Consider the following 54,069-nt stretch of genomic DNA (forward strand, 5'->3'; position numbering starts at 1 on the left):
AGATCTCAGCGAGCGAGGCGTCGCTGGGGTTGTACTCGACGCGAGCTTCGTCCGAGGCGAAGTTCACGTCCGCCCGGAGCACTCCCGGCAGGGCTTCAGCCGCGTCGCCGACTGCTTCCGAGCAGGTCGAACACGACATCCCCATGACGGTGATCGTGTCTGTCTCCCCGGCTGCCTCGTAGCCAGCGTCGTCGATCGCGGCGTAGATCTCCGCCAGCGATATCTCCTCAGGGTCGTACGCGACCGTTCCCTCGTCGGTCGCGTAGTTGGCATTCACCGACTCGACACCATCGAGATCACGGACAGCGTCCTCGACGGACCCTGAACACGTCGAACAGGACATGCCTGTAATCTCGAGATGCGCTCGTCTCGTACTCATAGGGGTATCTATGAACTACACGTTCAAGCCGATTCGGGTTTGTAATATATTATTATTTCAAATATAGACTTTTGAATAGAAAATCGAGGTGTAGATCTACTTTCGTTGAAAAAGTCAGGTCGTGTCGTCGAGCCTCCAAATTCACTCCTCGTCGTCCGAGCGAAGCCACCAGAGAACAGCAGCCACCACGAGGACGACACCCACCACTTTGAGGAGTGTAACGAGCGTCCGTGAGTCGTCGGCTGCCGTCTCCATGTCGGATTCGGCTTCGCTCACGACTGTCTCATCTTCGGGTTCGGTCGTTTCCGTCTCGGCTTCGTTCTCTGCCTCATCCTCGTGTTCGGTCGTTTCCGCATCGGTCTCGTCTTCGGCCGTCTCCGCGTCTGTCGACTGCGTGCTTGCCATGTGAGTTCGTTACACTCGTCATGAATATAAGAGGTGTGGATGATTCGTGCTCGCTGTGAATCGCGACCATGCGAGACAGCGCCGAGTACGCAGCGACGTTCAGTTGCGGCCCCACAGCGTCGTGAGTTCGCCGACGATCTCTGGGTTTCGAAGCGGTTCACTGTCCTCGAGTGGGGCGTCGTCGACGATCCCCTCGAGCACTCGATACATCGTCTTCCCGGTGTGCGTTTCCGGCAGCTCCGGCGTGAACACGACGGCTGCCGGGCTGGCAAAGCGGCCGATTCGGTCGACGATCGCGTCGCTGATCGACTCGCGAAGCGCTTCGCGCCCTGTTAGATCCTGTTCGGCCGTTGCGAAAACGTAGAGATCGGTGTCGCCGTCGGCACTGCCAGCGACCGCGGCGGCTTCGGTCACGCCATCGACAGCGGTGATCGCGGCCTCGAGTTCGGCCGTCCCGAGCCGGCGGTTGCCGATCGTGACGACGTCGTCGTCACGGCCGATGATGGTGATGTAGCCATCGTCATCGACGACGGCACGGTCGCCGGTGGCGTACTGCCAGGTGTCGGCGCGCCGATCCGAGAACTGCTGCCAGTACTCCGCGAGGACCCAGTAGCGATCGCTCTCGAGCGGGGTGATCATCGACGGCCACGGTTTCGTGATCGTCAGAGAGCCCGGTTCACCCGGCGGCAGTTCCCTGCCGTTCTCGTCGACGGCGCGGGCCTCGATCCCGGGTAACGGCGGGCCGACGGCGCCCGGTTTCATCTCCGAGACGCCAGGGAGCGTCGACAGCAGGATACTTCCGGTTTCGGTCTGCCACCAGGTGTCGACGATCGGACACCGTTCCTCGCCGACGTGGGTGTAGAACCACTCCCAGGTATCGGGACCGATCGGCTCGCCAACCGTGCCGAGCAGTCGGAGCGACGAGCGGTCGTGAGCGGCCGGGAACGACTCGCCCCACTTCATGAACGTCCGAACGACGCCGGGGGTCGTGTAGAACACGTTGACAGCGTTGCGTTCGATCACTTCCCACGGACGGTGGCGATCCGGATACCGGAGACTCCCCTCCGTGAGGACGACCGTCGCACCGCGTGCCAGTGGCCCGTAGACGACATACGAGTGGCCAGTAATCCAGCCCATATCTGCTGTACACCAGTAGGTATCTCCCGGCGAGAGGTCGAAGACGGCCCGCGTCGTCCAGGTGGTGCCGGCGAGATACCCCCCAGTTGCGTGAGTCATCCGCTGGGGCTCACCCGTCGTTCCAGATGTGTGGATATGAAAGAGCGGGTCGGTCGCTGCTCGAGAAACCGGTGGGACAGTCGCGCCCTCGAATCGATCGGCCAGGGCACTGTACGCGTACTGGTCCGCGCCGAGTTGTGTGTCGTGGTCTGCACCGAGCCGATCGACGACGACTGTCGGAATCGTCGACTCGAGGGCAGCCAGTGCTGCGTCGGCTTTTCGCTTCTGGCCGACTGCCGTCCCCTCGTGGAAGTAGCCATCGCAGGTGACGAGCACGCTCGAGTCGTCTTGCTCCATGCGGCCGAGGAGCGCGTCGGGGGCAAAGCCCGCAAAAACCACGTTGTGCAAGGCCCCGATTCGGGCACAGGCGAGCATCGTGATCGGCAACTCGGGAACGGTCGGCAAGTAGAGCGTGACGACGTCGTCGGCTTCGACACCGAGCTCTCGAAGCGCAGCGGCCACAGCCGTTACCTCCCGATGGAGGTCGTAGTAGGTGTACGTTCGGCGCTCGCCGCGTTTGCCTTCCCACCGAATCGCAACCTGATTCTTCCGGCCAGCCTCGAGATGGCGGTCGATGCAGTTTTCGGCCGCGTTCAGGCGACCGCCGACGAACCATCGATAAAACGGCGCGTCGTCGGCATCGAGAACCTCGTCGTAGGGCTCGTCCCACTCGAGCAACGCAGCGGCGTCAGCCCAGCAGTCGGGCCACTCGCGATCGAAGCGTTCGTAGACGCTCGTGTCGGTGACAGTTGTGTCTCGAGCGAACGTCGACGGCGGACGACGTGCTGTCGCAGCGTCGCCGGGGACAGAGTCCAGCGAATCCTCGACCATAGATCGAGGCCTACAAGATCGGTGCACCTGAGTATTGTGGTCATAGTGGACAGTTGACACACCATGTGGCGACAGAGTTCTGAATGAAAAGACAGTTGCCCCCTCGTCGCTAACGCGTTGACAATGCGAATCGCCGTTCCTAACAAGGGCCGCCTGCACGAGCCGACGATTGACCTCTTAGAGCGGGCGGGACTCCATCTCGAGAACGGTGCCGACCGGAAACTCTACGCCGACACCGTCGACCCCGACGTCTCCGTGCTCTTTGCCCGTGCGGCGGACATCCCGGAGTACGTCGCCGACGGCGCGGCCGATCTTGGGATCACTGGCTACGACCAGGTCTGTGAGGCCCGCGTCGACAACGTCGAAGAACTGCTCGATCTCGAGTTCGGGCGCTGCCGGCTCGTCCTTGCCGCGCCCGAAGACGGCGAGTTAGAGACCGTCGCCGACATGGCCGGTAAAACCGTCGCCACGGAGTTCCCGAACATCACCGCGGACTTCTTCGCCGACGCCGGTATCGACCCCGACATCGTCGAGGTTACCGGCGCGACGGAGCTAACTCCCCACGTGGAGATGGCCGACGCCATCGTCGACATCACGAGTACGGGGACGACGCTCAAGATGAATCGACTGGCCGTCGTCGACGACGTCCTCTCGAGTTCCGTGCGGCTGTTCGGCCGCGACGACGTCCTCGAGAATCCGAAAGTCGAGGAGGTTCGGACGGCGCTGGCCTCGGTCAAACAGGCCGAAGGAAAGCGCTACCTTATGATGAATGTCCCAACAGCGAAACTCGACGACGTCCGTAATGTCATCCCCGGGCTTGGCGGCCCGACAGTGATGAACATCGCTGGCGAGGACGACGGCGACGACGCGGCGGTCGCCGTCCACGCTGTCGTCAACGAGCGTGACGTCTTCGAGACGATCACGGAGGTCAAAAATGCCGGGGCAAGCGATATTCTGGTGACCGAAATCGAGCGGCTGGTCGAGTAGCTGTTGCTACTCGAGTACCGATTCGAACACCGGGAGCGTCACATCCGGGACGACGTGACCATGGTCCCGGTCGTACGTGAGAATGTGGTGTTTTTCCAGCAGCGGAAGGTGTGTCTGGCACAGCGAGACGTGGATTCGCTGACGGAGATCGAGCAGCGGCGTCACGGCTGTCGGATCGTGCTCGGTGTCAGCGATCCGGGCGACCAGTGTGCGGACTTCGAGTGGCCCCTCCTCGGTGAGTAGACAGCGAAGTACCTCGCGGCGACGATCGTTGTCGAGCACCCGCTGGGCCGCCACGCGTGGGATGGAGCCATCGAGCGCCAGTGACGTCTCAAGAGAATCGCCACCGCCAGACGCGCGGCGATCCAGGGCGGTCGTCAGTCTGTCTGTGTGGATCGTCATCGATAACTGAATCTCAGTAACAAGGGCGATAAACGCGACCAGTCGTTCGGCTCGCTCAGGCCCAATTCAGCCCAGTATGAACCGTTCGAACTGGAATAAACAGTCGAAAACCCAGCCAAAGAAACGAGTGAGCGGGTAAACCGTCTCGTTTGAGACAACTATCATCGCTACTGATAGATACCGTCTGTCACACTGTGTGGCCGCTGTGTGTCGTCTGTGCCTCTCAGTTCAGTTGAGACGGGAACGACGGCGAGAAGCGATCGATCGAAAACAGCGGAGGTTACTCGAGCAAGCCGAGATCTTCGAGTCGAGAGACGATTTTGTCAACGGCGTGTTCGGCATCTTTCGGTTGTTTACCGCCAGTAATCACGAGTTTCCCGGAGCCAAACAGCAGGGCGACGACTTCGGGTTCGTCGAGTCGGTAGACCAACCCGGGGAACTGCTCGGGTTCGTACTCGATGTTCTCGAGACCGAGCCCGATTGCGATCGCGTTCAGGTTGAGATTTCGGCCGAGGTCGGCGCTGGTGACGATGTTCTGGACGACGATCTCGGGATCTTCGTTCACCTGAATCTGGAGTTCACGGAGTTTGTCAAAAACGATACGCAGACTCTCGTGGACGTCGTCGGTGCTTTTCGCACCGGTACAGACGATCTTCCCCGACCGGAAGATCAGGGCGGCGGATTTTGGATTCTGCGTGCGGTAGACGAGACCGGGGAACTGCTCGGGATCGTAGTCGGCCCCCTCAAGGTCCATCGCAACGCTCTGGAGGTCGAGTTCCTGTCCGATGCCGGTCGACGCCACCACGTTTTCAATGTTGATGGTGTCCTTCGGGTCGGTCATAAGTCGCTTAAAAAGACGTATTTAAGATTTATAAAGGTTAGTACCGCCACGTGATATGTCCGGTATATACATCGGCTGCGTCTGTCAGTTACAACCCGATTCCGTGATGTACAGCAGCTGACAGGCTGGTTCACGAACACTGGTTTGTGGACAGCGGTCGCGAAAAACGGTAGGCTCATGGCCAGCCCACGGTGACACGTAGCCGTGTACGTACTCGAGCTTGGCGGCGAGGACGATGCGTTTGCAGCCCGCGAAGCAGCCAGTGGCGCGGCCGACGTCCGTCGGATCGCCCCCGGGCTCGCCATCGCGAACGCCATTGCACCCGAACGCATCCGTGGATTGGCATACACCCATCGAGCGAGCGACCTGCTCGGCCGTACCGACGCCGACCTCGCAAGCGCCCGTGTGTTACTCGAGACGGCGCCGATCGATCGCGAGGGGACCGTTGCAGTGCGAGCGACCGATATCCACGGCTCGAGCGGCGTCGATACCGAGCGTGTCGAGCGCGAACTCGGTGGGATTCTGGTAGATCGCGGCTTCACGGTCGACCTCGACGATCCGGACCACGTGCTGCGGGCGACGTTCTCTGCGGGCGTCCTCGAGCGTGGTGGACGGCTCGAGGCAGCGAGCACCACCGGCGCGCTGTCTGCATCCACAGCAGAACTCGCGGGTGATGCGTCGCTTGGGGACGAGGTCTCCATCTGTACGCTGGGCTGGCTCGAAGCCGAGAGCGTCCGGGACTTCGGGACTCGCGCACCGACGGACAAACCTTTCTTCCAGCCCGGGAGCATGGACCCACTGCTCGCCCGTGCTGTCGCGAACATCGCCGGCGCTCGCCCCGGTTCGACGGTTCTCGATCCCATGTGTGGCACCGGTGGCGTCCTCGTTGAGGCCGGCCTCGTCGGCGCGGACGTCGTCGGGACCGATGCCCAGGCCAAAATGGCTGCGGGCGCGCGGGAGAACTTACGGCACTTCCTCGAGTCCGACGACCCCGCCCCAACTGGTGTCGCTCGCGGCTCGTGGCACGTCGGCCGTGGCGATGGCACTCGGCTGCCGCTGGTCGACGACGCCGTCGATGGCGTCGTCTTCGACGCCCCCTATGGCCGCCAGTCGAAGATCGAATCACATCGCCTCGAGGACCTCGTCTCGGGCGCCCTCGCCGAAGCTCACCGGGTCGCCCCGCGAGCCGTCGTCGTTGCAGATCGGTCGTGGGCGAGCGAAGCCCGCACAGCCGGGTGGGAACTCGAGGCTGCGTTCGAACGACGCGTCCACCGGTCGTTGACGCGGTACGTGCTCGTACTCGAGCGCCGTTCTGAATAGTCACCGCCGTCGAGCCACAGCACAACGGCGGCCGTCTACGGCGTTATGCAGCTCATAATTCACTCTTTTCAAGATACACCATCGGCGTCTTCGCAACGAGAAATGACTCGTCTTCGGTCGCATCGACGGCGTCCCAGTAATCCCGCGGCTCGGTGTCACAGCACTCTCGGATGTCCGCACTCGAGAGGACGTTCTCGCCGGAGAGGACGAGGTCGAACGCCTCGCGTCGCCGGCCCTCGAGCCACTGATCGAATCGGGCCGGACACTCTGGGTCGGGGTAGTTGATGACGAGATAGCCACCGTCTGCGACGTGTGCGTAGAGGTCAGCGACGGCCGCGGCGGTGTCGGGGACGAAAAACAGCGTCGCCGCAGAGTAGACCAGGTCGAAGCGCTCGTCGGTCTCGAGATCCGGCAGCGCATCGACGGCGAACGTGAGATTCTCAAGGCCGCGTTCGGCCGCGCGCTCACGATTGTCCGCGACGACCTGCTCGGAGATATCGATCCCGTGAAACTCGGTGTCGGGATAGCGACTCGCGAGGGCAAAAAGGACGCTGCCGGGGCCACAGCCGACCGACGCGACGCGCTCGAACGGGCCGAAGCGCTCGAGAAAGCGCTCGAGGTAGTCGACCATCGCCTCGCCCCGGAGGTAGATACAGCGGTCGTAGTCGGCGTTTCGGTAGAACTCGTCCCAGTCCATGTGGTCTCGTCTCACTGGACATGAACTTAACAGGTTCGAGTGCCGTGTCCACACGGACCGCAACGTTTTTGCACCGACCGCCAGTTCCACGAACCATGGCACCCGAATCCCACGTCAGTGCCGGTACCGACGACCAGTCAGACCGTCCACAGTCGGGATTCGGTTTCTTTTTTGCCCGGTAATCCGGGCCGGTGGAGCCGCGCTCGCCCACGCCGGGCGGGCGCGTCGAAACCGACCGCACCGTCGACAGCGCTCGAGTTCAGACTCGAGCCGAGTCGGAACCGCTAACTGACACCCACGCAGCCATACGAACAAGCGAATGCAACTTCCAGCACAACAGGTTGCGGTCTTAAAGGCCGCAACCGCGGACGATGCAACGTCCGTCGACGCCCTCGCCGCGGCGACCGACCTGCCACCGGAAACCGTCACCGGAGCAGTGTTCGAACTCGAGGCCGAGGAACTGGTCGCCGTCACCGAACGCGTCGACGAAACCGTCTCACTCTCCGACGAAGGGCGAGAGTACGCCACCGATGGACTCCCCGAAGTCCGGCTCTACGAGGCCGCACTCGAGGCCGGCGCCGGCGACGAGCCAGTCCAGATGGGCCGCGTGATCGGGGCCTCGGGGCTCGAGGGCCCACAGGTCGACATCGCGCTCTCGAACTACGCGCGCAAAGGGTACGGCAGCATCGACAGCGGCGAAATCACGGCCGATCCCGACGCCGAACCGGACGCGGATGCAGAGGCGAACGCGCTCGCCAAACTCACCGACGCGGACGACACACCGGTCGAGGGCGTCGACGTCGACGCAGAGACGCTCGAGGAACTCGAGCGACGGGGCTTACTCGAGCGAGCGGAGTCGATCGTCCGCGAAGTGACGCTGACGGATGCTGCCGTCACGGAGCTGATGGCAGGGATCGAAACCGCTGAAACGGTCGGCCAGGTCACGCCCGAACTCCTGACGAGTGGGGAGTGGGAGGACGTCGAGTTCGCCGAGTACAACGTCGAGGCCGACGCCGAGACCGTCGAGGGCGGCAACGTACACATCCTGCGCCAGATGTCCGAGCGCGTCAAGGACGTGCTCGTCGGCATGGGTTTTCAGGAGATGGACGGCCCCCACGCCGACGCGGACTTCTGGATCAACGACTGTCTGTTCATGCCACAGGACCATCCCGCACGCACGCACTGGGATCGGTTCGCTCTGGAGCAGCCGACCCACATCGACGAGTTGCCCGAGGAACTCGTCGAGCGCGTCGAACGCGCCCACCGTGAGGGTGTTGGCGAGGACAGCGAAGGCTACCACTCCCCGTGGGACGAGGACTTCGCCCGCGCGCTCGCGCTCCGTGGCCACACGACCTCGCTGTCGACCCGCTATCTCTCCGGCACCGAAATCGGCGAGATCGAGCCGCCAGCGCGCTTTTTCAGCGTCGAGAAGGCCTACCGAAACGACACGCTCGACGCAACCCACCTCCTCGAGTTCTATCAGATTGAGGGCTGGGTGATGGCCGAAGATCTCTCGGTGCGCGATCTGATGGGCACGTTCGAGGAGTTCTACGCCCAGTTCGGCATCACCGACATCCAGTTCAAACCCCACTACAACCCCTACACGGAGCCGTCGTTCGAACTGTTCGGCACCCACCCCACGACGGGCGAACTGATCGAGATCGGTAACTCGGGCATCTTCCGCGAGGAGATGCTCGAGCCACTCGGCGTCGACTGTGACGTCATGGCCTGGGGACTGGCCTTAGAGCGACTCGCCATGCTCACGACCGGCGCGGAGGATATCCGCGACCTGCACGGCACGCTCGCCGACCTCGAGTTCCTGCGGAACGCGGAGGTGACTTACTGATGCCCACTGTCGATATCGACCCCGACGAACTGCGCGAGTTGACCGGCCACGAAGAGACGAGCGACGACGACCTCATCGATGACCTGTTCGGACTCGGCCTCGAGTTCGAAGGCCGAACCGAAGCCGGCGAGTTCGAACTCGAGTTCGCCCCCGACCGTCTCGACCGGCTCTCGGTCGAAGGCGTCGCGCGCTCGCTGCGCTATCAGTACGGCGACGCCCGCGGCGTCCACGTCCCGTCGCCGAACACGGCGGAGTGGACGATCACCGTCGACGAGTCGGTTCCCGACGAGCGGCCGTACGTCACGGGTGCAGTGATTCGCGATGTCAATCTCGACGAGGACGCCCTCGACTCGCTCATTCAGCTGCAAGAAAAGCTCCACGCGACGATGGGACGCAAGCGCGCGAAAGGCGCGATCGGGATTCACGACCTGACGATGCTCAAAGGACGGGACGCCATGGACGATGGCACGCCGTCAATCAAGTACGTCGGCGTCGAACCCGACGGCGACCGCTTCGTCCCGCTCGATTCCGACGCGGAGATGACGCCCGCAGAAGTACTCGAGGACCACCAGACAGGCCAGACCTACGCCGACCTCGTCAGCGGCTACGACCGCTACCCCGCGATCTACGACGATATCGGCCTGTTCTCGTTCCCGCCGGTGATCAACGGCCGCCGGACCGAGGTGTCGACTGACTCGAGAGACCTGTTCGTCGAGATGACCGGCACCGACCAGTGGACGATCGACAAGATGCTCAACATCGTCTGCTATGCGCTGTCGGCACGCGGGGCGACGATCGAGGAGGTAACAGTCGAGTATTCAGGTAGCGAGGCCGCGAACGCGGCCTCGAACGGGAGCCAGACGCAGTCCGGCGGACGCGAACTCGTCCGCCCGGATCTCTCGATGAAGACGAAGACCGTTTCCCACGCCCGCATCGAGACCATTCTCGGCATCGACCTCGACCCCGACGAAGTGCTCGATCTGGCCGAACGATCGGGACTCGAGGCCGAAAAAACCGAAAACGACGATGGAGCCCTCGTCTACGAGGTGACGGTCCCACCGTACCGCGTCGACGTCCTCCATCCACTCGACATCATCGACGACCTCGGGCGCGCCTACGGCTTCAACGAACTCGAGCCGACCTACCCCGACGTGGGGACCGTCGGCGGCCGTCACGAGCGCTCTCGTCTCGAGCGCGCCGCGCGCACCCAACTCGTTGGCCTCGGCTTCGAGGATCTGCTGAACTTCCATATGATCAACGAGGAGGAGAACTACGATCGCCTCGAGATTTCGCCCGGAACCGACGCCTATGGCGCTGGCGAGCCCGCGACGATCAAAGAGCCCTACAGCGAGGATTACACCATGCTCCGGACGTGGGTTATGCCCTCGCTCATGACGGTCCTCGAGCGAAACACCCACCGCTCGTATCCACAGCATCTCTCCGAGATCGGCTTCCGTGCGGCGCTCGACGACAGCGAAAACACTGGCGTCGGCGAGAGTCGCCACGTCGGAGCCGTCCTCGCAAGCCACGACGCCGGCTACGAGGACGCCAAAGCGCGCCTGCAGACGCTCGCGCGCAACTTCGACGTCGATCTCGAGACGCCACCAACCGACCACCCGGCCTTCATTTCGGGTCGAACCGCCGCGGTCGTCATCGACGGCGAAGACGTCGGCGTGATCGGCGAGGTTCATCCTAAAGTGCTCATCGAGTACGACCTCGAGGTGCCCGTGGCAGCCTTCGAGTTCGACCTGGCGGCGCTGCAGTAGTCGGCTGTCGGTCTTTTTGCTCGAGTGTAGAGGTCGTGTCGCGGTTCAATCGATTACACCGCGAGCGAACGAAAGCGCGGCACATCGCGCCGCGGAATGACGAACGGCCGAAGGCCGTGAGTCAGGGAGCGAGCGGGCCGACGACTAACGCGGAGAGCGCGGCACAACGCGCCGTGAATAGGCGAGCGGCGAAGCCGCGAGCCGAAAAGAGTGCTTGTGATCGATTTTTTGCCGAGTGCCAGCACACCGTGCGGCAGCTACGCTGGCGTCAGCGTGAAACAGACGCAGCCTAAACGGTGGTTTTAGAACTCGTGTTCGACCTCGTCCTCGTCGGCTTTCTGGATGATGATCTTCCCGTCCCGGACTCGGACGAAGACTTCGTCGCCGATATCCATACCCGCGACTGCGAGCTCGTCCTCGTGGAGGTTGAGGTGGACGTTGTGATAGTTGCCATCTTCGTCTTTCGCACCGCTTGGACTCAGCTTCTTTTTCCGTACCATCGCGGGATTCTATGACGAACTTCGCCGTAGGATATACTTAAGTGTTTTCGACGACCGAACCCATGCCTCTAGTACGCATGGATACCGAGAGATCGACACTGAATCCCATCGTCAAAAGGGTTGATGCGAAGGAATGGCGTAGCCAATTCACTTAAAGATACCGACGCAGTCGGTCGGTTTTCGGGGATATCTTTATGTCGAGTCGTGTGCTGAGTTGACACGGAGGCTAAAACCATGGTACGTGAAGATGGTAAACGAAACTTTGCACTGCGCGAGTCGGGCGGCGACGAGTCGAGCGTCTTCTCGGGGAACACCCCCCGCCAGGCTGCCCTGAAAGCAGCCCGGCGACTCGAGCCCGGCTCGAGTGAGGACGAGGCAGAGCGTGTCGAACTCAAGCTTCGAGAGAAAGGCACGGACAAGGTCCACATCTACGACGGCTGGGCGTGGGAGGAGACCGCACCCGACGACAAGCCCGACTGGATGCCAAACGAGATCACGGAGGCAAACGTCTCGAAGAAAGGAATCGACCACCTAGAGGAGTGATGTGCCGTTGAAGCGGAGTTTCGTTCGATACTATTTGAGTGGGTGCTGTAGCACACACTGTACACAGAAACAGCATTTTATCCGGCGACCGGTTGGCAGCCATCAGCGACGGTGCTCGAGTGTCGGTGTTCGCCATCGAACACACTCATAGCACGGCGACAGTCACTGCCGTAGCCAACTACGCATTTTGCCGCCCCTCGTGACTGAATTGATATGCCGTTTCGACCACCGACCAAAGACGATCTCCGCGAGCTCGGCCGTTCACTGTTTCTCGAGCTCACCGACGACGAACTCGACTGCTTCGTCGAGATGGCCGAGCGACGAGCCGACGCCTATGATACGGTTCGGTCGTACAACCCCGAGCCACGACTCGGAGGCCGTAAACGCCGCGAGCGAACGTCCGGCGTTCGTCCAGCCGACACGGCGGATCCACACAATGCGTGGGTGAGTCGGTGTCAGATCGCTGGTGATGATGGCGGCAAACTGGATGGAATGGATGTCGCGATCAAGGACAACGTCTGCGTCGCCGGCGTCGAAATGACCTGCGGATCTCACGTCGTCGAGGGGTATGTGCCCGACGTCGATGCGACGATCGTCACCCGGCTGCTCGAGGCCGGCACAGACATCATCGGCAAGACGAACATGGACGACTTCGCCATGACGAGGACAGGCTACAGCGCCTTTGGACCGATCACAAACCCACACGACGACGCGTTTCTCGCGGGTGGCTCAAGCGGCGGCAGTGCAGTCGTCGTCGCGACCGGCGAGGCCGACGCGGCTATCGGCTCCGATCAGGGTGGCAGCGTCCGGATTCCAGCGTCTCTGTGTGGTGTCGTCGGGCACAAGCCAACCTACGGACTGGTCCCCTACACAGGCTGTATCGGCCTCGCCCACTCGATCGACCATCCGGGGCCGATGGGGCCGGACGTTGAGACAGTCGCGCGAGTTCTTTCGGTGATCGCCGGCAGCAACGAACGCGACCTGCGAGAGCCGGCGCCCGTTCCGACCGAGTCGTACCACGAACAGCTCGATGGCGACGCCGCCGACCTCTCGATCGGCGTCCTGCAGGAGGGGTTCGACCATCCCGGGGCCGATGCTGGCGTTGTCAAGTGCGTTCGAAACGCCCTCGAGCGACTCGAAGCGAATGGGGCTTCGCTCGAGGAGGTCTCCGAGCCGATGCATCTCGACGCGAGCGATATTCAGGCCGTCTGCACGGCGGAAGGCTTGCTCGATGCGATGATCGGTGAGGGACTGGGCCATGGCTGGAAGGGGTGGTACAACACGTCCTGGATCGAGTTCTTCGGCTCGGCACGACGCGTCCAGGCGAACGACTTCCCGGCGTCACTGAAACTGTCCTTGCTCGTCGGTGCCTACGCAAACGAGAACTACCACTCGAGATACTACGCCGACGGGATGAACCTCGTCGTCGAACTCACCGAACGGTACGACACGCTACTGGCAGATCACGAGCTGCTCGCGATGCCGACGACGCTGGGGACGGCACCCGAACACGACCCCGAACGGGACCAGTACGACCGACTGCAGGAAGCGCTCGTCGTCGCAAACACGGCCCCGTTCAACCGGACCGGCCACCCCGCGGTCAGCGTCCCTGTCGGTGAGGTCGACGGACTTCCGGTCGGCCTCATGCTCGTCGGCTCACGGTTCGACGATGCGACCGTTCTCGACGCCGCCAGCACGGTCGAGTCAGTCGTCGACGGCGTGGGAGTGCGTAGTTGAGTCAGCGACGATCGAGGCGAAGTTCTCGATGATCTGGGTCGCGTTGACGGCGTCGAACCCGTGCTCACCATCGGTCCAGTCGAAGTCGGCCTCGAGTCGCTCGCGGTGCGTGCTCGTAAACTCCGGGTGGAACTGAACCGTCCAGAGCGGAGCAGTTCGATGCCGCGTCGCGAACGCGTGGTAGTAGTCAGTCGTCGCGATGACGTCCATCTCGTCGCCGGGCTGGGTGACGACGTCGCCGTGAGCGACGGGAACGACCGACGCCACGCCGTCGAAAAGCGGGTCAGCAGCGAGGTCGACGTCGACAGGTCGACAAGTCGTGCCGACGTGTTCGACAGTGCCACCGAGTGCTGCGTTGGCGACCTGATGGCCGAAACAGACCCCGAGCGTCGGAATCTCGCGCTCGACTAGCTCGCGAACAAGTCGCTGCTGGTCGGTGATCCACGGCCGATCAGCAGCCTCGTAGACGCCTGCCGTACTGCCCGTCAGAACCACGCCGTCAGCACGCTCGAGATCGGGACGCTCGCCCGCGGGGTAGTCAACCGCCGTCGCGTTCGGAACGTATCCCTCGAGGGCGTCGCAGTGATATTCACACGACGGATCAACCTCATTTCGAACAACAGCAATCGTCGGCACCCTCATGTACACAGTAGTGGACCAATATCGACAAAACAGTATCGGAAAGACAAGTAATTGCGTCAGTATGGTAAGAGTGTGGGTTTGAGTCTGGCAGCAGCCGTCAGTTTCTCAGAGACTACGGGGTGGAACCCGAGCCCGAGCGACCACCACGAACCAGTTTGAGAACACCCTGGGCAGCCAGTCCGAGTATCGCCCACTTCCAGGCGAGGGCGGCGAGGCCGAGCAGCAAGATGCCGCGAGTCCGCTTGCCCCGACTGAACGCCGTTTTCGCTTCTGAAAGCACCGAGAGAACCGTCAGCGACCGCGTTGCTGTCGATCCGAGGAGTTTCTTGAGTACCATACCTGTCGTTGGGGCCCCGACCAGATAACGAACGTCCCGTCTCGCGCAAGTCTCAATCGACGTCATCGACACCACACACCCCGGTCACTGTCAACGAGTGTCTCAGAGATCCGAAAACCGGGCGGGAACTTTTTCTCACTCCGGTTTGATACGCTGCTCACGAAGCATGGATCTCGAGTCGATTCCGGGTGTCGGCGAGAAGACCGCACGAGCGCTCACAGCGCTCGACGAGCCCGAGCGCGCGCTGCGGCGGGGTGACGTCGCGACGATCGCGACCGCTCCAGGGATTAGCCAGGGTCGGGCTGCTCGGATCGCACGCGGTGCGATCCGACTGGAACACGACGATCCCGGCGGCTTTCTCGCCACCGACCGCGCTCGTGAGGTCTATCGAAACGTACTCGCCTTGCTCAAATCACGGACGGTCACCGATTACGCCGCCCAGCGACTCGAGACGATCTATCCCAGTCCGCGTCGCTCACGGATCGAGGACGTCCAGGCGTTCGCTCGCGATGCACTCGAGCGCGAGTACGACGAGACCGTGCTCACGGCACTCGAGGGTGTCGAACCGCTCGAGAAGCCGGGCGATATCCGGGTCCGTGAGCGCTGTCTGGCGACGGCCGACGCCGAACGCTACAGCGAGGCCCGGGACGCGATCCCGGAGCTCTCGGTCGAAATCGTCGAGGACACGCAGGGGTTGGCCGAACTCGCGCGCGGATACTCCACAGTGGTTGCACTCGATGAGTCGTTTGCCGGTGTCACGATCGACGGCGACGTCCAGGTCAGGCCCGATGCACTCGAGACGCCGGCCGAAATCGTCCCGGAACGGCCCCTGTCGTTTTTCGCGCGCAACCGGAGCCGGCTTCAGGCAGCTATCGACGTCCATCGGGCTGGCGATCTCGAGGCCGCCTGCGATCTCGAGGCACTCGAGGACGGCCTGTCGCGTCTCGACGAAGATGGGACGGTCGCAGGCGACGACGAACTCGATCGGCTGACGACGGCGATCGACGACCTCGAGACAGCAGCAGGCACAGCCGAAAGCGTCGCCAACGATCATCTTCGGGAAGCGATCCGCGAGGAGGACGTCACGATCGAGGGGTCGGATCTGCTTTCGCTGGTCGAGCGTGGCGCTGGTGTCGACTCGTTGCTCTCGCGGGAGCTCGCCGACGAGTACGCTGCAGCCGTCGAAACGGCTCGGGAGCACCTGATCGATGCACTCGATCTCGATCAGGGCGAGGCCGAGATCGCCCGTCGGGCGTTCAGCGACGAACCGACGTTCCCGGTCGAGCGCGATGGGGACGTCGTGTCACGGCTGCGTGAGGAGCTCACGGCGGCCAAAGAGCGCCGTGCGGGCCGACTCAAACGCGAGCTTGCAGCCGACCTCGCCGACCAGCGCGAGGGGGCCCGCCAGCTCGTTCGGGATGCTCTCGAGCTCGATGTCGAACTCGCGATCGCCCGGTTCGGACGGGAGTTCGAGTGTACGATGCCGGAGTTCGTCGACGGCGATTCGCATAGTGCCTCGGCGGCGAGCAGTGAGCGGTCGGCTAGCGACGAACAGGTCGGCTTCGCGATCGACGGTGGCCGTTCGCCGCTGCTCGACGAACCGCTCGAGGCGATCGATCCTGTCGACTACGAGGTGACAGGTGTTGCGTTGCTGTCGGGTGTCAACAGCGGTGGGAAGACGTCGACGCTCGATCTGGTTGCAAGCGTCGTCGTGCTGGCACACATGGGCCTCCCGGTTCCCGCCGAGCGGGTTCGTCTACAGCGATTCGACGATCTGCACTATCACGCCAAAACACAGGGAACGCTGGATGCGGGCGCGTTCGAGTCCACCGTCAGGGAGTTCGCCGATCTCGCCCAGGGCGGCGAAGGATCGCTTGTCCTCGTCGACGAACTCGAGAGCATCACCGAGCCCGGCGCGTCGGCAAAGATCATCGCCGGCATTCTGGAAGCGCTGTCTGAAAACGGCGCGACGGGCGTGTTCGTCTCCCACCTGGCAGACGAGATCCGCGAAATGGCCGACTACGACGTGACTGTCGACGGTATCGAGGCGATGGGGCTCGTGGATGGGCAACTCGAGGTGAACCGCTCGCCGGTCAAAGACCATCTGGCGCGGTCGACACCGGAGCTGATCGTCGAGAAACTGGCTGATGAGGCCCGAGAACCGGCGACAAACGGAGGGAGCGTTCCTGACGTGACGGGGCCGGACTTCTACGATCGGCTCCTCGAGAAGTTCGACTAACTCCGGACTGGTCGCTCAGTTGGAGTGTTCGATTCGAAAACGGTATCCCGGCGCTCGGATACGTGTGACACATGGACCCACGTATCCGCGAACACGCCGAGATAATCGCGAATCACTCGGTCGACCTCCAGGAAGGGGACAACGTCATCGTCGACGCCCATCCCGTTGCCGAAGACCTCGTGGTTGCGCTCCACGAAGTGATCGGCGAGATCGGTGCGAATCCGTTGACGACGAGCCAGCGGACGGGCGCACGCCAACGCCGGGCGTATCTCCGCGCGGGTGACGACGAGTACGAGACGCCCGCCCACGAACTCGCACTCATCGAGGAGACGGACGTCTACATCGCCATCCGGGCCAGCGACAACGTCACCCAGACCAGCGACGTCGACCCCGAGACCAGTGCGGCCCACCAGCAGGCCCACCAACCCATTCTCGAGGAACGGCTCTCGACGCGCTGGTGTCTCACGCAGTTCCCCGCGCCGGCAAACGCCCAACTCGCCGAGATGTCGACGGAAGGCTACGAGGAGTTCGTCTGGGATGCCGTCAACAAAGACTGGGACGAACAGCGTGACCACCAGGCGAACATGGTCGAACTCATGGATCCCGCCGACGAGATCCGGATCAAAAGTGGCGACACGACCGACGTGACGATGTCAATCGACGGCAATCCGACGCGCAACGACTACGGCGAACACAACCTCCCCGGCGGTGAGGTCTTCACCGCGCCCGTCCCCGACAGCGTCGAGGGCGAGGTGCTGTTCGACATGCCGCTCTATCATCAGGGCCGGGAGATTACAGACGTTTACCTCGAGTTCGAGGGTGGCGAGGTCGTCGACCATTCGGCGGCGAAAAACGAGGAGCTGCTGACGGAGGTTCTGAACACGGACGATGGCGCACGCCGACTCGGCGAACTCGGGATCGGGATGAACCGCGATATCGACCAGTTCACCTACAACATGCTGTTCGACGAGAAGATGGGCGACACCGTCCACATGGCCATCGGCCGTGCCTACGACGACACCGTCGGCGAGGACAACGAGCAGAACGATTCGGCGGTCCACGTCGACATGATCGTCGATATGAGCGAGGACTCGCTGATCGAGATCGACGGCGAGGTCGTCCAGCGTGATGGAACGTTCGTCTTCGAGGACGGGTTCGAGCAGTAAGATCGCGAACCAGCGGGAGTGAGCGGCTTTTTTATCGACGGTTTCGCGAAGTGAGTGCTCGAAGTACCGCGAGCGGAAAACGTTCGGAGTGACTCGCGGATTGAGATCGACGGCGAGGTCTGAGCCTGCAAAGCCCGCGAACGGCTCCTCGACGACTGAAAACCGCCCGCCAGGCCGTCATCGGCTGGCTTTATACATCCAGACTCAGTAGCGATCGTATGGCAGTCCTCGTAGCGTACGATGGGTCGGCGCCCGCACGCAAGGCAGTAGAACACGCCTTTGAGACGCACTCGGACGAGGAGATCATTCTGCTGCGCGTCGTCGAGGCAGCGGAGGGCTCGACGGGAGCGGGAATCGAGCTCCTGAAAGACATGTTCCGAGAACGCGAGGCGGAGATTTCCGAGGGGTTCGGTGACGAGGTCTCGGACATCGTCAGCACCGATGGCGTCGACTTTCGCACGGAGACAGCCGTCGGCCAGCCCGCTCGAGAGGTCGTCGCGTTCGCGGAAGAGAACGATGAAATCGAGCACATCATCATCGGCAGTCACGGGCGAAAAGGTGTCTCGCGCGTGCTGCTTGGCAGCGTCGCCGAAAACATCGTCCGACGGTCACCTGTTCCCGTGACCGTCGTCCGGTAACTACTGCGAGTTCGTCATCCCGCCGTCGACGACGAGCGATTCGCCGTTGACGTAATCCGAGAGATCGCTCGCCAGATACAGCGCCGCGTCCGCGACGTCCTCGGGTTGGCCCGCACGTCGCGACGGGATCGCCTCCAAGAACTCCGATTCGGCGTCGGTGCCCATAATCGGGAAGTCGTCGGTCGTCATCGTCGTCTCGATCAGACCGGGGTGGATGGCGTTCACTCGCACTCCATCGGGACCGAGCTTTGCAGCCATCGAGTACGTGAACAGCCGTACGGCACCTTTCGTCCCACAGTAGGTGACGAACTCACCCGATCCCTCGAGGCCGGCGACCGACGAGAGATTGATAATGCTCCCGCCATCGGCTTCGACCATCCGTTTTGCTGCCGCTTGCGCGCCAAAGAAGACGCCTTTGACGTTGATGTCCATCATCCGACCGAACCCGTCCTCGTCGACCTCGAGGAACTCCTCGCCGTGGAAGATCCCCGCGTTGTTGACCATCACAGTGACACCGCCGAACTCCTCGGCGGCTTCGACAGCCGACTCGAGGTCGTCGACGTTCGTGACGTCACATTCGACGAACGCCGCGTTCGCATCCGTCTCGTCCTCGATCAGTTCGTGGGTCGGCTCACCGCCCTCTCGAGGCGACTCCTGAATATCCGCGACGACGATGTCGGCACCTTCCGCGGCGAACCGACGGGCGATCGCGCGTCCGTTTCCACTCGATCCACCAGTCACAACCGCCACATCGTCTGTGAGCATTGCTGACATTGCCCATATATCTACCACGTCGTTTCAGATAACGGTTGCATAGCGATAGGATCGAGACAGTAACGGCCGGAGACAGATTCGGCTGCTCGAGCAACCGTCGACGGAGACAGTTCCAGCGATGTCAGTCCTCGAGCACGCGAACAGCACCGATCTGGCCCACCTGCTGGTACTCACAGAGGTAGTTCTCCATCTCGGGGGTGGCCTCGAAACGGAGTGTCTCGACCTCGCCGATAGCTTCGTTGCCCTCGGTGGTGTACTCATCGACGACGTCGCGATTCGCGTCCCAGAACGCGATGTTGTGGTGGACACCATCCATATTCTCCCAGGTAATCTCGTACTTCTGGCCCGCAACGAGCACGAGCGTGGGGTTTTCGACGCGGTCGATCGCAGACGGCGCGGCACCGACCCAGCCGCCGACGTAGCCGTCGAACCGAATCTCCTCCACAGCTCTCCACGCGTCGGGATCAGTGTCACCCACAACTGAGTCCGCCGCGTCGACGACGGGTTCAGGCTCGTCACCGTCGTCACTCGCGCCGTCATCCAGACAGCCAGCGACGGACACGGCTGCAAGCGATCCAGCCACTGCCGAGAGAAACATCCGCCTGCCCATGCTGTTCGGATTCATTACAGATCGTATGCGAGCAAGTGGGATAAGCGCCAGCCCGACGAGTGCACGAGCGTTGCCGAGAGAGACTGTCGTCCGATCTACCCGGACAGTTCAATCCTCGAGGAGGTCCGCGACCATTCCCGAGACGGTCTCGAGTTCATCCTCGTTGACGCCGTGGCCCATCCCCTCGTAGAGTCGTTTCGTCACGTCGGCAGCCATCGATTCGAAGACGGCGGCCGTCTCGTGGACGCGTTCTTCGGGAATGTGTGGGTCGACGTCGCTACAGCCGAGGAAGACGGGAGTCTCCTCGAGGTCGCCGGGATACGTCTCGTCGAGGTCCTCACCGATGAGACCGCCGCTCAGGGCGGCGAGCCCGCCGTAGCGGCGCGGATTGCGAGCGAGGAACTCGCTGGCGAGACAGGCACCCTGCGAGAAGCCGACCAGCATGACGCGGTCGGTCGGGATACCGGCATCGCTGGCCTCGTCGATCGCGTCCGCGATCGCCTGCAGTCCCGACGTTCGGCCCGGCTCGTTCGCCTCGACGGGTGCGAGAAACGAGTTCGGATACCACGTCTTGCCGGCGGCCTGCGGGGCGAGCAAGGCGACGCCATCGTGGTGGATCTCGGTTGCGAGGTCGAGCATCCCCTGTGCGGTCGCTCCGCGCCCGTGGGTGAGCACGAGCGCAGCAGACGCCTCCTCGAGCGGCGTGGCGCCGGTGACGAGTGGCTGGCCCTGGTGTGGGCCGTCCACGTCGTCACCCGCGCTCATTCGACACCACCGACGCCCGCACTTGCATCGGGCAGATCGTGCTTGACGACCTCGAGGCCGAGTGCGTCGATCGCGCCGCGGAGGTGTTCATCCTTGGCGTACTCGGCCCCGTCGGCCTCGCGGAGTTCCTGGGCTTTCGCCAGGATCTCCCCACGGCGGTCGTTCGGGATCTCGTACTTGTCCGCCGAGAGTTCGATGACCAGCCCGTTGTTATCCGTCGTGTAGATCGAGTGGAAGATCCCCCGATCGAAGACGTTGTACTGGTGGCCCGCGTCCTCGAGCGCCTGCATCGTCTCCTCGTACTCGTCGGGATCGACGCTGAAACAGAGGTGGTGGACAGCGCCGACGCCGCCACGCTGGCCCCGCTGGTTCGATGGGCGGTCGTCACTCACGAAGAACGTGAGGATGCGGCCGTCGCCCGTGTCGAAGAACAGGTGTGTCTGGGACGGGTCGTCGAGGTTGGGCTGGCGAAGAACCAGCGGCATGCCGAGGAGGTCCCGATAAAACGCGATCGTATCGGCCTCGTTGCTCCCCCAGATGGTGATATGGTCGGTCCCCGTCATGTGGACGGGGCTGTCGGGCAGTTCGGGCGTGACTGGGTTTTGAGAGTTGTTGGACATAGTGTATTACTCCGCGATCAGTTCGCCGAAGACGCGCTCGGCGTCTGCGGGGACGTCGAAGTCGTGGTAGTACTCTCCCTTGACGGACGAGAGGATGTTCAGTGCTGCGGCCGCACCGTCGCCGACCGCAATGGCGGCCTGCCACTCCTCCGGACGGACCATCGCGCCCGTCGCGTAGACACCGTCGATGCTCGTCTCCATGTTGACGCCGACATCGACAGTCTCCTCGTCGGTGAACGCACAGCCCAACTCGTCGGCCAGGTCGCGGTTGGCACCCGTCGCGAGGACGACGTAGTCAGCGTCGTACTCGCCCTCGTCGGTCTCGATGGCGAAGCCGTCCTCGGTCTCACTGACCGCAGTTACGGGTTCGTCCTGTCGGCAGTCGACACCGAAGTCGTCGACCTGCTGGCGTGCCGTCGCCATGAACTCGCTGCCACCGACCGAGCCAATGCCGAGATAGTTGAACAGATGGGCCTTGTGCATCCACGTTCCGTCGGTATCGAAGACGGTTGTCTCGAGGCCGTTTTTCGCCGTAAACAGGGCTGCGCTGAGGCCGGCGGGACCGCCGCCGACGACGATCACGGATGGCGTTTGCGTTGTGTCAGCGTCGGATTCGTCCGGGGAACCAGTGTCGCTCATTGTAGTTACACAATGTTACTGCAAGAGTATGAACCCAGCAGAGACGCCAGAACAACCACGTGACATGAGTGTTACTACCGTCGTCGAGTGGACGTGAAGTGGTCACCAAGCCGTCTACCGGTCGTCCCGTCGCATTCAACGCGCTCTGTAACAGTAACAGCTGCCTACAGTCGCTGTAGTCAGTTGCTACCGTCCGGCATGCTACTTGCGCACGAAAGCTCAACGGGTACACGTGGAACCGACCTCTCTCAAGGCACAGAACCAATCAGTCGAACGGCGGGGCTGCGTTCGGTGACGCCGTCGACGTTTGGCCCGGTGACAGCACATTCGAGGGCCACACTACCCACAGCCGACCGGAGACATTCATGAAAACTAGCCTTGAAGTAGAGTACTGGGTCATCGACGACACTGGTGACCTGGTCGCTCCCGGATCACTGCTTGACAGCTCGGCGCAGATCGATCCCGAGTTCGTCGAGCCGATGCTCGAGATCAAAACAACCCCATGTTCGTCGATGGTCGAACTTCGCGAGGAGTTCATCGACCGCATCGGAAACGCAGTCGACGCAGCGCGCGACCAGGACAAACGGCTTGTCCCGCTGGCGACGCCACTCCACGCGAGTCCAGCGGAGATCCCATACCGTGAAAAACAGAGCACGGATCTCCAGCGCCAGATCGTCGGCCGGTCGTTCGACGACGCTCGTGTCTGTGCCGGCACGCACATCCACTTCGAGCAATCGAACGTCGTCGACCAGTTGAACATGCTGACCGCACTCGACCCTGCCTTCGCACTCGCCACCAGTTCCGCCCACTACCGCGGCGAACGGATTCTCGAGTGTGCCCGCCCGTTCCTCTACCGACGCTCGTGCTATGAGGACTGCCCCGAACAGGGCCAGCTCTGGCCGTACGTCGACAGCGTCGACGAGTGGGAGAGGCGGCTCGAGGACGCCCACGAAAGCTTTCGCGAGCGCGCGATCACGCGCGGTGTCGATCCGAATGCGTTCGACGACGCGTTCGACCCCTACGACGCGGTCTGGACCCCGGTCCGGCTGCGAAAAGCGATGCCGACTGTTGAATGGCGTTCGCCCGACGCGACCCTCCCGAGTCAGATCCTCCAGCTCACGGAAGCGGTCCGCTCGATCGTTACCCACGCTGATGCCCGCGGTACCGTCGTCGGTGACGCCGATTCGTACGCTGGCGAGGTCACACTCCCCGAGTTCGACACCGTCGAATCAGTTACCGACGCCGCGATTTACAATGGACTCGAGAGCCCGGCTGTGACGAGCTACCTCGAAGAGCTCGGGTTTACGCCGTCGGCGTACGACCCGCTGGCAAATCGACTCCCCGACTCGAATCTGTCAAAACGGCAGGCGAAGGCGTTGCGGTTGGAGGCGGCACAGCGGCTCGAAGCTGATCTCGAGCAGCGCCGTGTTCGAGCCTAGAAACCGTCTCGGGGCTGCGACCACGCGCCGAGGACCAGTCACCGTCGTCGCTCGAGCCACCGCTGTCCCGTCCGAAGATCGGTCGGAATCTCGTCACCAAAGGCACACCGCGTGCGCTCCAGTTCGCAAGGGTTGCCCGTCGCGATATCGATTACCGGGGAGCCACCTTCGAACACGGTCGCACTTGCGGTCGTCAACTGGCCAAATGCGTGGGGTTCGTCCGTCTCGGGCTCCGGATGACGACAGATCGAGTTGTCGCCGGGGCCGTTCTCGTGGTCCTGTGCGATCGTCCACAGCTCGTCACGGTCGATTCCGTCGACACTGTTGAGCAACTCGAGAGCTCGTTGTCGCCGCGTCGTCGAACTCGCCGTCTCGGTCGACGCCGAGCGCACGAAGTGGTTCGTTCGCGTACCAATGGGACCGTCGTCGACGGCGATGCGCTCGGCGGCTGGATCGATCTCGAGCAAGACGCCCTCGGTTCCGTCGGCCAGAAACAGCGTCTGGCTCATCAGCTGCCGGGTCGGGTGTGACTCGAGGAACGCCCGTGCCTCCACGACGGTCGCACACTCCTCGAGGAGCATGCGGATGACAGTGCCGTTCCGGAGCTGACCTTCTGGGTCGACGTCGTCGCGGTTGCAGTCGATGTACGTATTCGCCGCAACCAGCCCCTGATCGTTGACACCTTTGTAGATCGAAATCGTCCCGCAGGTGTCGATCGTCAGAAAGCCGTAGTAGCCGTCGATCGGCGGCTGCTCGATGATCGATTTCGGTCGGGTGCCACGCCCCGAAATATCCCGGTTTTTGAGCACGAGCGGGCCGGTGTCGGCATCGGTGATATTGTCGGACCCGCCAGACGCCTCGGTTTGCTGCGGGGCAACGAGCGCGTTCGTACATCCCTGGGGATGCTTCTCGGACCGGCCCTCCCCCTCAGCCAGTTCCTCACAGAGTTCCGCATACGCGAAGACGTACACTTCGTAAACGTCCGAGTCGACATCGAACACCTCGGCCATCGCCTCGTAGGCCCGTCGATGCCGCTCCGGCAAACTGGCTCGGCTCCGGCGAGCGTACTCGAGCAACGGCTCGAGGTCAACGTCCTGTCCGGCGATTGCCGACTCGAGTTCGTCGATCGCCCATTCGACAGCCTCGCGTTCGAGTTCGGCGCGTTGGCGTGCCTGATCGGCGAACGTCTCCGAGTCGTCGATCACGTCGCTGTAGGCAGTGGTGTCGACGTCCGGCTCATTCATATTCCGAAGAGGGACTCGAGAGGGTTGTATCGTTGGCCTGAAAGCGTCTGGCCCCGGTGTGGACTCGAGACAGCACCAGCCCTTGCTCGAGAGCGACTTGCTCGAGGTGGGCTTCGAATAGCAGGACTCGAGTGCAGTCACTCGCTACTCGCGGCCGTGAGAAGACGGGGCACGATGAGATTTGAACGACGCCCGAGAACCTGCGCTTCGCGCAGAACCTCGGTCTAATTCAAATCCCATCTCGGTATCTTGCTGTCGCTCACGAGTTGTTCGCGACAGCAGCGGGCACGATGGGATTTGAACCCACGACCGTCGGATTAGAAGTCCGACGCTCTTTCCGGACTGAGCTACGTGCCCTCGAGTACGAATCAACGGCGGATTGGCATAAACAGTGTGGATTCATTCAGCCGTGAAAGCGGTACAGCGACGTGACGAACGGCAGTCGGTTGATCATCCAGATGGCAATCGGAAGGCCGATAATCGTCACCGCGAGCAAGGCTGCGAGGTTCGCCCAGAAGAAACTCAGCCACCAGCCGATGAAGACGAAATACAGCGCCCGGACCACCAGCGAGTGCTGGCCGCGAGCCAACTCGGGGTTCGTGAACGTTCGTGGTTCGGCCAGCGTCAACACTGTCGGGACGAGGTTGATCAGCTTGATCCCGATTGGGGCGAGGACGATCGTGACGGTCAGCAGCCACGCGAAATTGATCACGATCGGCGTCGCCCACCAGCCAATGACCAGAAACCAGAGCGCACGCACGAGCAGCGATCGTTGAGTCACAGCGAACGGTACGACAGAACGGAAGATAACCACAGCGATTAACTCCACGCATGGGACTGTTCACCGGTTCCAACAGTCGACGTGCTCTCGAGTCGCGGCTGAAACGGGTTCCACGTCACAGAGTCGTCTCGCGATCGGGTTGCAATGCCGTGTGGCGGCTGCTGTAGCTGCGTCGCTTAAAAAAGAGAGTCCCCTGGGCGTCACTCGCCGGGCTTAGTCGTCTTCGTCGTCCAACTCGTCTTCATCCTCATCGCCAAACGCGTCGTCATCATCCTCGTCTTCGAACTCGTCATCGTCTTCATCGCCGAACTCGTCGTCGTCATCGTCGTCTTCATCGCCGAACTCGTCGTCGTCATCGTCGTCTTCATCACCGAACTCGTCGTCGTCATCGTCGTCTTCGTCGCCGAACTCGTCGTCTCCGTTATCGTCAACTCCGAGGTCGTCTCCGTCGTCGTCGATCTCCTCATCAGTACCGTCTTCATCGTCGTCCATACAGCCGGCCACTGCCGCGATCATGCCAACACCGACGACTTTGGTGAATCGGCGCCGGTTGAGTCGTGATTCTGTCATAGCGTGCATTTGTTCCAGCGAGTGACTACCAGATAATACAGAGAGTCCGTTTTGATTATCAGTCCCGCTTCAGACGGATTATCGATAATTCAGTCGTGATGAACAGACCGTTGCAGCCGTGACTGCTGTTGATCGTTGTGCAACCAACCGTCGCCCCAGACAACACCGAATTGACAGACCAGTTCCGTTTACCACGACAGTTGCTCGAGTCTCTATCGGACAGTTGACCCGTATCACACGGAGGTACAGCCGCCCTAACGTTGTTTCGGGAGCTGCAACTGGGCTGGCAGGTGTCAGCACTGATGCGATCACCGCGGCGACGAACACAGCGTTTATGCACGTCTCGCCGGTATGATCGCTCGATGCACGTCATCGGAACAGTGGGACTCCCCGGCAGCGGGAAAAGCGAGGCTGCCACCGTCGCACGCGAGAACGGAATCCCGGTGGTGACAATGGGCGACGTCGTCCGCCAGGAGACGGCCGACCGCGGCCTGGATCCGACGAAAGACCATGGGAGCGTCGCGCAGGCGCTTCGCGACGAGAACGGGCCAACGGCGATCGCCGAGCGCTCACTGCCGATGATCGAGGATCGCCTCGAGCGCCACGAGATCGTGCTGGTCGATGGAATCCGCTCGGACACCGAAGTCGACATCTTCGAAGACCGATTCGGGGAGACGTTTACACTCGTCAGTATCGAAGCGCCGTTCGAGCTGCGAGCCGAACGCATCGATGCTCGCGGCCGGGACGCAAGCGAAGCAGACGGCGGCGAAGGACTGGCTGCCCGCGACGAGCGCGAGCGTAGCTTTGGAATGGACGACGCGATGGATCGTGCCGACGTGGTCATCGAGAACACCGACACACTCGAGGCATTTCACGAGCGAGTCGAAACAGTCGTCCAAGAGCAAGCTGGAACGGCCGTCGCCGACGGCTTCAAATCGGAACCAACACCTGAGTCCGGATCGAACACGGAACGAAATCAGCCATGACCGAGATCTACAGCGTCGACGTCGAAATCACGGCTCCAGTCTATGACACGGAGGTCACCAGCCGAGTTGCTGACGCCGTGTCGAACATCTTTCCCAACGCCGAACTCGAGGAGGAGTTTGGCGAGATTAGGGCAGACACCCACACGATGGATCATTTCTCCGAGTTGCTCCATCGTCAGGAAATTCTCGACACGGCCCGTGGCGAGTTCTTTTCGAACCAGGAGGGAGCTGGGTTCTCGTTTGCACTGAAAAAACAGGCTGCCTTCGAAGATCGTGTGAACTTCTCAGTCGGCGAGCCGGACGAACTCGGCGAAATCAGCGTTCGCGTGCGCGTCACAGAGCCAACTGTCGAGGAGTACATCGACCACATCGCGCCGCCGACGGAAGACGGCCGACCGATCGACGGCTGATCAAGCCCGTTCACCGACGCTGTCGAGGATCGGCGAAACGCGGGCGGTCGAATTGAGGGTGCCGGAACCACGACGTTGATACTTCGTCTACGCTAGACTACGCCTATGGCGACCGATCAGTCCCAAAGCGATGGGGCGTCAGCGGAGACGTACAGCGAGTTCGAAACACGCGTTCGACGGATCTCGAACGTATCGAACGCGGCTGGGATCCTCAAGTGGGACCAGGAAGTCGTGATGCCCGACGAGGGGACACCAGCCCGGGCCCAGCAGCTCTCGACGCTCTCTTCGATCGGTCACGAACTGCTGACAGCCGACGAAACCGGCGCGCAACTCGAGGAACTCGAGTCGATGGATCTCGAGGACGAACAGGCTGCCGTCGTCCGGGAGGTCAGCCGGCGCTACGACCGCGAGACCAGCGTTCCACAGGAACTCGTCGAGGAGATCTCCGAGACGACTGCGAACGCCCACCCGAAATGGAAGCAGGCCAAGGCAGAAGACGACTTCGAGGCGTTTGCCCCGACCCTCGAGAAACTGGTCGAACTCAAACGGGAGTACGCCAACCACATCGACCCCGACGCCGACCCCTACGAGGTGCTGTTTTCGGACTACGAGCCGTACATCGACCTCGAGACCGCAGAGGGAGTGCTCGAGCGCCTGCGCGACGAACTGGTCCCACTGATCGAGGCAATCGACGACAGCGACGCGGAACTGACCACGGACGCCTTCGCGGGGGAGTTCGATGACGACGATCAGGAAGCGCTTGCGCGTGACGTCCTCGAGTCGCTGGGTTACGACTGGGCTCGCGGCCGACTCGACACCGCACCACATCCGTTCTCCTCTGGAACGCAGTTCGACGCCCGCGTGACGACCCGGTTTGAAGAAGACGACCTACTCGGCTCGATTACCTCGACGATCCACGAGTTTGGCCACGCAAACTACACGCTCGGGCTGCCCGACGAGGGGTATGGCACCCCGCTGGGCGAGGCGCGAGACCTCTCGGTTCACGAATCACAGTCGCGGCTCTGGGAGAACCACGTCGGGCGCTCCCGGCCGTTCTGGGAGCAGTTCCTCCCGACTGCCCGCGAACGGTTCCCGGGTCTCGAGACTGTCTCTCCCGAAGACGCCTACGAAGCCGCAAACCAGGTCTACGACGACAACCTGATTCGCGTCGAGGCGGACGAACTTACCTACCACCTCCACATCGTGATCCGTTTCGAGATCGAACGAGAGCTGATTTCGGGCGACCTCGCGGTCGAGGACGTCCCCGAGGTCTGGAACGACAAGTACGAAGCGTACCTTGGCGTGCGTCCCGAAACCGACGCGGAGGGCTGTCTGCAGGACATCCACTGGTCCCACGGCTCCTTTGGGTACTTCCCGACCTACTCGCTCGGATCGGTGCTTGCCACCCAGCTGTACGCGGCCGCCGAGGAGGAACTCGGCGACCTCGACGACGACATCCGCGAGGGCAACGTCGACGAACTGAACGGCTGGCTCCGTGCAAACGTCCACCAGCACGGCAAGCAGTACACGACACAAGACCTGATCGAACGGGCGACCGGTGAGGCGCTCACCGCCGACTACTTCCTCGAGTACGTCACGTCGAAATACGGCGACCTGTACGACCTCGAGGCGTACTGAGACAGTCTGCTGTCCCGGTCTCCCGATGGCCTCCCAGAGGAGGCCGTGGATGCCCCGGCACGAACGGACAACGGTCCGTATAAGAGAGAACACCATCGCTCCAGATCAGCACGTCACTGTCCCCGGAGCGCACGCTTCGAAGACAGAGACGCAGTCGGGTTCCGAAAACCCGGTCTTTTAGGGCACCGTAGCCGTCGCTCAGGTATGACAGCAAACGCACTCGAGAGCAAGACGGCGATCGTCACGGGCGCAAGCACGGGTATCGGGGCGGCGACCTGCCGGGCGCTCGCAGCCGAGGGCGCGACCGTCGTCCTCGCGGCTCGCAGCGAAGACAAACTGGAAGCCCTTGCCGAGAGTCTCGAGGAAACCCACGACGTCGAGACGCTGGTCGTCCCGACAAACGTCCGCGATGAGGATGACGTTGACGCGCTCATCGAGGACACTGTCGACGCGTTCGGCGGGTTCGACGTGCTGGTAAACAACGCAGGGCTGTCGCGAGGCAGCGATGTCGAATCGATGGCGACCGACGACTACGAGACGATCCAAGAGACCAACGTCGACGGCGTCTTTTATGCGACGCGGGCGGCGATCCCTCACGTTCGCGAACGCGGCGGCCACCTGATCTTTGTCGGGAGCTTTGCGGGCCAGTACCCCCGGTCGTTCAACCCCGTCTACGCTGCGTCGAAGTGGTGGGTCCGCGGGTTCGCCAAGAGCGTCGCGGCCCAGGTCGGCGACGACGACGTCGGTGTCTCGATCATCAACCCCGCCGAAGTTCGGTCGGCGTTCGAGGCGACCGATGGGAAAACCTTCGAAGAACACTTCGCAGAAGGCGAAGCCAGCGAACCCGAAGAGGTCGCCGAGGCCATCGTCTTCGCCGCCACCCGCGAGGGCTCGAGCGTCAGCGAGATCGATATCAACCGTCGGGACAAGTTTGCCGACGGCTTCTGAGACGGACCACTGTCTGTGCCGACGCGACCGCGAGCCGTCCTGCGGTCGCGCCGGGATTCGGGACCGCATCCCGTCTGCGACCGACGACGGGTGGTCACCGGCTCTGTATAAAACGAGGGTGGGACTGCCGGGTGTATACTCACCAGTGGTGGGCGTCATCTCTCGAGTATGCGTCTTTCCATTCCAGGCATCCCCGGCGTCTACTACGACACCGATTCGGGAACGACAGCCATCAGCGTCGCACTGACGGCTGCCGGCCGTAAAGCACCGAAACCGAACGGATACGCCATCCAACTCCTGCCGTATCTCTGGTCGTTCGACGTGGATCTCCGCGAGGTGCCGACCGATCACCCGATCCAGTATCTCCATCCCGAAGGTGCACAGAGTCTCGGCGAACGCTCGCCCGAACGCGGCATCCGGCAGGCCGGCACCGAACTCGAGGCCGTCTTTCGATTTGTCTGGGAGGTCAACCGAGAGATCGAGTCAGCGACGAACCAGCTAATCGGCCGCGCTCCGGAGCGCGACGGAGTCGTTATCGAAATTCAAGACGGGAGCGTCGGCGTCGACGGGCAGGAACTCGAGACCGACGAGTTCGATCTCGACGACGAGCCCGCGACCGAAACGTTTGGCGCCAGCGAGGAGCCAGCAGCCGACGAGTTCGACACTGACGATATCGATCCAGATGAGCCGTAACTGCGGTCACTGATACGGTTTGTTGTCCCTGCGTAACCGCGACCCGTCAGCGGTCGCGCCGACACTGACTGACAGCAGTCCGTATGCGGGGGTGTCGGTTTTGAGAAAGCCGTTGCTCACCAGCGTTGGGACAGCAGAAAAACGACACCGACTCGAACGTTTGCTCGTCGCTTACGCGCCAGCCGACTCGAGGGCGTCCTCGATGTCCTCACGCTGGGTGACACCAACGAAGCGCTCGACGATGCCGTCGTCGTTCTCGATGACAAGCGTCGGCAGCGAGCGAACCTGGTACTCGTTGGCGATATCCTGTTGTTCGTCGACGTTTACTTTCTCGACTTCGAATCGGCCCTCCCAGTCATCCTCGAGCTCCTCGAGGATCGGATCCTGGGTCTTGCAGGGGCCACACCAGTCAGCGTAGAAGTCCTTAAGTGTGACAGTCATACGGTCCAGTGATAGTTCCCACGCAGCGCGCATAAGGGTTTCCCACTGCGGGCCAGCCAGCGGCGACACAGAGCAGACAGCGAACTGCTGAGCGGCCGCAATAATTGCGAATCTGGGCTGTGCGTTCGTCTCGAGAGATGGCGCGTGGAGACGGGCCATCGCAGCAGGGTAGTCACGTCGTGCAGACGGCCGAAGGAGCTGTGACGACGTTCGGTGTTGTTAAAACCATAGGGTGAAATAACAACAGTTGTGAGAAATGACGACTGAGGCTGCGACCGTCACGATCGTCGGTGGCGGCGTCCACGGCGTCCACCTCGCAACGAGACTGCTCGACACGGGGATCGTCGAGCACAGCGAGTTGCGAATCATCGATCCAAACGGGCTGCTCGGTGGGTTTCGCCAGAAATGCCGCCAGTGTGGCATTCGCGAGCTTCGGTCGCCGCTCGTTCATCACGTCAGTAGCGACCCGTTTTGTTTGCGGGACTTCGCGCGAGCGCGAGGTCGCGAAGACGAACTCATCGCAAGCGACATCGGCGCAGAGCGACCGACTGTGTCGTTGTTCTTCGATCACGCCGACTGGGTCTGTGACCAGTACGGGCTCGAGTCTGTCCACATGGATGCGGCGGCGACGACTCTCGTAGACAACGGCGAGTACGTCGACGTCGTGACCACGGCTGGCCAGTTCACAACTGAGTGGTGTCTCCTCGCCATCGGGAACGGAACGGCCTACAGCTATCCGAAGTGGGCACGCGAGCTATCGGCGACAGCCCCAGTGATACACGTCTGGGAACCGGGGTTCGACCTCGAGTCGATCGGAGAGACGGCCGCAGTCGGCATCGTTGGTGGCGGCATTACGGCAGGTCAGCTCGCGACGGCGCTCGCCCAGCCCGGACGGACGGTGACGCTGTTTGCTCGCAGCCCGTTTCGTGTCGAATCGCTCGAGGCAAGCACCGACTGGATGCATTTTTCCGGTGTCGTCGACGACCTCCACGACCTCCCGCCAGCATCGCGTGCCCGGGCACGGACCGTTGCCGACGCACGGTACGACGGAACGATCCCACCGCACGTCTTTCGCCGGCTTCGCCGAGCGCTCGATCGAGAATCGCTCACACTCGAGCAAACGGAGATCACTGTCGCGACCGAAGCCGGCGGCACCGTGGTCATCACGTGTCGAGATGGCACGGCGAAATGTCTCGACACGATCATCTGTGCGACCGGATTCGACTCGCCGTACGAAGGATCGCTGTTTCGACGGCTTCGGAGTGAGTCGTCGCTCCAGACGGGGTATCGCGGCGCACCGGTGCTCGACGACGAGTCGTTGCAGTGGGTGCGTGAGGACGGCACACGCTCGCGGGTCGTCGTCTCAGGCGTCGCTGCACAGCACGTACTCGGCCCGTTTGCCCGCAATATCATCGGTGCACGACGGGCTGGAGACCGTATCGTCGAAACACTCGAGGGCGAACTGGCGGCCACCACGCGTGAGTCGGTCAGGGTGTAAGCCGAGACACCGCAAGCAGCCGTTCCGGATCGAGTCAGTCGGAGACGCCGTCGCCCTGTGCGTGTCGAGGCAGGTGAGGCGTTCGGTCACAGACGGTACGATCCTCGATAGCCTGCGTAATTCGGTCGGCAGCCCGTCTTGCGCCCGGGATGTTTGGTGCATACGGACCGACGGTTCCGAGCGCGAGGGCTCCAGAGACGTACAACGGCGTCGACGTACCGTCGCTGCGTTGCCACGCCAGCGTGTCGTCTTCGAGGATCGGCATCCCCCGATAGCCACGAGCTAACTCGAGTTCGGTGGCAACGCGATCGACGAACGGATGCTCGAACACCGGTTCGAAGCCGGTTGCGAGGACGACACGGTCGGCGGTGAGCTCCCTGTCGTGTTCGACAGCGATCCGAACAGTGCCGTTTGTCGACCGAGCCGATGCGATCTCGTCTTGGACGAGGGTGAGTGTCCCTGCCTCGAGCCGACTGTCGAGCCGGCGATAGAGAGACGGCGGGATCGTCGCCGCGTTCCGAGCTGCGATAACGGTGTCGAACCGCTCGCTCGAGCCCGGCGGATGGACGTGAAGCTGTCGCTCGATGTGTGGCCAGTTGATCCACGGAGGGGCAGCCTCGGAAACCTCCCACTCGAGTGGGTGGCGAGCAAGCAGCGTCACCGACTGTGTCTCGCTCAACGTACACGCGAGCTGAGCCGCCGTGATCCCGCCACCGACGACGATCGTGCTGTCGACATCGGCGTTCGGATCGACAGCATCCCAGATGTGTCCAACACCATCGAGCGTCGATGCCCAGTCAGGCCATCGGTACCGACCACCGTGTCCGATCGCCAGCACACAGCTCCGTGCCTCGAGCGGGCCTGCAGTGGTTTCGAGACGAACACCGCGACCATCGGGAGCCGCACGAATCGTTTCGACGGTCGCCTGCAGGTGAAGCGAGTCGAGTTCGGCCGTGTCGATGACGTGTGTGGCGTGGTCGAGGAACAACTCGAGCGTTGGCCGGGGTGGGTAGTCGACTGTCGGCACGAGTTCGTCTTCCCGTCCGGTCCGCTCAGCGAACGCCTCGAGGGCGAACGGCTCCGCGCCGATGTGGTGGACGAACGTCGACCGAAGCACGTCCATTCCACAGGCCCGTGTCTTTTCGCGAAACGATGCGAGCAGCCGTTCGTGCGGGTCGACGATCGAGATCGCCGTTCGATCGAGCGACGTCTCCTCGAGGAGTCGGCGAGCGAGAACCGTACCGTGGATGCCACCGCCAACGATGACGCAGTCGAGTTCGTGGGCTTGTGATGTGGAGCTCATACGAGAGACAGCACTGCCGTTGTCGCTTGCAGTCGCTGCTGAGTAATAAGAATAGTGCTACAAATAGTAACAATCAATACTATACTGCCCTATATTACTAAAGCAGGAGTAAGCCACATCTCGGGCATCGAAACCGCCATTTAGCACCGACCGTGGACGGGCGACTAACACCTCGAGAACCATATTTATTAAATTGTATGGTCCAAACTAACCGATTTCCTAGTAACCTTTTTTAAGCAACCTCGCCTGCGTTGTTATTGTATGGGATACACCTGCTCCAACTGCGACGAAGAGTTCCAATCAGCCGCTGGTGTCACACAGCACGTCGCACTTCATCACAACACCTGTGCAGAGTGTGACGAGACGTTCGATGAGGTCGACGGCCTCCGTAATCATATCCACGAAAACCACTGATCGCCCCCGCTTGCGAGTGAACTGCAGTTTTTCGACGACGGTGCGTGGCTATAGTAACAGCCTAATCAGTTGCGGTGCCCATCGCAGGGCTGTTGTGCGATGGGGTGTGTGCTGACGGTCAGTGACTTCAATACACACTCGAGCAGACAGCATCGGCTCAGATCGATGCCCGTCTGAGCGACCAACTCGAGGGCGGTGTCCGAAACTAGCGTTCACCGTCGCCAGGCGTTACGAACGAACTCCCTCGAGCCATCGGCAGACAACGAACCTATAGTTAATAATATGTGCTCGCTAGTTAGCAAGATATTTGATTCTCCGGATTCGTATCCAAAACAGATGCGTCGGCGTGCGGCCGAAACCGTCCATCAAACTGAGTATAAGAATGACCGAAGCTGACGACAGCAACGAGGCGGCTGCGGAACAGACTGGACAGACTCGCGTTTGCCGAGCGACCGGACGCGAGCAGGGACTGGTCGGCAAGTACGACATCTGGCTCTGTCGCCAGTCGTTCCGTGAGATGGCCCGCGATATGGGGTTCCGAAAATACGACTGAGACCGACGCCAAAACCGCGCGATCAACCGGCGAGACATCTCTTCTCTGTGCGGGTCGCGTCTTCCGTTCGCCGAACAGCCAGGGACGAAAGCTTTAGTTTGACCCGGTCGTAGTAACCAGTATGGACAAAGGACAAAATTCCGGTGGGCTGATGTCCAGTGCCGGACTCGTCCGGTACTTCGACGCAGAGGACTCAAACGCGATCCTGATGGATCCAAAAACGGTCATCGCGACCGGCGTCATGGTCGGCGTGCTCGTACAGCTCCTGACGTTCGTCTCGTAGACGGCGTTTCCACCGTTTCTCGCGATCATCACACCGCCAGCGCCGCCGCCAGGCGTCTCGAGTCCGAGACGGCTGTCAACGGTCTGGCGCGACCTTTTTGACCCCATCTTCCCTACCCGCGAGCATGTCACTGACCGCTGGTGTCGTCGCCGTCCAAGGCGACGTTGAAGAACATGCAGCCGCGATCGAACGGGCCGCCCAGGCACACGGCCGCGAGGTTACCGTCCACGAGATTCGCAACGCGGGGCTCGTTCCAGACTGTGACCTGCTCGCAATGCCCGGCGGCGAGTCGACCACCATCTCTCGGCTGCTCCACAGCGAAGGGATCGCCGCCGAAATTCAGGCCCACGTCGAGGCCGGCAAACCACTGTTGGCGACCTGTGCTGGACTGATCGTTGCCTCGAGTGACCCGAACGACGACCGCGTCGACGAACTCAGCCTCCTCGATGTCACTGTCGAACGAAACGCCTTCGGACGGCAGAAAGACAGTTTCGAGGCTCCCCTCGACGTGGCGGGACTCGACGAACCGTATCCGGCGGTGTTCATTCGTGCGCCGGCGATCGACGACGTGAGCGACGGCAACGCAGCGGTGCTCGCTTCGTGGGACGGCCGACCAGTTGCAGTCCAGCAAGGACCGATCGTCGGCACCGCGTTTCACCCCGAACTCACTCCCGACAGCCGCATCCATGGGCTGGCCTTCTTCGAAAACGACGACGCGACAGTGCCAGCGCTCGAGAAATCGGCGTAGCGACAGGAACGCCGGGCGATCCAGACTGGCGCCCATGCATTTGCGACCGGACGTGTTTTCTCCATGGCACGCAATAAGCGTGGTATGCAGGCTTCTATCGACGCAGTCCGCGTCGCGGGGACTCCACAGGGACCGGTTCCGGTGGTCGTCCTCAGCGTCGACGGCGAAGACGACGTCGTGCCCATCTTCATCGGGTTTGAGGAGGCGACGAGCATCGCCCGCGGCTTAGCGGCCGAAGACATCGGCCGGCCGATGACACACGATCTGTTGCTCGATGTCATGGAGGAACTGGGAAGCCGAATCGACCACATCGTCGTCAGCGAGATCGAAGAACGCGACGACGGACAAGGTGGGACCTACATCGCGGATCTCCACGTCCAGACGCCCCGCGGCGAGACGGTTATCGATGCCCGCCCGAGCGATTCGCTCGCGCTTGCGGCGCGGACGAACGCTCCGATCGAGGTCACCGAAGCCGTCTTCGAAGGCGGACGAGACGACAGCGAAAAGTTCGAGCAACTCGAAGATATCCGCAACGTGTCGGGTGAAATGTAAATGGAGGAGACGCTCGAGGAACTGTTCGCCGTCATCGAAGATCGAAAAGAAACGCTACCCGAAGGGTCCTACACCACTTCGCTGTTCACGCACGAAAAAGGCGAGAACGCAGTGTTGGAGAAACTCGGCGAGGAAACGACAGAACTCGTACTCGCAGCCAAAGACGACGACCACGACGAAATCGCCTACGAGGCCGCTGATATCGTCTACCATCTGCTCGTGCTCCTCTCGATGAAAGAGATGGATCTCGAGGAACTCGAGGCGGAACTCGAATCTCGGCGCTGAAAACAGCGGGCAGTCTCGAACAGCACGTGTTGGCGGTGCTCGCGCGGTGTTGCCTTGCAGGCGCTCGTCACAGCTTGATGATCGTTCCGACCATCACTGGATGTGATGGCGCTCCAACAACTCGAGCACGCGGATGACCACATGCAGGAGTGTATCGACAACTGTCTGGAAGCCGCACAGGTCTGTGAGTGGTGTGCCGACGCCTGTGTCGACGAAGGCGAAGAGATGGCCCGGTGTATCCGGCTCTGTCGGGACGTCGCGGACATCACGACGTTACATGCCCGCTGGATGGCTCGTGATTCGGGCTTCCACCGAGAGCTGGCGGCAGTCTGTGCGGACCTTTGTGAGGAATGTGCCGACGAGTGTGCACAGCACGACCACGACCACTGCCAGGCCTGTGCGGAACTCCTGCCCGACTGCGCCGAGAGCTGTCGCGAGATGGCGTCGGCCTGAACACGGGATCACAGCAGTCGCCCACGCCCGAATTCGAGACCAGCGGTGTCACATCGAACAGTCAACTATCGGTACGGGTCGCGTCCGCTCCGACTGGGACGGTCAGGGTTGAGTACGCCACCGAGCGCGCCGGCGATGGCGCTCTCGAGAGCCATCACAAACGAGATGAAAATAGCGAGAGCGAGGATTCCAAACCCGGCAGCGCCGGAGATGAGGCCGCCGACGGGGCCTAGCGTCCAGCCCGCAAGTCCTACGACGATGGCGACGAGGAGGCCACCGACGATTCCACCAAGGGCGCCCGCGAGCAGCCCGTGCCAGAAGCCGCGACCGAGGCCGCCGCCAGCGAGATAGCCGGCGACGAACCCGCCGACCAGACCTGCCACAAGTTGGCCCAGTCCCGGCAGAACGAGCCCGAACAGTCCAAGCACTGTTGCGACGAGAAAGCCAATAATCACAGCACGCCAGTTCGTCATACAAAACGTAGGCACTGAGGGAGAATAAGCCCTCGCCGCATAACGAACGACCTTTTAAGACCGCGTGCCGTAGATCAGGGTATGATTTTCGAAGACCTTCCGACGACGCCCACGTCGGAAGAGCTGATCGACAAGGCGTTTTCGCGGGCAGCGCGGGCCGGCAAGGCCAAAGGCGGCCTCGAGGCCCAGCAGTCGATGCTCCAGACAGCGGCGAACATCATCTCGGACAACTTGGAAAACGTGGTCACGGCATGGCCGGATTTCGAGTACGAAGACGACGTGCATCCGTTCTACTACGAACTCGCGGATGCGATCGTCGACGTCGACAAACTCCGCCAGAGCCTTTCGGAGGTGATGTGGGCCAGCCGGAAAGCCCGCGAGATCCACGAGGAGTACCAGCCAAAGCTCCGCAAAACCGACGTCGATACGGCTCGCAAGCACCGAAAGCAGGCCTTTGCACGGCTTGCAGACATCGTCGAGCAGGTCGACGACGAGCTCATCTACATCAACAAATCTCGCAACGATCTGCGAGACCTGCCCGAGATCAACCCTGACGAGCCGACGATCGTCGTCGCTGGCTATCCCAACGTCGGCAAATCGTCGTTCGTCAACGACATCACTAACGCCCGCGGTGAGACGGCATCGTACCCCTTCACGACCAGAGGAATCGGCCTCGGCCACTTCGAACGCGATCATATCCGGTACCAGATCGTCGACACGCCCGGGTTGCTCGACCGCCCCCCAGCAGAGCGCAACGAGATCGAGTCCCAGGCAGTCAGCGCCATCGAGCATCTCGCCGACTGTATGCTCGTCATGATCGACCCGAGCGCCGAGTGTGGCTACCCGCTTGCGTCCCAACTCGAGCTTCGTGACTCGATCGCCGCCCAGTTCGAGGAGGTCCCCGTCCTCACAATCGCGAACAAGGTCGACCGGAAAGACGTCTGGGACGAGTCACTTACAGCGGAACTGGACGCCGACTACACGATGAGCGTCGAAACCGGCGAGGACGTCGAGACGGTGCTCGAGGCAGCCGTCGAGGCAGTCGACTACGAGCCGAAACTCCCCTTCGAAGGGTGACAGTGCACGCGACTGACCGAGATCGAGTTCAGCACCCAACACGGAACCGACCATGAAAGGGCCAGGAATCCTCTGGATGCTCCAGACCGCCGCCGGCATGTCGATGGCCGGGCCGATGTTCGTTGTCGGAATCGAGTTTCTTCGGACTGGCCGGCCCATTGGCGGCGTTGCCTTCCTTGCACTCGGCGCTGTCGCGCTGTACTTCCCCACGTATCTGATCAACCGAATCGGCGGGCCACGAACGTGGCTTCGCCGACGGCTCGGCCGCGAGGAGTCGGCACCCAGCGGCGACGCTGAGGCCACGAGTGAGGCCGACGACACCGGCAGACAGGCGACATTTCTCGATCGGTTTCGGCGATAACAGCCGCGTCTAGCCACGTCGAGAGCGGAGAGACGCTACAAGTCAGTGATAGACACGAGATGAGCGGTCCGAACGCGCTCGACCACTCAGCGCTCGACGAGTCCGACGGTCCTGATCTCGACGCTGACCGTCTCATCCGTATGTTGATTGATCCGTTCGTGTAACTGATCAGCTAGCTCTGGTGGGACCTCTCCCTGTGGCCCCCCAACGGTGACGGTCACCCGCTCCGGGCTGACGAACGGATAGTTATCGTCCATGATGATCTCGAACTCGAGCAGCTGATACGTTTCGAACTCGCTCTCCGAGAGCGTCATCTCGACCTCACCGCGAGCGTTCTCCTCGAAGTTCGAGACGACGAACGAGGAGTAGGTAATGGCCCCCAGAAAGACCGCGAAAACGAGGACGATCACGGCCAGTCCAAACACCCGTCGTCGAACGCGTTGTTGTGTTTTGTCGAGCGAGAACAGGTTCTCCGGTCGGTAGCCGACGTACCACAGTGTCAGGAGGCCGGCGAGGTTCACCGAGAGGACGTTGACCAACACGAGCGCGGTCGACCCGATCGCGGCCGAGGGCTGGCCCCACGCGATTGCGATCCCGGCCGCTGCGGCGGGTGGAATCAGCGCCGCCGCGATCATGACGCCGACGAGCGCGACGGAGGTTCCGGTCGCGATGCTGATAATCCCTGCAACGCCGGCACCGAGTGCGATCGCAAGCGACAGGAGATCAGGTGCAAGACGTTCGGCGATCTCGTCGACACCGGCGATGTCGAGTCCGGGTGGGACGATGTTCATCGTCCTGACCGACCACGCAAAGACGGCCGCGGCCACGATCGCGAGGACGACCCCTATCACCTGATAGCTCACACTGTGTCTGAACAGCTCCTCATCGTCGATCACCGAGCCGACGCTCGCGCCGAGTGCCGGCCCGATCAGTGGCGCGATCACCATCGAACCGACGACGACAGCTGGGGAGTCGAGCAACAGCCCCGCCGTCGCGACGACGGCACTGATGATCGTCATCACCGAGTAGACGCTAAACGTCGGTGTGAGCGAGTCAGCCTCCGCCTGGAGTTCTTGTCTCGAGATCCGATCCGTCTCGACGTCGCCGTTCTCGTATTTTTCGCGCAACGCCTCGAAGCGCCGGGAGACGACCGTCTCCGCGTCAACGACGACCGTGTAGGCGTCGGCGTCGATCCCCGTCTCCTGAATCTCGTCGAGGACCGGCTCGACTGCAGCCGCCGGGAGCGGGAAGTAGACAACCGCAGTGTACTTCCGGTCACTGTTCTCGTCAGTCACGACGTAATCGATCTCGCGCTCGTCGAGCGTCTCGAGAATCGTCTGGCGCTTACCCGTCGGAATCGTCAGCTGTACGAGCCGCACGTGTGCCGATGAGAACCCCCGGGGTCATAACTTGGGACGCTTTCGACAGCTTCTCGGCACGTTCTCGACGACCGGGCGCTGCCGACTGCATCGATCGGTTCAGTTTTGTACTGACATGTGGGTAGTACAAACATGCGTCGACGATTCGAGCCGTGGTTCGGAGGCGGCTTGCTCGTGTTGACTGTGGGCTTTCTCGCCGTCTTCGGATACGACGCGTTCTTGGACCCGATAACAGCCGCGTCGCTCTTGGGCGTTGCTGTCGCGGCGATGCTGTCGATCATCGGCGGCACCGTCGACTCGATTACGGTCGGCTCGCGTCGCCTCTCGTGGAACGTCCTCCTCGGCATCGCCGACATCATTCTCGCGCTTGTACTCGTTCTCTCGAGCGTGCACACCCTCCAAACCGGCGGCATCGACGCTCTGTTGTTCGCGACAGCGGCGACCATCGGCGCTGGGTCGCTCGTCTGGATGGGGCTCCAGACCGCCCGCGACAGCCGACACGTCGACCTCGAGGCCGAGCCGTCTCGAGTGCGACTCGTCGCGATTGCCGCCCTCGCGACCGGCTCGATAGTCGTCGGGAGTCTCCTCGTGACCGTCATCTAACGTCGCCCTTTCGAGACGACCGCTTGGGGTCAGCCGAGCCGTAACCATTCACCGAATATAAACCCAAGACGCGCCTATGGCGGTGTATGTTCGAAACTCGTCCCAACCGCGAGGCCGAGGTCGCCCTCGTCGGTCGCTCGAACGTCGGCAAATCGACGCTGATGCGCGAGTTGACCGGCCACAGCTTCGACACCGGGGGCAATCCCGGCGTCACCCGCGAGCCAAACCATTACGACTGGGCACCCGAGGACTTCGTTATCAGCGATCTGCCCGGCTTCGGCTTTATGAGCGGCGTCCACGAAGACCACCGCGAACAGATCAAGACCGATATCGTCCACTATCTCGAGGAGTACGCCGACAACATCCTCGTCGCAGTGCTGGTCGTCGACGGCAAGAGCGTCATCGACATCATCGACCGCCACTCGGGGCCAGACGAGATCCCCTACGACGTCGAGATGTTCCACTTCCTGCGGGAACTCGATATCCCAACCGTCGTTGCGGTCAACAAGATGGACAAAGTCGATGACAAAGACGAACGCCTCGACGAACTCTGTGATCGACTCGGCCTGCTCCCGCCGTGGAAACAGTGGCAGGAGATTATCGCCCCAATCACGGCCAAACGCGGTCAGATCGATCCGCTGAACGAGGCCGTCCGCGAGCACCTCCACGAACAGAACCGGGACGACCTGTTCAAGTTCTTCTAAACCGAGATCCCGTCTCAGACGACGCGGTTGTGAAACGCCTCGCCAGACTCGAGTCGATCGACGTTTTCACGGACGATCTCACCGACGTCCCGGAAGTAGTCGCGCGTGAAGGCCCCGCAGTGTGGTGTGACGATGACGTCCTCGAGGTCCCACAGCGGCGACGCCTCGGGCAGCGGTTCCTCCTCGAAGACGTCCAGTGCCGCACCTGCGATCGCGTCCGACTCGAGCGCATCGATCAGCGCCGCTTCGTCGACGACGGCGCCGCGAGCAACGTTGACGAAGTAGGCGTCTTCACGCATGGCGTCGAACGCCGCGGCGTCGAACAGTCCCTCGGTGTCATCGGTCAACGGCACGGTGGCGATGACGAAGTCGGCGTCGCTGATCGCCTCGAGCAGGTGAGTGTTTGCGTACACTTCCTCGAAGCCGGGGACGGCCTCACCCGAGCGCCGAACGCCGGTCATTCGCACACCAAGCGCGCCGAGTGTGTCTGCGACACCACGGCCGAGCGTACCGGTGCCGACGACACAGGCCGTCGTTCCGGGGAGCGTAAACGCTTCGTCCCACTCGGGGCGGTCCCACCGGCGGTCTTGCTGGGCGGCGACGTAGGTGTGCAGCCGTCGAGAGAACGAAAGCAGGTAGCCCGCAACCGTCTCGCCGATCGTTCGGTCGTGGATACCAGTGCTGTTGGTCAACACGACGTCGTTGGCCTCGAGTTCGTCGAACGGAAACCGGTCGACGCCCGCCTGAACGGAGTGAATCCACGAACACTCGAGAAAGTCCTCGTGATACTCGAGGGTGACGACAGCGTCACAGGCATCGATTCCGCCGTCGCTGATCACATCAACAGGAACTGGAAGATCAGCGAAGAAGTCGGCGAGTTCCGACGGCGGAAACACCGCGTCGACCGAGTCGTGAACACCGAGTCGCTCGAGAGCAAATTGCATAGCCGCCAGTACGGACGAGCCGACGTTCAAGCTTTGCACCGACGATGCAGGCGCTGTGCGGTGTCATACGGTTTCCTGTAGTCACGTCTCGTCGATCGCCGACCCGTGCTGGCGATCGGTGGGACATCGGTACGGCAATCCGCATCAGTATCGAAAGGCGGCTCGGGAAAAAGCCTCGTCACAAGGGGCTCGGAGGGGGTAACAGTTCGTCACGGCCGCCAGTCGACTGTACTCGCTCGAAGGGTTTCGGTCTGTCGCTTCTGGCTACCGGTCGGTCCACCCCTCGAACGCCCGCAACTCGGCGACGACGTCGTCGATTTCAGTGGGCTCGAGCACGCCACGTTCGGTCACAAAGCCGTCGATGCAGTCGGCTGGCGTCACGTCGAACGTCGGGTTCAGAACGTCGAGGTCGGCGTCCCCGTCGTACACCGCCGATCGGTCGCCGGACTCGAGGTTGACGGCCTCGCGCGTCGAGATTTTATCGGTGGCGGCGACGACCGATACCGGGATTCCCTCGCGAGCGGCGGCGAGCGCCAGTGTGCGTGTGCCGGTCTTGTTCACCACCGAGCCGTCGGGGCGGATCGTATCCGCGCCGACGACGACCCGATCGACGGCTTCACTCGAGAGCACGTGGGCCGCGGCCGCGTCGGTGTGGACCGTCACGGGACAGTCGAGGTCGTCGGCTGCGGCCACGTCCTCGGCGACGTCGATCCCCTCCCGTGCGGGTCGGGATTCGGCGACGAACACGCGCGATGGCTCACCGCCGCGAATCGCCTCGAGGACGGTAGCCGACCGCGACAGGGTCGCGACGGCACCGTCGATGTGCGCGCTCGCGGTCGCCGCGGCGTCGTCATCGGCTGCAAGCGCGCGCTCGAGTCCTGCAAGGGTCGCCTCGAGGACGGCCGGCGCGCCGGTGGCGTCCGGATCGGCGTCGGCTGCTCTGGCCATCGCCCGGTTGATCCGGTTTCGAAGGACGGCCATCGAGGGTCGAGTCTCGAGCAGTCGGCCGGCGAGTTCGGCGAGTTCGTCCCACTCGCCGTCGGGGTCGGTGCCGAACTCGGCTCGCTCGGCTGTCGCGACCGCCGCCCGATCGCGAAGCACCTCGAGCGCCCGGATCGAGAGGTGCGCCGCGCCGTGCTCGCTGTCGGCTGTGATCGACCGGACCGACGGCGCCACGCGTTCGTAGGCCGTCCACAGCTCCGGCACCGGCTCGCGGTCGTCGTCGGGATCGAGGATCACCGTCGGCGAGGCCCACTCGAAGGTATCGTGTTCCTCGCTCAGATCGATCTCGCGCGTCTCGCAGTCGAACAGATACGGATGGACGACCCACTCGCGTCCGAGATCCGTGTCTTCGAACTGGACCGGCTGTCCGCTCCGAACGAACGAGACGGCGTCGCCAACCTCGAGGCCGGTTTCCTCGCTGATCTCGGTCCGAACCTGTGTGTCTGGGTCGCCCTCGGCGAAACCGGAGACGCCACCCCACTGTCCGGCGTAGGTGCCGACAGCGTCGCTGCGGCGGAGCATCAGTATCTCACCACGGTTGCGGAGGAATGCAGTTACGACGTGCGTCTGCTCGTCACCACTCGAGTCGTACATACGCAACCCAACGGGTCCCGGTGGGGTGGACGTTTCGGAGTACCTGAGACGTTCCTACCGGTACAGCTCATAAAAGAGGCGAACATGTTCAAGGTGTATGAATAGATAGATACTCATTAAATTGTTCGGCAATAAGAGCTATTAGCTCTGCTCATAACCACTGTTTATGTCAGCAATAGTACTTATTTGAGGTACTATTGGAGGAATAAACATCAATGACGAAGAATACAAATAAGTCTGATAGCAGTGGATCGAATCGGCGAACGTTTCTGGCTGCAACGGCAGTCGGCAGTACTCTTCTAGCTGGCTGTCTGAGCAGTGACGACGGTGGGGACGACGGTGGCGACAACAACGACGAGCCGACAGCCGAACTCCACGAACGGTACGGCTATCCGACGACGGAAGGCGAAGAGCCGCCAGTCGAGCCGGACCACGAGGTTGATCTGCTGATGGACCAGCCTGAGCAGGGGCCACCTGTATTTTATTTCGAACCAGTCGGACTCGCGGTCGAGTCAGGTGACGTCGTCCAGTTCAACTTCAATTCACCCGACCACGCGGTCACGACGTTCCACGAAGCGTTCGGCCGGAGCCACCGTGCGCCGGAAGGCGCCGAGGCGCTGTCCTCGCCGATGATGGCCGTCGGCACGAACTGGCTGGCCGAGTTCGAGGCGGAAGGCATCTGGGACCTGTACTGTCCACCCCACGAGTCGATGGGGATGGGAATGCGAATCGTCGTCGATGAGACGACGGGTCCGGCGACGGAACCCGCAGGCGAGATGGAGTACGTGCCCGGCGAGTCGCTGCCGCCCGAAGAACAACTCGCAAAGACGTACGACAACGAGGCCCTCGAGCCCGAAACCATCCTTGAGGAAGGGAGCGTCGCCTGGGACGACCTCGAGTAACGTCCGCTCCGCGTAACTAATCGAGCATGTGCGAGCGGTGACCGAGCCACACGCCCGGTCAATTTTCGAAGATAGACGTCGTCGGTTCCAGTATGTCACGAGTTGCCATCGTGTCCGATACGCACATTCCGTCGCGAGCCAGTCGCGTTCCGGACTGGATCGTCGACGAGATCGAGCGAGCCGACCACACGATTCACGCGGGCGATTTCGACTCGAGACGAGCCTACGACCGGATCGCCGACCTCGCTGGCGGCGAGTTGACGGCAGTGCGTGGAAATACGGATCCCGCAACGCTGCCCGTTCCGACGACGGCGACTGTCGAACTCGGTGGCGTAACGTTCGTCGTCACCCACGGCACCGGCTCGTCTGCCGGCTGGCACCAGCGAATCGTCGCCACTGTCCGTGAGGCGGCCGAGCCGGACGCCGACCCGGTCGCTGTCGCCGGACACACCCACGAGGTGGTCGAAACGACCGTCGACGGCGTGTGCGTGCTCAACCCCGGCAGCGCGACGGCTGCCAGTCCAGCCGATCGCGAGACGATGCTCGTCGCAACCGTCGACGGCGGGTCGCTCGAGGTCGACCAGCGAACGACGTAGCGCACAGCCGTCAGGAGTGCGTGAACTTATACCTTCCTTGCGTCCTACCTACACCCATGACACAGCGCGTCACTGTATCGCTCGACGACGACTCGGGCGCGGCACTCGAGCGGCTGCTCGCGGAGACGGGCAACGGCCAAAGCGAAATCGTTCGGCAGGCGCTCGCCTTCTACGCGGCGAACTTCGAGGCCGCGAGCGGACAGCCAAGCGACAACCTAGAACAGTACTACCAAATGCTCACGTCAGGCGAGCACGTCCTCCTCGACGTCGACTTCTTACACGCCTTTCTCGAGCACTGCCACGCGGGCGGCGACCCTGATCCGGCGTTCGTCGAGGCGGCCGATCGCGTCTCAGACTATCACGCCCGCGAGTACGCGGCCCGGTTCGAGGAAGTCGGCGAACTGCTCGAGTGGCTCTCCTTTTGTGGCTTTCTCGAGGTTCGCTGTGAGGGAGATGGCGTCTACCATATCGTCTTTCCGTCGGAGGCAATCCGCTGGTTTATGACGCGGTTCATCGAGCGGAGCACGGTCGATCTGCCGACGGAGATTACGATCGAGCAGGGCGTTTCGAAAGTGATTATCGCTGAAGGCGAATACGACGAACGAACGCGCTGAGCGCTTTCGGTCGAGCGTTCATACTACTTCATACGTTTTCATACAACATACGTGCCGATTCAGCCGACGATGCGTGTGGTATGTACACCGCTTAACAACCCTTTTGTCTCTCTCAGAAAGGGGTTCATGTGGACACATATCATGGGAGTTATTGACCGACTCAAGGCGATCGGACCGGGCGCGCTCGTTGCAGCAGCGTTCGTCGGTCCGGGAACGGTAACGACGGCAAGCGTGATCGGCGCAGAGTACGCGTACCTGCTCGTGTGGACGATCGCATTTTCGATTCTGGCGACGATCGTGCTCCAGGAGATGAGTGCGCGACTCGGACTGGTCTCGAAGGAAGGACTCGGCGAAGCGTTCCGAGATGAGTTCTCGAACCCGCTGGCGAAGGGCATAACCGTCGCGCTCGTCGTGAGCGCAATCGGGATCGGGACGGCGGCGTTCCAGACGGGGAACATCGTCGGCGGTGCAGCCGGCCTGTCGACGATCACCGGCATCAGCGAGAACATCTGGGGACCAGTGATCGGGCTGGTTGCCGCCAGCCTGCTGTGGACGGCCAACTACAAGCTGATCGAGCGGGTTTTCATCGGCCTCGTGATCGTCATGGGGCTTGCGTTCGTGATCAACGCCGCTGTCGTCCGACCAGATCTGGGCGCGCTCGGCGGCGGGCTCGTGCCGACGGTTCCCGAGGGCTCGGCGTACCTGATCGCCGGCCTCATCGGAACGACCGTCGTCGGCTACAACCTGTTCTTGCACGCGAGTACCGTCCAAGAGCGCTGGGATGGCGCGAGTGACCTCGCGGAATGTCGGACGGACACGATCGCGATGATCGCCATCGGCGGCCTCATTACGACCTCGATCGTCGTCACGGCAGCTGCGGTGTTCCCCGAGGGGACCCAGATCGCTGACGTTGGCGCGATGGCCGACCAACTCGAGCCCGTCTTCGGCGGCTACGCACTCACGTTTTTCGCGATCGGTCTCTTTGCGGCCGGCTTTACCAGCGCGATGAGCGCTCCGCTTGCGGGGGCCTACGCCACCGCAGGCGCACTTGGCTGGGAACGCGACCTGAAATCGACGCGCTTCCGTGCGATCTGGATGACGATCCTCGGTACCGGGATCGTCTTCTCGGCGCTGGATTACAACCCCGTCGAGGTGATCGTCTTCGCACAGGTCGCAAACGGACTCCTCTTGCCGATTCTGGCCGTCTTCCTCATCTACGCGATGAACAACGACGACCTGCTGGGCGAACACACCAACACGACGCTCCAGAACGTCCTCGGTGGTATCGTGACGCTGGTTGTCATCGGTATCGGTATTCGAACACTCTACGACGTTTTGATTCTCTAAGTACATGGCAGATTCAGAGACACACGACACGGCGACGGACGTATCGAACGACAGCACCGAAACCACCAGCGACGAGGCCACGCGAATCGGCGTTGACGTTGGCGGGACGTTCACCGACGTCGCGCTCTCGGTCGACGACCGACTCGTCACCGCGAAGGTGCCTTCGACCGACCCCCAGCATCTGGGCGTCCTCGAGGGCCTGTACAAAGCCTGTGAGCGAGCGGACATCGATCCCAGCGAGATCGACGAGTTCGCCCACGCGATGACCGTCTCGGTCAACGCCTTGCTCGAGCGCGGCGGCGCGAAGACCGCCCTCGTCACGACCGAGGGGTTCCGCGACGTACTCGAGATCGGTCGCCAGGATCGGCCGGATCTCTACGACCTCGAGGCCGAGAAACCCGAACCCGTCGTCCCACGCGAACGGCGCTTCGAGATCGACGAGCGGACGACGCCAGCGGGCGTCGAGACGCCGGTCGACCCCGAAGACGTCCGCGACCTCGCGGCGACGCTGCGCGACCGCGACGTCGAGGCGGTCGCGATCTGTTTGCTGCATGCCTACGCCGACCCCGAGAACGAACAGCTCGTCGCGGAGACGCTGCGCGAGGAACTCGAGGTCCCCGTTTCGGCCTCGAACGAGGTGCTCGCGGAGTTCCGTGAGTTCGAGCGCACGTCGACGACGGCCGTCGACGCCTACGTCCGGCCCGCGATCGACACCTACGTCGGCCGGCTGGTCGAGGAAGCCGAAGACGCCGGGGTGCCGGCACCGCAGATCATGCAGGCAAACGGTGGGATCGCCGACCCCGAGACGGTGCGCGAACACGCCGTCACGACGACGATGTCCGGCCCCGCCGCGGGCGTCGTGGGCGCTGCAGCGACCGTCGACGACGACGACACCGAAGGGCTCGTCACCTTCGACATGGGCGGCACCTCGAGCGACGTGAGCCTCGTTCGGGACGGACAGGCAGCCCGGACCACCGACGCTGAGATCGCCGGCCTCCCGATCCGAACGCCGATGGTCGACGTCAACACCGTCGGCGCGGGCGGGGGCTCGATCGCGTGGGTCGACGCTGGCGGCGCGCTTCGCGTCGGCCCGCAGTCGTCGGGTGCCGACCCCGGCCCCGCCTGCTATGGCCGCGGCGGAACCGACCCAACCGTCACGGACGCCAACGTCGTCCTGGGCTACATCGGCCCTGAGACGGCACTCGGCGGCGAGATGACCCTCGATGTCGAGGCAGCCCACGACGCCCTCGAGCGACTGGCCGAGGAGGCCGGCCTCGAGAGCGCACTCGAGGCGGCCCGCGGCGTCTACCGCGTGGCCAACGCGACGATGACCCGGACGATCCGATCGGTGACGGTCGAACGCGGCCACGACCCCCGCGAGTTCGCACTCGTCGCCTTCGGCGGCGCGGGTCCGATGCACGCGACGGCGCTCGCCGACTCACTCGAGGTCAATCGCGTCGTCGTCCCACGACCGGGTGGGGTGCTCTCGGCGTTCGGGCTGCTCGCAGCCGATGAAAGCTATGACGCCGTGCGAACGGTCGGCGTTGGACTCGACGGCGCAGAAACGGCCCGGCTCGAGGACGTCTACGACGACCTCGTCGAGGACGTGCTCGCGGACGCCTCCGATCGCGAGGCGGCACGCGTCGAACGCGCGGCCGACTGCCGGTATGCGGGCCAGAGTTTCGAGCTGACCGTCCCCGTCGACGAGTCGTTCGACCGTACGGCGGTCGCGACACGGTTCCACGAAGCCCACGAACAGGCCTATGGCTACGCAATGGAGGAATCGATCGAGATCGTCAACCTCCGGGCGACGGCAACCGTTCCCGGCACTGACCCCGTCGTTCGCCACGACGGCGCGGGCGACGCGCTCGTCGGCACTCGGGAGGCGCACTTCCCCGGGATCGGCACCGAGCCGCGAAAGGCGACCGTCTACGCGCGCGACCGCCTCGAGGCGGGCGCGACGATTTCCGGACCAGCGGTTCTCGAACAGGCCGAAAGTACGACCGTCGTCCCGCCGACCTGGGCGGGCGAAATCCTCGCTGATGGAACCCTCGTGCTGACTCGAGAGGGGGTGGACAACTGATGACGACAGACCAACTGCAGCCGACCGCCGACAGTATCGACCCTGTGACCCTCGAGGTCCTGCGAAACCAACTCGAAAGCGTCGCCGAAGAGATGGGCCAGACCCTGATCCGTGGCGCGTACTCGCCGAACATCAAGGAACGCCGTGACTGCTCGACGGCGCTGTTCGACGCCGAAGGGCGGATGATCGCGCAGGCCGAACACATTCCGGTCCACCTTGGCGCGATGCCCGCGTCCGTCGACGCCGTCCGCGAGTACGACCCGAAGCCGGGCGACGTCTTCGTACTCAACGACCCCTTCAGAGGCGGGACACACCTCCCTGACGTGACGATGGTCTCGCCGCTTGCGCCACCCAACGGCGACGATGAGGGTGAAATCGTCGGCTACGCCGTCTCTCGAGCCCACCACGCCGACGTCGGTGGGATGACGCCCGGGAGCATGCCCGCTGGTGCACGGGAGATCTATCAGGAGGGGCTTCGGCTCCCACCAACGCGGCTCGTCGACGGCGGCGAACCCCGCGAAGACGTCCGTGCGCTGATCCTCGCGAACGTCCGCAATGCCACCGAACGCCGCGCCGACCTTCGCGCCCAGCTTGCGGCCAACGAACGCGCTGAGGATCGACTTGCCGCGCTGTTCAGCGAACACGGCCGTGGGACCGTCCTCGCCGGCTTCGACGCCGTCATCGACTACTCCCACGAGCGGATCGCCGACGAGATCGACGCCCTGCCCGACGGCAGCTATCAGGCGAGCGACGTTCTCGAGGGCGACGGCATCACCGACGACGATATCGAAATCTGCGTTACCGTAACCATCGACGGCGAGTCGATCGACGTCGACTTCTCGGGGACCGACGACCAGCTCGAGGGGAACCTGAACGCGCCACTGGCGGTCGCCAAGAGCGCGACCTACTTCGTCGTCCGCTGTGTGACCGACCCAGAAATCCCGCCGAATCACGGCTGTTACGAACCGGTGAGCGTCTACGCACCTGAAGGGTCACTGCTGAATCCGGAGGTCCCCGCGGCGGTCGTCGGCGGCAACGTCGAGACCAGCCAGCGGGTCACGGACGTCGTCTTCACCGCACTCGCCGAGGCCACGCCCGAGCGTGTCCCCGCCCAGAGTCAAGGGACGATGAACAACCTGACCATCGGCGGCCGGGATAGCTCCTTTACCTACTACGAGACGATCGCCGGCGGCTTCGGCGCACGCGCCGACCGCGACGGGATGGACGGCGTGCAGGTCGGAATGACGAACACGCTCAACACGCCCATCGAGTCGCTCGAGACCGAGTACCCGCTTCGCATCGATCGCTACGCGTTCCGGGCCGACAGCGGCGGTCGTGGCAAGTTTCGCGGCGGCCTCGGCCTCGAGCGAACGGTCACCGTCGAGACGGATGCGACGGTCTCGCTGCTGACCGAACGCCGTCGCCACGCGCCACGGGGTGTCGCCGGCGGCGAGAACGGTGCCACCGGCGAGAACCTGATCGATGGCGAGCCCGTCGCGGCGAAGACGACCGTCGACGTCGACGCCGGGACCACGGTGACGGTGCGAACGCCCGGCGGCGGCGGCCACGGCGACGCCGACGAGCGCGACCCCGAAGCGCTCGAGGCCGACCGCGCTGCCGGCAAGCGAACCGAGTCCAACGAGGAGGCGTGACCGCGATGGACCCCGACGCCGACGCGAGCGGCCGACTGGGGCTGGTCGTCCCCTCCTCGAACACGACGGCCGAGCCGGAGTTTCGCCACGCCTTGCCCAACGACATCACCGTCCACGGCGCGCGCATGGCACTCGAGTCCGTAACCGTCGACGCGCTCGACGCGATGAGTGACGACGCGGCGCGGGCAGCCGAGTTGCTGGGTCACGCCGACGTCGACGCGGTCGCCTACGCCTGTACCACCGGCAGCCTCCTCCACGGGCCGGGGTTCGACGCCGAACTCGAGGCCCGACTGGAGGATGCGGCCGGCGTGCCGGCGGTCGCGACGGCTCGGTCGGTCGTCCGTGCCCTCGAGGCCCTCGACGCCGACCGGATCGCGGTGCTGACGCCGTACACCGCTGACCTCGACGAGAAAGAACGCGCGTTCCTCGAGGCCGCCGGGTTCGAGGTGTCGACGATCGAGGGTCGTGGAATCGAGGCGAACACCGAGATCGGCGCGCTGACACCAGCGGACGCGACCCGACAGGTGGAAACGAGCCTCGGAGACGCGGCCATCGGCGACGACGTCGACGCTGTCTTCATCTCCTGTACGAACTACCGCTCGCTCGCCGCCGTTTCGGGCCTCGAGGCGACGCTCGAGGTGCCGGTACTCACGAGCAACGGGGCGACGCTGTGGGACGTCTGTAGGGTCGCCGGCGTCGACTGCGACGGGCCGGGTGTGCTGTTCGACCGCGAACCGTAAGGTCGGCGAACGCCATCCCGAAACAGTGACTCCATTCTCCGGTGACGGTGCGCTTTTGACGCCGGTGTCCTACCCATCGAGTATGGAACTCACCCCAGTGACGGATCTGCCCGAGATCCGTCCCGGCGACGACATCGCAGCCCTCGTCGCGGATCGGGCCGATCTCGAGGCCGGTGACGTCCTCACGGTCGCGAGCACGATCGTCTCGAAGGCTGAGGGGCGAATGGCGGATCTCGAGGACTACCCTGTCAGCGGCCGTGCCGAGGAGATCGCCGACCGACTCGAGGAGCTCACTGGCGAGGAGAAAGACCCGCGGTTCGCACAGGCCGTCTTGGAGGAGAGCACGGAGTTGCTGATCGACGCCCCCTTCCTGCTGACCGAGACCCGGTTCGGACACATCAGCGTCAACGCGGGCATCGATCGCTCGAACGTGCCGAATCACGACATCTTGCTCCTGCCGAAGAAACCGACCGAGAGCGCCGAGCGGATTCGGTCGGGGCTCGCGGCCCGCGGAATCGAGGACGTCGCCGTGATCGTCACCGACACCTGCGGCCGGCCGTTCCGTCACGGCCAACGTGGCGTTGCACTCGGCTGGGCGGGGATGCCCGCGAGCCGGGACTGGCGTGGCGAACTCGACCGTGACGGCCACGAACTCGGTGTCACCGTCCAGTCCGTGGTCGACGAACTCGCATCGGCGGCGAACCTCGTCACTGGGGAGGGTGCCGGCGGAACGCCCGCCGTCGTCGTCCGCGACTGGGCGTTCGGCGACCACGCGGGCAGCGACGAACTGTTCCGATCGGTCGAGGACGACCTCGTTCGACAGGCGCTACGGGAGTGGAGTATCGACGACTGAGCACGATTTTGACTGTACTTATGACAGAGAACACGACGACCGACGAGCCGACCTGGGGTATCGAACTGACGCCGGAGCATCCGCCGGAGCGCATCGCCGAGCTGGCGGCACTGGCCGAGAACGAAGGCTACGACGTCGCCTTCACGAGCAGCCACTACTTCAACCGCGACCCGTTCGTGACGCTCTCGCGAATGGTCGAGGCCACCGACGAGATCAGACTCGGACCGGGCATCGTCAATCCCTACGAGACCCATCCCGTCCGACTGGCGGCCCAGACGGCGACGATCGACGAGCTCAGCGACGGCCGCGCCGTTTTCGGCGTCGGTGCTGGCGACCGCTCCTCGCTTGCCAACCTCGGTATCGAGCGCGACAGCCCGCTGCGGCGCGTCCTCGAGACGTTCGACGTCGCTCGTGACCTCTGGGCGGGCGAGACCGTCACCCACGAGGGGACGTTCACCGCCCGCGACGCCTCGCTCAACCTCGAGTCTTGTGAGATTCCGACCTACGTCGGCGCACAGGGCCCACACATGCTCCGGATGAGCGCGAAACACGCCGACGGCGTTCTGATCAACGCCGCCCATCCGAAAGACCTCGAGTGGTCGGCCGGCCAACTCGAGCAGGGACTTGCGGACCGACCCGACGAGTATGGCGAGTTCGAGGCGCTCGCGTTCGCAAGCGTCAGCGTCGCTGCAGACGAAACTGAGGCGCGCGAGGCAGCCCGTCCACCCGTGGCGTTCATCGTCGGCGGCGCAGCCGACCCCGTGTTGGCACGCCACGATATCGACCGCGAGGCCGCCGGCGACGTCAGTGCAGCCTTAGAACGGGGCGACCTGAACGACGCCTTCGGGCACGTCACCGACGACATGATCGATGCCTTCTGTATCGCCGGCACGACCGAGACCGTCGCCGACCGGTTCGAGGCGGCACTCGAGCACGTCGACGGCATCGTCGTCGGCTCGCCACTGGGGCCGGATCTCGAGGACGCC

General features: G+C 63.0%; 59 protein-coding genes and 1 tRNA gene (2 of these 60 only partly in view). 36 read left to right on the plus strand and 24 right to left on the minus strand.

What is annotated here, in order from left to right; all coding sequences use genetic code 11:
• From ACERJA_RS06205 to ACERJA_RS06215, 3 genes are all read right to left on the minus strand, one after another.
• Positions 1-379, minus strand: partial view of a heavy metal translocating P-type ATPase gene (locus tag ACERJA_RS06205; protein ID WP_373607365.1) — the beginning only. It extends 2,228 nt beyond the left edge of the window; 379 of the gene's 2,607 nt are visible here — the first part of the coding sequence; the start codon lies at positions 377-379; its stop codon lies beyond the left edge, outside the window.
• 141 nt (positions 380-520) lie between these two features.
• A complete protein-coding gene (locus tag ACERJA_RS06210; RefSeq protein WP_373607366.1) occupies positions 521-784 on the minus strand; it encodes a hypothetical protein in 264 nt (87 codons plus the stop codon).
• Positions 785-883: 99 nt separating this feature from the next.
• Positions 884-2,851 carry an acetate--CoA ligase gene (locus ACERJA_RS06215; RefSeq protein ID WP_373607367.1) on the minus strand — a complete coding sequence of 656 codons (1,968 nt, stop codon included), beginning with the start codon at positions 2,849-2,851 and terminating at the stop codon, positions 884-886.
• A gap of 123 nt (positions 2,852-2,974) precedes the next feature.
• Between ACERJA_RS06215 and hisG the strand changes: the two genes are divergently transcribed.
• Entirely contained in the window at positions 2,975-3,838 is an 864-nt protein-coding gene (hisG, locus tag ACERJA_RS06220) for an ATP phosphoribosyltransferase (RefSeq protein ID WP_373607368.1), read from the plus strand.
• Positions 3,839-3,844: 6 nt separating this feature from the next.
• Here hisG and ACERJA_RS06225 read toward each other — a convergent pair whose 3' ends face one another.
• Both ACERJA_RS06225 and ACERJA_RS06230 read right to left on the minus strand, forming a co-directional pair.
• Positions 3,845-4,240, minus strand: a complete 396-nt coding sequence (locus ACERJA_RS06225; protein ID WP_373607369.1) for a hypothetical protein — start codon at positions 4,238-4,240, stop codon at positions 3,845-3,847.
• A gap of 280 nt (positions 4,241-4,520) precedes the next feature.
• A complete protein-coding gene (locus tag ACERJA_RS06230; protein WP_373607370.1) occupies positions 4,521-5,081 on the minus strand; it encodes a TATA-box-binding protein in 561 nt (186 codons plus the stop codon).
• Between the two features lie 204 nt (positions 5,082-5,285).
• Between ACERJA_RS06230 and ACERJA_RS06235 the strand changes: the two genes are divergently transcribed.
• Positions 5,286-6,401, plus strand: coding sequence for a TIGR01177 family methyltransferase (locus ACERJA_RS06235; RefSeq protein WP_373607371.1), 1,116 nt, complete (start codon positions 5,286-5,288; stop codon positions 6,399-6,401).
• Positions 6,402-6,453: 52 nt separating this feature from the next.
• On the opposite strand, the gene ACERJA_RS06240 is transcribed toward ACERJA_RS06235, so the two are convergent.
• Positions 6,454-7,098 (minus strand): trans-aconitate 2-methyltransferase, encoded by a 645-nt coding sequence (locus ACERJA_RS06240; RefSeq protein WP_373607372.1) that lies wholly within the window; start codon positions 7,096-7,098, stop codon positions 6,454-6,456.
• 319 nt (positions 7,099-7,417) lie between these two features.
• On the opposite strand from ACERJA_RS06240, the gene ACERJA_RS06245 reads away from it, so the two are divergent.
• Positions 7,418-8,944 carry a phenylalanine--tRNA ligase subunit alpha gene (locus ACERJA_RS06245; RefSeq protein ID WP_373607373.1) on the plus strand — a complete coding sequence of 509 codons (1,527 nt, stop codon included), beginning with the start codon at positions 7,418-7,420 and terminating at the stop codon, positions 8,942-8,944.
• Positions 8,944-10,710, plus strand: a complete 1,767-nt coding sequence (gene pheT, locus ACERJA_RS06250) for a phenylalanine--tRNA ligase subunit beta (RefSeq protein ID WP_373607374.1) — start codon at positions 8,944-8,946, stop codon at positions 10,708-10,710. The genes ACERJA_RS06245 and pheT overlap by 1 nt, the downstream gene beginning before the upstream one ends.
• 302 nt (positions 10,711-11,012) lie before the next feature.
• Here pheT and ACERJA_RS06255 read toward each other — a convergent pair whose 3' ends face one another.
• Positions 11,013-11,210 (minus strand): hypothetical protein, encoded by a 198-nt coding sequence (locus ACERJA_RS06255; protein WP_006066039.1) that lies wholly within the window; start codon positions 11,208-11,210, stop codon positions 11,013-11,015.
• A gap of 234 nt (positions 11,211-11,444) precedes the next feature.
• On the opposite strand from ACERJA_RS06255, the gene ACERJA_RS06260 reads away from it, so the two are divergent.
• Together ACERJA_RS06260 and ACERJA_RS06265 are read left to right on the plus strand one after the other, a co-directional pair.
• Entirely contained in the window at positions 11,445-11,753 is a 309-nt protein-coding gene (locus tag ACERJA_RS06260) for a non-histone chromosomal MC1 family protein (RefSeq protein ID WP_006066038.1), read from the plus strand.
• A gap of 213 nt (positions 11,754-11,966) precedes the next feature.
• Entirely contained in the window at positions 11,967-13,490 is a 1,524-nt protein-coding gene (locus ACERJA_RS06265; protein ID WP_373607375.1) for an amidase, read from the plus strand.
• Here ACERJA_RS06265 and ACERJA_RS06270 read toward each other — a convergent pair.
• Together ACERJA_RS06270 and ACERJA_RS06275 are read right to left on the minus strand one after the other, a co-directional pair.
• Positions 13,458-14,132, minus strand: coding sequence for a type 1 glutamine amidotransferase (locus ACERJA_RS06270; RefSeq protein WP_373607376.1), 675 nt, complete (start codon positions 14,130-14,132; stop codon positions 13,458-13,460). The two genes, ACERJA_RS06265 and ACERJA_RS06270, sit on opposite strands and share 33 nt — an antisense overlap.
• A 112-nt stretch (positions 14,133-14,244) precedes the next feature.
• Positions 14,245-14,469, minus strand: coding sequence for a hypothetical protein (locus ACERJA_RS06275; RefSeq protein ID WP_373607377.1), 225 nt, complete (start codon positions 14,467-14,469; stop codon positions 14,245-14,247).
• 166 nt (positions 14,470-14,635) lie between these two features.
• On the opposite strand from ACERJA_RS06275, the gene ACERJA_RS06280 reads away from it, so the two are divergent.
• The 3 genes from ACERJA_RS06280 to ACERJA_RS06290 all read left to right on the plus strand — a co-directional run bounded on the left by ACERJA_RS06280 (position 14,636) and on the right by ACERJA_RS06290 (position 18,512).
• Positions 14,636-16,708, plus strand: a complete 2,073-nt coding sequence (locus ACERJA_RS06280) for a helix-hairpin-helix domain-containing protein (RefSeq protein WP_373607378.1) — start codon at positions 14,636-14,638, stop codon at positions 16,706-16,708.
• Between the two features lie 71 nt (positions 16,709-16,779).
• Positions 16,780-17,874 carry an aminopeptidase gene (locus ACERJA_RS06285; protein WP_373607379.1) on the plus strand — a complete coding sequence of 365 codons (1,095 nt, stop codon included), beginning with the start codon at positions 16,780-16,782 and terminating at the stop codon, positions 17,872-17,874.
• Positions 17,875-18,092: 218 nt separating this feature from the next.
• Complete coding sequence (locus ACERJA_RS06290) at positions 18,093-18,512, plus strand: universal stress protein (protein ID WP_373607380.1); 420 nt, start codon at positions 18,093-18,095, stop codon at positions 18,510-18,512.
• Here the strand turns inward: ACERJA_RS06290 and ACERJA_RS06295 are convergent, their stop codons facing one another.
• The 5 genes from ACERJA_RS06295 to ACERJA_RS06315 form a co-directional block, all read right to left on the minus strand.
• Positions 18,513-19,286 (minus strand): SDR family oxidoreductase, encoded by a 774-nt coding sequence (locus ACERJA_RS06295; protein ID WP_373607381.1) that lies wholly within the window; start codon positions 19,284-19,286, stop codon positions 18,513-18,515.
• Between the two features lie 121 nt (positions 19,287-19,407).
• Entirely contained in the window at positions 19,408-19,911 is a 504-nt protein-coding gene (locus tag ACERJA_RS06300) for a hypothetical protein (RefSeq protein WP_373607382.1), read from the minus strand.
• A 93-nt stretch (positions 19,912-20,004) separates the two neighbouring features.
• Entirely contained in the window at positions 20,005-20,661 is a 657-nt protein-coding gene (locus ACERJA_RS06305; RefSeq protein WP_373607383.1) for an alpha/beta hydrolase, read from the minus strand.
• Complete coding sequence (locus ACERJA_RS06310; protein ID WP_373607384.1) at positions 20,658-21,281, minus strand: VOC family protein; 624 nt, start codon at positions 21,279-21,281, stop codon at positions 20,658-20,660. Before ACERJA_RS06310 ends, ACERJA_RS06305 begins: the two co-directional genes overlap by 4 nt.
• Before the next feature lie 6 nt (positions 21,282-21,287).
• The gene (locus tag ACERJA_RS06315) at positions 21,288-21,920 is read right to left on the minus strand and encodes an FAD-dependent oxidoreductase (RefSeq protein WP_373607385.1); all 633 of its coding nucleotides are present in this window, start codon (positions 21,918-21,920) and stop codon (positions 21,288-21,290) included.
• Between the two features lie 365 nt (positions 21,921-22,285).
• Between ACERJA_RS06315 and ACERJA_RS06320 the strand changes: the two genes are divergently transcribed.
• Entirely contained in the window at positions 22,286-23,359 is a 1,074-nt protein-coding gene (locus ACERJA_RS06320) for a glutamate-cysteine ligase family protein (protein ID WP_373607386.1), read from the plus strand.
• Positions 23,360-23,397: 38 nt separating this feature from the next.
• Here the strand turns inward: ACERJA_RS06320 and ACERJA_RS06325 are convergent, their stop codons facing one another.
• The 4 genes from ACERJA_RS06325 to ACERJA_RS06340 all read right to left on the minus strand — a co-directional run bounded on the left by ACERJA_RS06325 (position 23,398) and on the right by ACERJA_RS06340 (position 25,954).
• Positions 23,398-24,603, minus strand: coding sequence for a C45 family autoproteolytic acyltransferase/hydolase (locus tag ACERJA_RS06325; protein WP_373607387.1), 1,206 nt, complete (start codon positions 24,601-24,603; stop codon positions 23,398-23,400).
• 282 nt (positions 24,604-24,885) lie between these two features.
• Positions 24,886-24,960, minus strand: a tRNA-Arg gene (locus ACERJA_RS06330).
• 46 nt (positions 24,961-25,006) lie between these two features.
• Positions 25,007-25,384 carry a YccF domain-containing protein gene (locus tag ACERJA_RS06335; protein ID WP_373607388.1) on the minus strand — a complete coding sequence of 126 codons (378 nt, stop codon included), beginning with the start codon at positions 25,382-25,384 and terminating at the stop codon, positions 25,007-25,009.
• A gap of 213 nt (positions 25,385-25,597) precedes the next feature.
• Complete coding sequence (locus ACERJA_RS06340; protein WP_373607389.1) at positions 25,598-25,954, minus strand: hypothetical protein; 357 nt, start codon at positions 25,952-25,954, stop codon at positions 25,598-25,600.
• Positions 25,955-26,316: 362 nt separating this feature from the next.
• Between ACERJA_RS06340 and ACERJA_RS06345 the strand changes: the two genes are divergently transcribed.
• From ACERJA_RS06345 to ACERJA_RS06365, 5 genes are all read left to right on the plus strand, one after another.
• Positions 26,317-26,940 (plus strand): AAA family ATPase, encoded by a 624-nt coding sequence (locus ACERJA_RS06345; RefSeq protein ID WP_373607390.1) that lies wholly within the window; start codon positions 26,317-26,319, stop codon positions 26,938-26,940.
• Positions 26,937-27,350: an RNA-binding domain-containing protein gene (locus ACERJA_RS06350; protein WP_373607391.1), complete on the plus strand. Its 414-nt coding sequence runs from the start codon at positions 26,937-26,939 to the stop codon at positions 27,348-27,350. Before ACERJA_RS06345 ends, ACERJA_RS06350 begins: the two co-directional genes overlap by 4 nt.
• Before the next feature lie 105 nt (positions 27,351-27,455).
• Complete coding sequence (locus ACERJA_RS06355; protein WP_373607392.1) at positions 27,456-28,988, plus strand: carboxypeptidase M32; 1,533 nt, start codon at positions 27,456-27,458, stop codon at positions 28,986-28,988.
• 204 nt (positions 28,989-29,192) lie between these two features.
• Positions 29,193-29,936, plus strand: coding sequence for an SDR family oxidoreductase (locus tag ACERJA_RS06360; RefSeq protein ID WP_373607393.1), 744 nt, complete (start codon positions 29,193-29,195; stop codon positions 29,934-29,936).
• Positions 29,937-30,104: 168 nt separating this feature from the next.
• On the plus strand, positions 30,105-30,629 hold the full coding sequence (locus ACERJA_RS06365) for a hypothetical protein (RefSeq protein ID WP_373607394.1): 525 nt from the start codon (positions 30,105-30,107) through the stop codon (positions 30,627-30,629).
• Between the two features lie 171 nt (positions 30,630-30,800).
• On the opposite strand, the gene ACERJA_RS06370 is transcribed toward ACERJA_RS06365, so the two are convergent.
• The gene (locus ACERJA_RS06370) at positions 30,801-31,103 is read right to left on the minus strand and encodes a co-chaperone YbbN (protein ID WP_083902038.1); all 303 of its coding nucleotides are present in this window, start codon (positions 31,101-31,103) and stop codon (positions 30,801-30,803) included.
• Between the two features lie 223 nt (positions 31,104-31,326).
• On the opposite strand from ACERJA_RS06370, the gene ACERJA_RS06375 reads away from it, so the two are divergent.
• The gene (locus ACERJA_RS06375) at positions 31,327-32,568 is read left to right on the plus strand and encodes an FAD/NAD(P)-binding protein (RefSeq protein WP_373607395.1); all 1,242 of its coding nucleotides are present in this window, start codon (positions 31,327-31,329) and stop codon (positions 32,566-32,568) included.
• Between the two features lie 34 nt (positions 32,569-32,602).
• On the opposite strand, the gene ACERJA_RS06380 is transcribed toward ACERJA_RS06375, so the two are convergent.
• Positions 32,603-33,871, minus strand: coding sequence for an FAD/NAD(P)-binding protein (locus tag ACERJA_RS06380; RefSeq protein ID WP_373607396.1), 1,269 nt, complete (start codon positions 33,869-33,871; stop codon positions 32,603-32,605).
• A gap of 261 nt (positions 33,872-34,132) precedes the next feature.
• Between ACERJA_RS06380 and ACERJA_RS06385 the strand changes: the two genes are divergently transcribed.
• From ACERJA_RS06385 to ACERJA_RS06415, 7 genes are all read left to right on the plus strand, one after another.
• The gene (locus ACERJA_RS06385) at positions 34,133-34,285 is read left to right on the plus strand and encodes a C2H2-type zinc finger protein (RefSeq protein WP_006066011.1); all 153 of its coding nucleotides are present in this window, start codon (positions 34,133-34,135) and stop codon (positions 34,283-34,285) included.
• Between the two features lie 382 nt (positions 34,286-34,667).
• Positions 34,668-34,838, plus strand: a complete 171-nt coding sequence (locus ACERJA_RS06390) for a 30S ribosomal protein S14 (protein ID WP_373607397.1) — start codon at positions 34,668-34,670, stop codon at positions 34,836-34,838.
• 121 nt (positions 34,839-34,959) lie between these two features.
• The gene (locus ACERJA_RS06395) at positions 34,960-35,121 is read left to right on the plus strand and encodes a preprotein translocase subunit Sec61beta (RefSeq protein ID WP_006066009.1); all 162 of its coding nucleotides are present in this window, start codon (positions 34,960-34,962) and stop codon (positions 35,119-35,121) included.
• A gap of 124 nt (positions 35,122-35,245) precedes the next feature.
• Positions 35,246-35,869, plus strand: a complete 624-nt coding sequence (gene pdxT, locus ACERJA_RS06400) for a pyridoxal 5'-phosphate synthase glutaminase subunit PdxT (RefSeq protein ID WP_373607398.1) — start codon at positions 35,246-35,248, stop codon at positions 35,867-35,869.
• An 84-nt stretch (positions 35,870-35,953) separates the two neighbouring features.
• The gene (locus ACERJA_RS06405; protein ID WP_373607399.1) at positions 35,954-36,421 is read left to right on the plus strand and encodes a bifunctional nuclease family protein; all 468 of its coding nucleotides are present in this window, start codon (positions 35,954-35,956) and stop codon (positions 36,419-36,421) included.
• Positions 36,422-36,706, plus strand: coding sequence for a phosphoribosyl-ATP diphosphatase (gene hisE / locus ACERJA_RS06410; protein ID WP_373607400.1), 285 nt, complete (start codon positions 36,422-36,424; stop codon positions 36,704-36,706). It begins immediately after the preceding gene.
• Positions 36,707-36,811: 105 nt separating this feature from the next.
• Complete coding sequence (locus ACERJA_RS06415) at positions 36,812-37,159, plus strand: four-helix bundle copper-binding protein (RefSeq protein WP_373607401.1); 348 nt, start codon at positions 36,812-36,814, stop codon at positions 37,157-37,159.
• Between the two features lie 65 nt (positions 37,160-37,224).
• Here the strand turns inward: ACERJA_RS06415 and ACERJA_RS06420 are convergent, their stop codons facing one another.
• Positions 37,225-37,632, minus strand: a complete 408-nt coding sequence (locus ACERJA_RS06420) for a DUF5518 domain-containing protein (RefSeq protein ID WP_373607402.1) — start codon at positions 37,630-37,632, stop codon at positions 37,225-37,227.
• Between the two features lie 81 nt (positions 37,633-37,713).
• On the opposite strand from ACERJA_RS06420, the gene ACERJA_RS06425 reads away from it, so the two are divergent.
• Positions 37,714-38,709, plus strand: coding sequence for an NOG1 family protein (locus tag ACERJA_RS06425; RefSeq protein WP_373607403.1), 996 nt, complete (start codon positions 37,714-37,716; stop codon positions 38,707-38,709).
• 52 nt (positions 38,710-38,761) lie between these two features.
• Entirely contained in the window at positions 38,762-39,070 is a 309-nt protein-coding gene (locus ACERJA_RS06430; RefSeq protein ID WP_373607404.1) for a hypothetical protein, read from the plus strand.
• 86 nt (positions 39,071-39,156) lie between these two features.
• On the opposite strand, the gene ACERJA_RS06435 is transcribed toward ACERJA_RS06430, so the two are convergent.
• Positions 39,157-40,449, minus strand: a complete 1,293-nt coding sequence (locus ACERJA_RS06435; protein ID WP_373607405.1) for a TIGR00341 family protein — start codon at positions 40,447-40,449, stop codon at positions 39,157-39,159.
• A 132-nt stretch (positions 40,450-40,581) separates the two neighbouring features.
• Between ACERJA_RS06435 and ACERJA_RS06440 the strand changes: the two genes are divergently transcribed.
• Positions 40,582-41,052: a hypothetical protein gene (locus tag ACERJA_RS06440; protein WP_373607406.1), complete on the plus strand. Its 471-nt coding sequence runs from the start codon at positions 40,582-40,584 to the stop codon at positions 41,050-41,052.
• Between the two features lie 86 nt (positions 41,053-41,138).
• Positions 41,139-41,756: a GTP-binding protein EngB gene (gene engB / locus ACERJA_RS06445; RefSeq protein ID WP_373607407.1), complete on the plus strand. Its 618-nt coding sequence runs from the start codon at positions 41,139-41,141 to the stop codon at positions 41,754-41,756.
• Positions 41,757-41,770: 14 nt separating this feature from the next.
• Here engB and ddh read toward each other — a convergent pair whose 3' ends face one another.
• A complete protein-coding gene (gene ddh, locus ACERJA_RS06450; RefSeq protein ID WP_373607408.1) occupies positions 41,771-42,700 on the minus strand; it encodes a D-2-hydroxyacid dehydrogenase in 930 nt (309 codons plus the stop codon).
• Positions 42,701-42,964: 264 nt separating this feature from the next.
• Positions 42,965-44,296 (minus strand): initiation factor 2B, encoded by a 1,332-nt coding sequence (locus tag ACERJA_RS06455; protein WP_373607409.1) that lies wholly within the window; start codon positions 44,294-44,296, stop codon positions 42,965-42,967.
• A 215-nt stretch (positions 44,297-44,511) separates the two neighbouring features.
• Between ACERJA_RS06455 and ACERJA_RS06460 the strand changes: the two genes are divergently transcribed.
• The 9 genes from ACERJA_RS06460 to ACERJA_RS06500 form a co-directional block, all read left to right on the plus strand.
• Complete coding sequence (locus ACERJA_RS06460) at positions 44,512-45,198, plus strand: plastocyanin/azurin family copper-binding protein (protein ID WP_006065997.1); 687 nt, start codon at positions 44,512-44,514, stop codon at positions 45,196-45,198.
• 92 nt (positions 45,199-45,290) lie between these two features.
• Complete coding sequence (locus ACERJA_RS06465; RefSeq protein ID WP_373607410.1) at positions 45,291-45,794, plus strand: metallophosphoesterase family protein; 504 nt, start codon at positions 45,291-45,293, stop codon at positions 45,792-45,794.
• 56 nt (positions 45,795-45,850) lie between these two features.
• Positions 45,851-46,408: a ribbon-helix-helix protein, CopG family gene (locus ACERJA_RS06470; protein WP_373607411.1), complete on the plus strand. Its 558-nt coding sequence runs from the start codon at positions 45,851-45,853 to the stop codon at positions 46,406-46,408.
• A 141-nt stretch (positions 46,409-46,549) separates the two neighbouring features.
• Positions 46,550-47,755, plus strand: a complete 1,206-nt coding sequence (locus ACERJA_RS06475) for an Nramp family divalent metal transporter (protein ID WP_373607412.1) — start codon at positions 46,550-46,552, stop codon at positions 47,753-47,755.
• 4 nt (positions 47,756-47,759) lie between these two features.
• Entirely contained in the window at positions 47,760-49,838 is a 2,079-nt protein-coding gene (locus tag ACERJA_RS06480) for a hydantoinase/oxoprolinase family protein (RefSeq protein ID WP_373607413.1), read from the plus strand.
• Entirely contained in the window at positions 49,838-51,490 is a 1,653-nt protein-coding gene (locus ACERJA_RS06485; RefSeq protein ID WP_373607414.1) for a hydantoinase B/oxoprolinase family protein, read from the plus strand. The genes ACERJA_RS06480 and ACERJA_RS06485 overlap by 1 nt, the downstream gene beginning before the upstream one ends.
• A gap of 5 nt (positions 51,491-51,495) precedes the next feature.
• Positions 51,496-52,230, plus strand: a complete 735-nt coding sequence (locus ACERJA_RS06490) for an aspartate/glutamate racemase family protein (RefSeq protein ID WP_373607415.1) — start codon at positions 51,496-51,498, stop codon at positions 52,228-52,230.
• 82 nt (positions 52,231-52,312) lie between these two features.
• Positions 52,313-53,083 (plus strand): coenzyme F420-0:L-glutamate ligase, encoded by a 771-nt coding sequence (locus ACERJA_RS06495; protein WP_373607416.1) that lies wholly within the window; start codon positions 52,313-52,315, stop codon positions 53,081-53,083.
• Between the two features lie 20 nt (positions 53,084-53,103).
• On the plus strand, positions 53,104-54,069 hold the 5' portion of the coding sequence (locus ACERJA_RS06500; protein WP_373607417.1) for a 5,10-methylenetetrahydromethanopterin reductase. 54 nt of this gene lie beyond the right edge of the window; the window shows 966 of its 1,020 coding nt (coding positions 1-966); it begins with the start codon at positions 53,104-53,106; its stop codon lies beyond the right edge, outside the window.

Origin of the sequence: Natronorubrum sp. A-ect3 (assembly GCF_041821125.1) — an archaeon.
Lineage (GTDB): Archaea > Halobacteriota > Halobacteria > Halobacteriales > Natrialbaceae > Natronorubrum > Natronorubrum bangense.

What these genes read in the sequence shown, in the direction of transcription:
- ACERJA_RS06230 (WP_373607370.1), bottom strand. Translation starts at nt 5,081, where the DNA reads ATGACCGACCCGAAGGACACCATCAACATTGAAAACGTGGTGGCGTCG.
- hisG (WP_373607368.1), top strand. Translation starts at nt 2,975, where the DNA reads ATGCGAATCGCCGTTCCTAACAAGGGCCGCCTGCACGAGCCGACGATT.
- ACERJA_RS06295 (WP_373607381.1), bottom strand. Translation starts at nt 19,286, where the DNA reads ATGTCAGCAATGCTCACAGACGATGTGGCGGTTGTGACTGGTGGATCG.
- ACERJA_RS06255 (WP_006066039.1), bottom strand. Translation starts at nt 11,210, where the DNA reads ATGGTACGGAAAAAGAAGCTGAGTCCAAGCGGTGCGAAAGACGAAGAT.
- ACERJA_RS06310 (WP_373607384.1), bottom strand. Translation starts at nt 21,281, where the DNA reads ATGTCCAACAACTCTCAAAACCCAGTCACGCCCGAACTGCCCGACAGC.
- ACERJA_RS06385 (WP_006066011.1), top strand. Translation starts at nt 34,133, where the DNA reads ATGGGATACACCTGCTCCAACTGCGACGAAGAGTTCCAATCAGCCGCT.
- ACERJA_RS06470 (WP_373607411.1), top strand. Translation starts at nt 45,851, where the DNA reads ATGACACAGCGCGTCACTGTATCGCTCGACGACGACTCGGGCGCGGCA.
- ACERJA_RS06480 (WP_373607413.1), top strand. Translation starts at nt 47,760, where the DNA reads ATGGCAGATTCAGAGACACACGACACGGCGACGGACGTATCGAACGAC.
- ACERJA_RS06300 (WP_373607382.1), bottom strand. Translation starts at nt 19,911, where the DNA reads ATGAATCCGAACAGCATGGGCAGGCGGATGTTTCTCTCGGCAGTGGCT.
- ACERJA_RS06475 (WP_373607412.1), top strand. Translation starts at nt 46,550, where the DNA reads ATGGGAGTTATTGACCGACTCAAGGCGATCGGACCGGGCGCGCTCGTT.
- ACERJA_RS06315 (WP_373607385.1), bottom strand. Translation starts at nt 21,920, where the DNA reads ATGAGCGACACTGGTTCCCCGGACGAATCCGACGCTGACACAACGCAA.
- ACERJA_RS06325 (WP_373607387.1), bottom strand. Translation starts at nt 24,603, where the DNA reads ATGAATGAGCCGGACGTCGACACCACTGCCTACAGCGACGTGATCGAC.
- ACERJA_RS06405 (WP_373607399.1), top strand. Translation starts at nt 35,954, where the DNA reads ATGCAGGCTTCTATCGACGCAGTCCGCGTCGCGGGGACTCCACAGGGA.
- ACERJA_RS06490 (WP_373607415.1), top strand. Translation starts at nt 51,496, where the DNA reads ATGGACCCCGACGCCGACGCGAGCGGCCGACTGGGGCTGGTCGTCCCC.
- ACERJA_RS06265 (WP_373607375.1), top strand. Translation starts at nt 11,967, where the DNA reads ATGCCGTTTCGACCACCGACCAAAGACGATCTCCGCGAGCTCGGCCGT.
- ACERJA_RS06430 (WP_373607404.1), top strand. Translation starts at nt 38,762, where the DNA reads ATGAAAGGGCCAGGAATCCTCTGGATGCTCCAGACCGCCGCCGGCATG.
- ACERJA_RS06350 (WP_373607391.1), top strand. Translation starts at nt 26,937, where the DNA reads ATGACCGAGATCTACAGCGTCGACGTCGAAATCACGGCTCCAGTCTAT.
- ACERJA_RS06280 (WP_373607378.1), top strand. Translation starts at nt 14,636, where the DNA reads ATGGATCTCGAGTCGATTCCGGGTGTCGGCGAGAAGACCGCACGAGCG.
- hisE (WP_373607400.1), top strand. Translation starts at nt 36,422, where the DNA reads ATGGAGGAGACGCTCGAGGAACTGTTCGCCGTCATCGAAGATCGAAAA.
- ACERJA_RS06360 (WP_373607393.1), top strand. Translation starts at nt 29,193, where the DNA reads ATGACAGCAAACGCACTCGAGAGCAAGACGGCGATCGTCACGGGCGCA.
- ACERJA_RS06270 (WP_373607376.1), bottom strand. Translation starts at nt 14,132, where the DNA reads ATGAGGGTGCCGACGATTGCTGTTGTTCGAAATGAGGTTGATCCGTCG.
- ACERJA_RS06420 (WP_373607402.1), bottom strand. Translation starts at nt 37,632, where the DNA reads ATGACGAACTGGCGTGCTGTGATTATTGGCTTTCTCGTCGCAACAGTG.
- ACERJA_RS06345 (WP_373607390.1), top strand. Translation starts at nt 26,317, where the DNA reads ATGCACGTCATCGGAACAGTGGGACTCCCCGGCAGCGGGAAAAGCGAG.
- ACERJA_RS06390 (WP_373607397.1), top strand. Translation starts at nt 34,668, where the DNA reads ATGACCGAAGCTGACGACAGCAACGAGGCGGCTGCGGAACAGACTGGA.
- pdxT (WP_373607398.1), top strand. Translation starts at nt 35,246, where the DNA reads ATGTCACTGACCGCTGGTGTCGTCGCCGTCCAAGGCGACGTTGAAGAA.
- pheT (WP_373607374.1), top strand. Translation starts at nt 8,944, where the DNA reads ATGCCCACTGTCGATATCGACCCCGACGAACTGCGCGAGTTGACCGGC.
- ACERJA_RS06455 (WP_373607409.1), bottom strand. Translation starts at nt 44,296, where the DNA reads ATGTACGACTCGAGTGGTGACGAGCAGACGCACGTCGTAACTGCATTC.
- ACERJA_RS06290 (WP_373607380.1), top strand. Translation starts at nt 18,093, where the DNA reads ATGGCAGTCCTCGTAGCGTACGATGGGTCGGCGCCCGCACGCAAGGCA.
- ddh (WP_373607408.1), bottom strand. Translation starts at nt 42,700, where the DNA reads ATGCAATTTGCTCTCGAGCGACTCGGTGTTCACGACTCGGTCGACGCG.
- ACERJA_RS06240 (WP_373607372.1), bottom strand. Translation starts at nt 7,098, where the DNA reads ATGGACTGGGACGAGTTCTACCGAAACGCCGACTACGACCGCTGTATC.
- ACERJA_RS06320 (WP_373607386.1), top strand. Translation starts at nt 22,286, where the DNA reads ATGAAAACTAGCCTTGAAGTAGAGTACTGGGTCATCGACGACACTGGT.
- ACERJA_RS06465 (WP_373607410.1), top strand. Translation starts at nt 45,291, where the DNA reads ATGTCACGAGTTGCCATCGTGTCCGATACGCACATTCCGTCGCGAGCC.
- engB (WP_373607407.1), top strand. Translation starts at nt 41,139, where the DNA reads ATGTTCGAAACTCGTCCCAACCGCGAGGCCGAGGTCGCCCTCGTCGGT.
- ACERJA_RS06370 (WP_083902038.1), bottom strand. Translation starts at nt 31,103, where the DNA reads ATGCGCGCTGCGTGGGAACTATCACTGGACCGTATGACTGTCACACTT.
- ACERJA_RS06285 (WP_373607379.1), top strand. Translation starts at nt 16,780, where the DNA reads ATGGACCCACGTATCCGCGAACACGCCGAGATAATCGCGAATCACTCG.
- ACERJA_RS06260 (WP_006066038.1), top strand. Translation starts at nt 11,445, where the DNA reads ATGGTACGTGAAGATGGTAAACGAAACTTTGCACTGCGCGAGTCGGGC.
- ACERJA_RS06425 (WP_373607403.1), top strand. Translation starts at nt 37,714, where the DNA reads ATGATTTTCGAAGACCTTCCGACGACGCCCACGTCGGAAGAGCTGATC.
- ACERJA_RS06275 (WP_373607377.1), bottom strand. Translation starts at nt 14,469, where the DNA reads ATGGTACTCAAGAAACTCCTCGGATCGACAGCAACGCGGTCGCTGACG.
- ACERJA_RS06225 (WP_373607369.1), bottom strand. Translation starts at nt 4,240, where the DNA reads ATGACGATCCACACAGACAGACTGACGACCGCCCTGGATCGCCGCGCG.
- ACERJA_RS06440 (WP_373607406.1), top strand. Translation starts at nt 40,582, where the DNA reads ATGCGTCGACGATTCGAGCCGTGGTTCGGAGGCGGCTTGCTCGTGTTG.
- ACERJA_RS06340 (WP_373607389.1), bottom strand. Translation starts at nt 25,954, where the DNA reads ATGACAGAATCACGACTCAACCGGCGCCGATTCACCAAAGTCGTCGGT.
- ACERJA_RS06365 (WP_373607394.1), top strand. Translation starts at nt 30,105, where the DNA reads ATGCGTCTTTCCATTCCAGGCATCCCCGGCGTCTACTACGACACCGAT.
- ACERJA_RS06460 (WP_006065997.1), top strand. Translation starts at nt 44,512, where the DNA reads ATGACGAAGAATACAAATAAGTCTGATAGCAGTGGATCGAATCGGCGA.
- ACERJA_RS06355 (WP_373607392.1), top strand. Translation starts at nt 27,456, where the DNA reads ATGGCGACCGATCAGTCCCAAAGCGATGGGGCGTCAGCGGAGACGTAC.
- ACERJA_RS06380 (WP_373607396.1), bottom strand. Translation starts at nt 33,871, where the DNA reads ATGAGCTCCACATCACAAGCCCACGAACTCGACTGCGTCATCGTTGGC.
- ACERJA_RS06245 (WP_373607373.1), top strand. Translation starts at nt 7,418, where the DNA reads ATGCAACTTCCAGCACAACAGGTTGCGGTCTTAAAGGCCGCAACCGCG.
- ACERJA_RS06305 (WP_373607383.1), bottom strand. Translation starts at nt 20,661, where the DNA reads ATGAGCGCGGGTGACGACGTGGACGGCCCACACCAGGGCCAGCCACTC.
- ACERJA_RS06215 (WP_373607367.1), bottom strand. Translation starts at nt 2,851, where the DNA reads ATGGTCGAGGATTCGCTGGACTCTGTCCCCGGCGACGCTGCGACAGCA.
- ACERJA_RS06395 (WP_006066009.1), top strand. Translation starts at nt 34,960, where the DNA reads ATGGACAAAGGACAAAATTCCGGTGGGCTGATGTCCAGTGCCGGACTC.
- ACERJA_RS06495 (WP_373607416.1), top strand. Translation starts at nt 52,313, where the DNA reads ATGGAACTCACCCCAGTGACGGATCTGCCCGAGATCCGTCCCGGCGAC.
- ACERJA_RS06485 (WP_373607414.1), top strand. Translation starts at nt 49,838, where the DNA reads ATGACGACAGACCAACTGCAGCCGACCGCCGACAGTATCGACCCTGTG.
- ACERJA_RS06415 (WP_373607401.1), top strand. Translation starts at nt 36,812, where the DNA reads ATGGCGCTCCAACAACTCGAGCACGCGGATGACCACATGCAGGAGTGT.
- ACERJA_RS06210 (WP_373607366.1), bottom strand. Translation starts at nt 784, where the DNA reads ATGGCAAGCACGCAGTCGACAGACGCGGAGACGGCCGAAGACGAGACC.
- ACERJA_RS06375 (WP_373607395.1), top strand. Translation starts at nt 31,327, where the DNA reads ATGACGACTGAGGCTGCGACCGTCACGATCGTCGGTGGCGGCGTCCAC.